This is a genomic window from Autumnicola tepida, assembly GCF_031846485.1.
GTDB lineage: Bacteria > Bacteroidota > Bacteroidia > Flavobacteriales > Flavobacteriaceae > Autumnicola > Autumnicola tepida.
The window spans coordinates 57672-115342 of sequence record NZ_JAVRHQ010000014.1 but is presented as its reverse complement, the minus strand read 5'-3'; the positions used below and the strand labels follow the sequence as shown (position 1 = coordinate 115342).

General features: G+C 41.7%; 55 protein-coding genes and 1 tRNA gene (2 of these 56 cut by a window edge). 32 read left to right on the top strand and 24 right to left on the bottom strand.

The genetic code is table 11. The features are described from left to right. From RM553_RS12375 to RM553_RS12345, 7 genes are all read left to right on the top strand, one after another. On the top strand, window positions 1-80 hold the final stretch of the coding sequence (locus RM553_RS12375; protein WP_311535249.1) for a phospholipase A. Its footprint begins 754 nt before the window's first position; only the last 80 of its 834 coding nucleotides appear in the window; its start codon lies off the left edge, out of view; its stop codon occupies window positions 78-80. 117 nt (window positions 81-197) lie between these two features. Beyond that, the gene (locus tag RM553_RS12370; protein ID WP_311535248.1) at window positions 198-650 is read left to right on the top strand and encodes a GbsR/MarR family transcriptional regulator; all 453 of its coding nucleotides are present in this window, start codon (window positions 198-200) and stop codon (window positions 648-650) included. A gap of 27 nt (window positions 651-677) precedes the next feature. Next, window positions 678-1799, top strand: coding sequence for an efflux RND transporter periplasmic adaptor subunit (locus RM553_RS12365; protein ID WP_311535247.1), 1122 nt, complete (start codon window positions 678-680; stop codon window positions 1797-1799). Between the two features lie 22 nt (window positions 1800-1821). Continuing rightward, a complete protein-coding gene (locus RM553_RS12360) occupies window positions 1822-4971 on the top strand; it encodes an efflux RND transporter permease subunit (RefSeq protein WP_311535246.1) in 3150 nt (1049 codons plus the stop codon). A gap of 5 nt (window positions 4972-4976) precedes the next feature. Next, window positions 4977-6374 (top strand): TolC family protein, encoded by a 1398-nt coding sequence (locus tag RM553_RS12355; protein ID WP_311535245.1) that lies wholly within the window; start codon window positions 4977-4979, stop codon window positions 6372-6374. 148 nt (window positions 6375-6522) lie between these two features. Next, complete coding sequence (locus RM553_RS12350) at window positions 6523-7632, top strand: adenylate/guanylate cyclase domain-containing protein (RefSeq protein WP_311535244.1); 1110 nt, start codon at window positions 6523-6525, stop codon at window positions 7630-7632. 18 nt (window positions 7633-7650) lie between these two features. After that, the gene (locus tag RM553_RS12345; protein ID WP_311535243.1) at window positions 7651-8508 is read left to right on the top strand and encodes a phosphatase PAP2 family protein; all 858 of its coding nucleotides are present in this window, start codon (window positions 7651-7653) and stop codon (window positions 8506-8508) included. A gap of 168 nt (window positions 8509-8676) precedes the next feature. Here the strand turns inward: RM553_RS12345 and RM553_RS12340 are convergent, their stop codons facing one another. Next, window positions 8677-9147 (bottom strand): CYTH domain-containing protein, encoded by a 471-nt coding sequence (locus RM553_RS12340; protein ID WP_311535242.1) that lies wholly within the window; start codon window positions 9145-9147, stop codon window positions 8677-8679. A 4-nt stretch (window positions 9148-9151) separates the two neighbouring features. Further along, the gene (locus tag RM553_RS12335) at window positions 9152-9823 is read right to left on the bottom strand and encodes an NAD(P)H-binding protein (RefSeq protein WP_311535241.1); all 672 of its coding nucleotides are present in this window, start codon (window positions 9821-9823) and stop codon (window positions 9152-9154) included. Between the two features lie 50 nt (window positions 9824-9873). Between RM553_RS12335 and dinB the strand changes: the two genes are divergently transcribed. Further along, window positions 9874-10965: a DNA polymerase IV gene (dinB, locus tag RM553_RS12330; protein ID WP_311535240.1), complete on the top strand. Its 1092-nt coding sequence runs from the start codon at window positions 9874-9876 to the stop codon at window positions 10963-10965. A 65-nt stretch (window positions 10966-11030) separates the two neighbouring features. On the opposite strand, the gene pyk is transcribed toward dinB, so the two are convergent. From pyk to RM553_RS12305, 5 genes are all read right to left on the bottom strand, one after another. Further along, window positions 11031-12461, bottom strand: coding sequence for a pyruvate kinase (gene pyk / locus RM553_RS12325; protein WP_311535239.1), 1431 nt, complete (start codon window positions 12459-12461; stop codon window positions 11031-11033). Continuing rightward, window positions 12461-12949, bottom strand: coding sequence for an IPExxxVDY family protein (locus tag RM553_RS12320; RefSeq protein WP_311535237.1), 489 nt, complete (start codon window positions 12947-12949; stop codon window positions 12461-12463). Before RM553_RS12320 ends, pyk begins: the two co-directional genes overlap by 1 nt. 116 nt (window positions 12950-13065) lie before the next feature. After that, entirely contained in the window at window positions 13066-13797 is a 732-nt protein-coding gene (rnc, locus tag RM553_RS12315; RefSeq protein WP_311535236.1) for a ribonuclease III, read from the bottom strand. 9 nt (window positions 13798-13806) lie between these two features. Continuing rightward, window positions 13807-15060, bottom strand: coding sequence for a beta-ketoacyl-ACP synthase II (gene fabF, locus RM553_RS12310; RefSeq protein WP_311535235.1), 1254 nt, complete (start codon window positions 15058-15060; stop codon window positions 13807-13809). Window positions 15061-15075: 15 nt separating this feature from the next. Further along, window positions 15076-15312 (bottom strand): acyl carrier protein, encoded by a 237-nt coding sequence (locus RM553_RS12305; protein WP_013069791.1) that lies wholly within the window; start codon window positions 15310-15312, stop codon window positions 15076-15078. A 146-nt stretch (window positions 15313-15458) separates the two neighbouring features. Between RM553_RS12305 and purN the strand changes: the two genes are divergently transcribed. The 4 genes from purN (at window position 15459) to RM553_RS12285 (ending at window position 19497) form a co-directional block, all read left to right on the top strand. Next, complete coding sequence (purN, locus tag RM553_RS12300) at window positions 15459-16055, top strand: phosphoribosylglycinamide formyltransferase (RefSeq protein ID WP_311535234.1); 597 nt, start codon at window positions 15459-15461, stop codon at window positions 16053-16055. Beyond that, the gene (rnhA, locus tag RM553_RS12295; RefSeq protein WP_311535233.1) at window positions 16055-16522 is read left to right on the top strand and encodes a ribonuclease HI; all 468 of its coding nucleotides are present in this window, start codon (window positions 16055-16057) and stop codon (window positions 16520-16522) included. Before purN ends, rnhA begins: the two co-directional genes overlap by 1 nt. A gap of 80 nt (window positions 16523-16602) precedes the next feature. Further along, on the top strand, window positions 16603-17526 hold the full coding sequence (locus RM553_RS12290; RefSeq protein ID WP_311535232.1) for a PfkB family carbohydrate kinase: 924 nt from the start codon (window positions 16603-16605) through the stop codon (window positions 17524-17526). Between the two features lie 72 nt (window positions 17527-17598). After that, on the top strand, window positions 17599-19497 hold the full coding sequence (locus RM553_RS12285) for an amidophosphoribosyltransferase (protein WP_311535231.1): 1899 nt from the start codon (window positions 17599-17601) through the stop codon (window positions 19495-19497). A gap of 805 nt (window positions 19498-20302) precedes the next feature. Here the strand turns inward: RM553_RS12285 and RM553_RS12280 are convergent. Continuing rightward, on the bottom strand, window positions 20303-20911 hold the full coding sequence (locus tag RM553_RS12280; RefSeq protein WP_311535230.1) for a superoxide dismutase: 609 nt from the start codon (window positions 20909-20911) through the stop codon (window positions 20303-20305). A gap of 179 nt (window positions 20912-21090) precedes the next feature. Between RM553_RS12280 and RM553_RS12275 the strand changes: the two genes are divergently transcribed. The 5 genes from RM553_RS12275 to RM553_RS12255 all read left to right on the top strand — a co-directional run bounded on the left by RM553_RS12275 (window position 21091) and on the right by RM553_RS12255 (window position 30739). Further along, a complete protein-coding gene (locus tag RM553_RS12275) occupies window positions 21091-24216 on the top strand; it encodes a UvrD-helicase domain-containing protein (protein ID WP_311535229.1) in 3126 nt (1041 codons plus the stop codon). 32 nt (window positions 24217-24248) lie between these two features. Next, window positions 24249-25442 carry a glycine C-acetyltransferase gene (gene kbl, locus RM553_RS12270; RefSeq protein WP_311535228.1) on the top strand — a complete coding sequence of 398 codons (1194 nt, stop codon included), beginning with the start codon at window positions 24249-24251 and terminating at the stop codon, window positions 25440-25442. A gap of 176 nt (window positions 25443-25618) precedes the next feature. Continuing rightward, a complete protein-coding gene (locus RM553_RS12265) occupies window positions 25619-27001 on the top strand; it encodes an OmpA family protein (protein ID WP_311535227.1) in 1383 nt (460 codons plus the stop codon). A gap of 63 nt (window positions 27002-27064) precedes the next feature. Further along, window positions 27065-29827 (top strand): PD-(D/E)XK nuclease family protein, encoded by a 2763-nt coding sequence (locus RM553_RS12260; protein WP_311535226.1) that lies wholly within the window; start codon window positions 27065-27067, stop codon window positions 29825-29827. Window positions 29828-29854: 27 nt separating this feature from the next. After that, window positions 29855-30739 (top strand): alpha/beta hydrolase family protein, encoded by an 885-nt coding sequence (locus RM553_RS12255; RefSeq protein WP_311535225.1) that lies wholly within the window; start codon window positions 29855-29857, stop codon window positions 30737-30739. 53 nt (window positions 30740-30792) lie between these two features. Here RM553_RS12255 and RM553_RS12250 read toward each other — a convergent pair. Next, a tRNA-Ala gene (locus RM553_RS12250) sits at window positions 30793-30866 on the bottom strand. A 62-nt stretch (window positions 30867-30928) separates the two neighbouring features. On the opposite strand from RM553_RS12250, the gene RM553_RS12245 reads away from it, so the two are divergent. The 6 genes from RM553_RS12245 to RM553_RS12220 all read left to right on the top strand — a co-directional run bounded on the left by RM553_RS12245 (window position 30929) and on the right by RM553_RS12220 (window position 34494). Next, window positions 30929-31429, top strand: a complete 501-nt coding sequence (locus RM553_RS12245; protein WP_311535224.1) for a GNAT family N-acetyltransferase — start codon at window positions 30929-30931, stop codon at window positions 31427-31429. A gap of 57 nt (window positions 31430-31486) precedes the next feature. Next, the gene (locus tag RM553_RS12240; protein WP_311535223.1) at window positions 31487-32815 is read left to right on the top strand and encodes an MATE family efflux transporter; all 1329 of its coding nucleotides are present in this window, start codon (window positions 31487-31489) and stop codon (window positions 32813-32815) included. 290 nt (window positions 32816-33105) lie between these two features. Continuing rightward, window positions 33106-33873 (top strand): enoyl-CoA hydratase/isomerase family protein, encoded by a 768-nt coding sequence (locus tag RM553_RS12235; protein ID WP_311535222.1) that lies wholly within the window; start codon window positions 33106-33108, stop codon window positions 33871-33873. Window positions 33874-33877: 4 nt separating this feature from the next. Then, window positions 33878-34060, top strand: coding sequence for a hypothetical protein (locus RM553_RS12230; RefSeq protein WP_311535221.1), 183 nt, complete (start codon window positions 33878-33880; stop codon window positions 34058-34060). A gap of 132 nt (window positions 34061-34192) precedes the next feature. Continuing rightward, window positions 34193-34369 carry a hypothetical protein gene (locus RM553_RS12225; RefSeq protein ID WP_311535220.1) on the top strand — a complete coding sequence of 59 codons (177 nt, stop codon included), beginning with the start codon at window positions 34193-34195 and terminating at the stop codon, window positions 34367-34369. Continuing rightward, the gene (locus tag RM553_RS12220; protein WP_311535219.1) at window positions 34366-34494 is read left to right on the top strand and encodes a hypothetical protein; all 129 of its coding nucleotides are present in this window, start codon (window positions 34366-34368) and stop codon (window positions 34492-34494) included. The genes RM553_RS12225 and RM553_RS12220 overlap by 4 nt, the downstream gene beginning before the upstream one ends. On the opposite strand, the gene RM553_RS12215 is transcribed toward RM553_RS12220, so the two are convergent. Next, window positions 34495-35148, bottom strand: coding sequence for a 2OG-Fe(II) oxygenase (locus tag RM553_RS12215; protein ID WP_311535218.1), 654 nt, complete (start codon window positions 35146-35148; stop codon window positions 34495-34497). It abuts the gene before it with no gap. A gap of 86 nt (window positions 35149-35234) precedes the next feature. On the opposite strand from RM553_RS12215, the gene RM553_RS12210 reads away from it, so the two are divergent. Next, window positions 35235-35687, top strand: a complete 453-nt coding sequence (locus RM553_RS12210; RefSeq protein ID WP_311535217.1) for a 6-pyruvoyl trahydropterin synthase family protein — start codon at window positions 35235-35237, stop codon at window positions 35685-35687. A gap of 363 nt (window positions 35688-36050) precedes the next feature. After that, window positions 36051-36803 carry a UDP-2,3-diacylglucosamine diphosphatase gene (locus tag RM553_RS12205; protein ID WP_311535216.1) on the top strand — a complete coding sequence of 251 codons (753 nt, stop codon included), beginning with the start codon at window positions 36051-36053 and terminating at the stop codon, window positions 36801-36803. A 195-nt stretch (window positions 36804-36998) separates the two neighbouring features. Here RM553_RS12205 and RM553_RS12200 read toward each other — a convergent pair whose 3' ends face one another. The 3 genes from RM553_RS12200 to RM553_RS12190 all read right to left on the bottom strand — a co-directional run bounded on the left by RM553_RS12200 (window position 36999) and on the right by RM553_RS12190 (window position 39493). Next, complete coding sequence (locus RM553_RS12200) at window positions 36999-37349, bottom strand: hypothetical protein (RefSeq protein ID WP_311535215.1); 351 nt, start codon at window positions 37347-37349, stop codon at window positions 36999-37001. 61 nt (window positions 37350-37410) lie between these two features. Continuing rightward, a complete protein-coding gene (gene recJ, locus RM553_RS12195) occupies window positions 37411-39105 on the bottom strand; it encodes a single-stranded-DNA-specific exonuclease RecJ (RefSeq protein ID WP_311535250.1) in 1695 nt (564 codons plus the stop codon). A 43-nt stretch (window positions 39106-39148) separates the two neighbouring features. Beyond that, complete coding sequence (locus tag RM553_RS12190) at window positions 39149-39493, bottom strand: HopJ type III effector protein (RefSeq protein WP_311535214.1); 345 nt, start codon at window positions 39491-39493, stop codon at window positions 39149-39151. Window positions 39494-39598: 105 nt separating this feature from the next. On the opposite strand from RM553_RS12190, the gene ade reads away from it, so the two are divergent. Further along, the gene (ade, locus tag RM553_RS12185) at window positions 39599-41215 is read left to right on the top strand and encodes an adenine deaminase (protein ID WP_311535213.1); all 1617 of its coding nucleotides are present in this window, start codon (window positions 39599-39601) and stop codon (window positions 41213-41215) included. Between the two features lie 3 nt (window positions 41216-41218). On the opposite strand, the gene rsmI is transcribed toward ade, so the two are convergent. Both rsmI and RM553_RS12175 read right to left on the bottom strand, forming a co-directional pair. Continuing rightward, window positions 41219-41890 (bottom strand): 16S rRNA (cytidine(1402)-2'-O)-methyltransferase, encoded by a 672-nt coding sequence (gene rsmI, locus RM553_RS12180; protein WP_311535212.1) that lies wholly within the window; start codon window positions 41888-41890, stop codon window positions 41219-41221. 23 nt (window positions 41891-41913) lie between these two features. Then, a complete protein-coding gene (locus RM553_RS12175; RefSeq protein WP_311535211.1) occupies window positions 41914-42855 on the bottom strand; it encodes a DUF8457 domain-containing protein in 942 nt (313 codons plus the stop codon). A 252-nt stretch (window positions 42856-43107) separates the two neighbouring features. Between RM553_RS12175 and RM553_RS12170 the strand changes: the two genes are divergently transcribed. The 6 genes from RM553_RS12170 to RM553_RS12145 all read left to right on the top strand — a co-directional run bounded on the left by RM553_RS12170 (window position 43108) and on the right by RM553_RS12145 (window position 50004). Continuing rightward, window positions 43108-43755: a thymidine kinase gene (locus RM553_RS12170; RefSeq protein ID WP_311535210.1), complete on the top strand. Its 648-nt coding sequence runs from the start codon at window positions 43108-43110 to the stop codon at window positions 43753-43755. Beyond that, window positions 43748-44857 (top strand): alanine racemase, encoded by a 1110-nt coding sequence (alr, locus tag RM553_RS12165; RefSeq protein ID WP_311535209.1) that lies wholly within the window; start codon window positions 43748-43750, stop codon window positions 44855-44857. Before RM553_RS12170 ends, alr begins: the two co-directional genes overlap by 8 nt. A 56-nt stretch (window positions 44858-44913) precedes the next feature. Next, window positions 44914-45354, top strand: coding sequence for a large conductance mechanosensitive channel protein MscL (gene mscL / locus RM553_RS12160; RefSeq protein ID WP_311535208.1), 441 nt, complete (start codon window positions 44914-44916; stop codon window positions 45352-45354). Between the two features lie 224 nt (window positions 45355-45578). Continuing rightward, window positions 45579-46568, top strand: coding sequence for an aspartate-semialdehyde dehydrogenase (locus tag RM553_RS12155; RefSeq protein WP_311535207.1), 990 nt, complete (start codon window positions 45579-45581; stop codon window positions 46566-46568). A gap of 114 nt (window positions 46569-46682) precedes the next feature. Then, window positions 46683-48839, top strand: a complete 2157-nt coding sequence (locus RM553_RS12150; RefSeq protein WP_311535206.1) for a prolyl oligopeptidase family serine peptidase — start codon at window positions 46683-46685, stop codon at window positions 48837-48839. Window positions 48840-49035: 196 nt separating this feature from the next. Beyond that, entirely contained in the window at window positions 49036-50004 is a 969-nt protein-coding gene (locus tag RM553_RS12145; RefSeq protein ID WP_311535205.1) for an ABC transporter ATP-binding protein, read from the top strand. A gap of 59 nt (window positions 50005-50063) precedes the next feature. Here RM553_RS12145 and RM553_RS12140 read toward each other — a convergent pair whose 3' ends face one another. The 9 genes from RM553_RS12140 to pdxA form a co-directional block, all read right to left on the bottom strand. After that, window positions 50064-50516: a transcription elongation factor gene (locus tag RM553_RS12140; protein WP_311535204.1), complete on the bottom strand. Its 453-nt coding sequence runs from the start codon at window positions 50514-50516 to the stop codon at window positions 50064-50066. A gap of 91 nt (window positions 50517-50607) precedes the next feature. Continuing rightward, window positions 50608-51279 carry a monofunctional biosynthetic peptidoglycan transglycosylase gene (gene mtgA / locus RM553_RS12135; RefSeq protein WP_311535203.1) on the bottom strand — a complete coding sequence of 224 codons (672 nt, stop codon included), beginning with the start codon at window positions 51277-51279 and terminating at the stop codon, window positions 50608-50610. Next, the gene (locus RM553_RS12130) at window positions 51272-52393 is read right to left on the bottom strand and encodes an NAD(P)/FAD-dependent oxidoreductase (protein WP_311535202.1); all 1122 of its coding nucleotides are present in this window, start codon (window positions 52391-52393) and stop codon (window positions 51272-51274) included. The genes mtgA and RM553_RS12130 overlap by 8 nt, the downstream gene beginning before the upstream one ends. A 940-nt stretch (window positions 52394-53333) precedes the next feature. Then, entirely contained in the window at window positions 53334-54686 is a 1353-nt protein-coding gene (accC, locus tag RM553_RS12125; RefSeq protein WP_311535201.1) for an acetyl-CoA carboxylase biotin carboxylase subunit, read from the bottom strand. Between the two features lie 60 nt (window positions 54687-54746). After that, window positions 54747-55247, bottom strand: a complete 501-nt coding sequence (gene accB / locus RM553_RS12120) for an acetyl-CoA carboxylase biotin carboxyl carrier protein (RefSeq protein ID WP_311535200.1) — start codon at window positions 55245-55247, stop codon at window positions 54747-54749. A gap of 21 nt (window positions 55248-55268) precedes the next feature. Beyond that, window positions 55269-56264, bottom strand: a complete 996-nt coding sequence (locus RM553_RS12115) for a beta-ketoacyl-ACP synthase III (protein WP_311535199.1) — start codon at window positions 56262-56264, stop codon at window positions 55269-55271. A 177-nt stretch (window positions 56265-56441) separates the two neighbouring features. Next, the gene (gene rpmF / locus RM553_RS12110; protein WP_081208252.1) at window positions 56442-56639 is read right to left on the bottom strand and encodes a 50S ribosomal protein L32; all 198 of its coding nucleotides are present in this window, start codon (window positions 56637-56639) and stop codon (window positions 56442-56444) included. A gap of 13 nt (window positions 56640-56652) precedes the next feature. Then, window positions 56653-57186 (bottom strand): YceD family protein, encoded by a 534-nt coding sequence (locus tag RM553_RS12105; RefSeq protein ID WP_311535198.1) that lies wholly within the window; start codon window positions 57184-57186, stop codon window positions 56653-56655. Window positions 57187-57283: 97 nt separating this feature from the next. Next, a protein-coding gene (gene pdxA, locus RM553_RS12100) for a 4-hydroxythreonine-4-phosphate dehydrogenase PdxA (RefSeq protein ID WP_311535197.1) crosses the window boundary here: on the bottom strand, window positions 57284-57671 show its final stretch. Its footprint extends 659 nt past the window's final position; 388 of the gene's 1047 nt are visible here — the last part of the coding sequence; its start codon lies beyond the right edge, outside the window; it ends in the stop codon at window positions 57284-57286.

Sequence of the window (57671 nt, the reverse complement as noted above, 5' to 3'; positions counted from 1 at the left end):
AGGAATTCCGAAGCATGATCAGGATTGGATATGTTATAAGATCAAACAACCTCAACTTCTTCGAATTCTCCTCTAAATAGAATTAACAATTATTTAAGTTCATCTGGTTCGGTAAGTTCCGAACTCAGTATTATATTTGCCGCTTCTAAAAAGAGAAGGTTGCTAATATGAATTGTTGTTCACCTGAAAAACGCAGATTGATTGAAGAGATTGGGGTACACTTTGAAAGGGTACATCAGCTGGCACCGCTTGCTGCAAGAATTTATGCCACAATGGTTTTATCTCCTGCAGACGGGAATACTTTTGACGAGATTATGGAGATTACTGATGCCAGTAAAAGCTCTGTCTCTACCCAGCTTAACTTACTTCTTCAGCTTAAAAAAGTTGAATACTTCACAAAGTCTGGCGACCGCAAAAGATATTTTCGCGCAAACCGGCTATATCTAAAAACAACTCTGGAAGGTTACCTGGAGAATATCACTGATGAGATAGAGCTTATAGACAAAATAACCGAATTCAATTCTAAGTATAACAAGGAGAAATTTGAAAAATCCGGTGCAACGGCTCTCCTTTTCAAGGATTACCTGCTTAACCAGGAACAAAATATAAGGAACACCATTAGCAAAATGGCCGAAATACAAAAAAAGTAAATAAAGTAAAATCCAATTTTCGATAAAATGAAAAACCTCTTTAAATATATAGCTGTTACCGCCGGTTTATTAAGTATTATTTCCTGCGGCGATAATCAGGACGCACAACAGCAGGCGCAGGGGCCAATGCCATATCCCGTGACTGAAGTGCAGCAAAAAACCGTAACTGCTTACTCCACTTATCCTACTAGCATCGAGGGAATCGTAAACAGCGAAGTACGTGCTAAAGTTTCTGGCTACATTACCGATGTGCTGGTGGATGAAGGCGAAAAAGTAAAAAAAGGCCAGGTTCTTTTTAAACTGGAAACCCAATCCCTTAATCAGGAAGCTGAGGCTGCCAAAGCGAATGTAAATGCGGCGCAGGTTGAAGTTAACAAACTTAAACCTTTGGTGGAAAAAGACATTATAAGTGAAGTGCAGCTGGAAACGGCGAGAGCCAGGCTTGCACAGGCTCAAAGTCAGTATAATTCCGTAGCAGCTAATATTGGCTATGCTAATATTAAAAGCCCTGTGGATGGTTATGTGGGATCTATACGTCTTCGTGAAGGTGCCCTTGTAAGCCCTACCAGCCAACAGCCATTAACAACAGTTAGTGATATTAGCCAGGTGTACGCGTATTTTTCTATGAATGAAACGGATTACCTGAATTTTATTCAGGAACAAAACGGCCAGGATATTCAGCAGAAAATAGATTCCCTGCCAAAAGTAAAGCTTAAACTCGCCAATGGCAGTATTTACGAACAGGAAGGAAAAATTGAAACCATTAATTCCCAGATTAACAACAACACAGGGGCGATCTCCTTTCGGGCAAGGTTTGACAATCCTTCCAGGATCTTAACCAATGGGAACAGTGGTACCATCCTTATTCCAAATACTTATGAAAATGCGGTAGTGGTGCCACAGCAATCTACTTACGAGCAACAGGGGACCACTCTTGTTTATAAAGTTAATAATGACAATACAGTTTCTTCTACCAGTTTAGAAGTAAAGGCAAGTGTAGACAACCTCTATGTTATAGAATCTGGCGTACAAGAAGGAGACAGTATAGTAGCGAGCGGCGCTGGAAAACTTAGTGCGAATGCGAAAATCACACCCCAGCCAATTCCTTTTGACAGTGTGGCGAAGCCAATTAAGACTGTTTTCCAATAAATCCTGACGAAAAAGAAAAATTATGCTAAGAACATTTATAGAACGACCTGTACTCTCTACAGTTGTTTCCATTATATTAGTGATCCTGGGAGTATTGGGGATGCTTAACCTGCCCATAACCCAGTATCCTGATATCGCGCCACCTACTATTTCAGTTTCCACCTCCTATCCCGGGGCGAATGCTGAAACAGTGCTGGAAAGTGTTATTATTCCTATTGAAGAACAGATAAACGGGGTGGAAGGAATGACCTATCTAACTTCTACCGCCACCAACAATGGTACTGCCGAAATCACTGTTTTCTTTGACCAGGAAGTAGATCCCGACATTGCAGCGGTTAACGTGCAGAACCGGGTGGCCAGGGCCAATCCGCTACTTCCGCAGGAAGTTAAGCAAACAGGGGTTACCACGCAAAAACAACAGACGAGTGCCCTCATGTTCCTGTCGTTTTACAGTACCAATCCAGATTACGACGATACTTTTATTCAGAATTATCTTAAAATAAATGTAATCCCCGAAATTCAACGGGTAAACGGGGTTGGTAATGTAAATGTATTCGGCGGAAAAGATTATTCCATGCGTATCTGGCTTCAGCCAGAAAAACTGGCCGCTTACAATCTCGTGCCTTCAGATGTTATTGCTGCCTTAAATGAGCAAAGTCTGGAAGCCGCGGCAGGTTCGCTGGGTGAAAATAATGGGGAAGCTTTTTCCTATGTTATCAAGTACAGCGGGCGGTATAAAACCGAAGAACAGTATAGCAATATTGTTATTAAAGCCCTTGGCAACGGAGATTTCCTGCGACTGGAAGATGTTGCTGAAATTGAACTGGACGCCCAGTCTTACAGCGGTGGTTCCACAACAAAAGGATATCCCGCGGTGAACATGGGAATCTTCCAGACTAAAGGTTCCAATGCAAGGGAAATTATTCAAACTATTAAAGTTCGCTTGGACGAAATTGAAGATAATTTACCTGAAGGAATTGAAATCTATATTCCTTACGATACCAACAACTTCCTTAATGCTTCCATCAGTAAAGTGGTGCATACTTTAATTGAAGCATTTGTACTGGTATTTATAGTGGTTTTTATATTCCTTCAGGATTTCAGGTCTACTTTAATCCCGGCTATTGCTGTACCGGTTTCCATTATTGGTACTTTCTTCTTTCTGAATTTATTTGGATATTCCATTAACCTCCTGACCCTTTTTGCACTGGTTTTGGCCATTGGTATTGTGGTGGATGATGCAATTGTAGTGGTGGAGGCAGTACATTCAAAAATAGACGAAGGCGCCAATAATGTAAAGAATGCCACGGTAGATGCCATGCACGAAATTTCCGGGGCAATTATTTCCATTACACTTGTAATGGCCGCCGTTTTTATCCCTGTTACCTTTGTACAGGGTCCCACGGGGGTATTTTATGAACAGTTTGGGGTAACTTTAATTGTTGCGATCTTTATCTCTGCGGTAAACGCATTAACTCTAAGCCCAGCTTTATGTGCGCTGTTTCTTAAAAGCCATGATGAAAAAAGTAAACCAAAAGGAAACTTTTTACAACGTTTCTTCAATGGGTTTAACCGGGGATTTAAAGCTACAGTTAGCAGATATGGCAGATCAGTAAATTATCTATACCGGCACAAATGGATAACCGCTGCTATTCTTATCCTTGCAGTAGCCGGTATCTGGTGGTCTTCCTCTACCGTTCCATCTGGTTTTGTTCCTGATGAGGACCGGGGACTTATTTTTGTAAATGTTGAATTGCCCGCAGGTGCCTCTGTAGACAGGACTCATGAAGTTAATATGGAACTTTATAATAAGGTCAAGGATTTGCCTGGTGTAGAAGGAATGTCTGTTATTGATGGTAGAAGCTTATTGAGTGGTGCCGGAAGTAACTATGGTTTGGGCTTTATTAAACTTAATGATTGGGAGGAAAGAGACGATGAGCAATCTGTGGAAGCTATTACGCAGAAACTGTTTGGTATCGCCGCAACCATTCCGGGAGCAAACATTATTTTCTTCTCCCCCCCGAGTATTCCGGGATTTGGTAACTCTTCAGGATTTGAAGTGAATCTATTAGACCGTTCTGGTGGAAGCTTTGAAGATCTGGATGAAGCCAATCAGGAATTTATTCAGAAGTTAACGCAGCGGCCGGAAATTCAATATGCGCAGTCATCTTTTAATACCGGTTATCCGCAGTACGAGATTGAGCTGAATGTACCTTTGGCTAAGGAAAAAGGAGTTTCTGTAAGTGAAATTTTCTCGACCCTTCAGGGTTACATTGGTGGAGTGTACGCCGCAGATTTTGCCAGGTTTGGTAAACAATACCGGGTTTATGTGCAGGCATTGCCAGAAGACCGTGCCAACAGGGACGATCTTAACAAGCTGTTTGTTAGAACAGATAGCGGTGAGATGACACCCATAACGCAGTTTGTGAATCTGCAAAGGGTTTACGGCCCACAATCGGTAACCAGGTTTAACCTGTTCAATTCCACTAAAGTTACCGGAGCGGTAAATCCTGGCTTTAGTACAGGAGACGCTATTGCCGCGGTAGAAGAAACCTCTGGAACCCTGGCAGATCAATACGATATTGCATACTCCGGGCTTACCCGTGAAGAAGTAAATGCAGGAAGCCAGACCACCACTATCTTCATGTTATCGATCTTGTTTGTGTATTTTCTTCTTGCAGCGCAGTATGAAAGTTATTTACTGCCTTTTTCAGTATTGCTGTCCCTGCCCCTGGGAGTTTTTGGAGCATATATTACTACTAAATTTGCCGGACTTCAGAATAACATCTATTTCCAGATCGCGCTTATAATGCTGCTGGGGCTGCTGGCGAAAAATGCCATTTTGATTGTGGAGTTCGCTATCCAGCGGAGAAGGAACGGGGAATCTATTGTAGATGCTGCCGTTGATGGTGCCAAAGCACGTCTAAGGCCTATTTTGATGACCTCTTTCGCCTTCATCCTCGGACTGATGCCTTTAGTCCTGGCCAGCGGAGTTGGAGCCGCAGGTAACCGGAGCATTGGTACCGGGGCAGCCGGAGGGCTTCTTATTGGTACGGTAACAGGGGTTTTCGTAATTCCTATTCTTTTTATCCTCTTCCAGTGGTTGCAGGAAAAAGTGAGTTCCAAACCAGCTCCTGATGTCCAGACAAATGACAAGAATTTAGAATCGTAAAAAAAATGAAAAAGTTGAAATTATATAAATTCATACTGGTACCGGTAGTCCTGCTTTCTCTTCAGGCATGTTTTGTTGCGAAAGATTATGAACAGCCGGATATTGTAAAAGAAGAGCATTACCGCACCGACACTTTTCCGCAGGATTCGCTAAATATGGCCAATGTGTCCTGGAGGGAGATTTTTACCGATCCCTTGCTTACTCAATATATTGAGGAAGGGCTGGAAAACAATATAGATATAAGAATAGCGGTGCAACAAATACTTGCGGCAGAAGCTTATGTGAAACAGGGGAAAGCAGCCTATTTCCCTACTCTTAATGCCAATGCACAGGTGACTCACCAGGAACTTTCTTCAAATAGCCAGTTCGGAAGTTTGTTTTCCTCAATAGATCAGTATGAACTTAGCGGCGCTCTTTCCTGGGAAGCAGATATCTGGGGCAGGATTACCAGTACAAAAAGGGCATTCCAGGCAAGGTACCTGCAGACAGTGGCTGCCCATAAAGCGGTAAAAACCCGCTTAATTGCAGATATTGCCTCTAATTATTACCAGTTGCTTGCCCTTGATGAGCAAATAAGGATCACCAGGCAAACTATAGAAAACCGGGAAAATAGCCTGGAGACTACCGAAGCTCTAAAAGAAGCAGGGAATGTGACTGAAGTTGGGGTTAAACAAACGGAGGCGCAGCTTTACACTGCCCGTGCAATTCTTATAAACCTTCAAAATCAGGAACGTTTGCTGGAAAATTCCTTTTCTATTCTGCTAGGCGAAGCACCAATGCAAATTGAAAGGACAGATTTATCCCAACAGGAAATAACCACAGAGCTGCAGATTGGGGTACCCGCGCAGCTGTTACGAAACCGGCCAGATGTGATTGCCGCGGAATATAATTTTGTAAACGCATTCCAGTTAACCAACGCGGCAAGGGCAGATTTTTATCCTTCCCTTACATTGTCTGCAACTGGTGGATTCCAGACTTTAGACCTGCAGGAATTATTTGATCCTAATTCCCTTTTTGCCACCATAGTTGGAGGGCTGGCCCAGCCAATCTTCAACGCAAGAAGGATAAGGACAGAATATGAAGTTTCCCAGGCAGAACAGGAACAGGCAAGGCTCAATTTTAGAGACACCTTTCTCACCGCAACCCGTGAAGTAATGGACGCGCTTTATTCTTACGAAGCAGCCACAGAAACTATAGAGGTGAGGCAAAAGGAATATGAGGCATATCAAACCGCTACAAATTATTCTGAAGAATTGCTCAATAATGGTTTGGCAAATTACCTGGAAGTTCTTACTGCAAGGGAAAACGCATTAAATTCCAGCCTTAATTTAATAGATGCACGATTTAACCAGTTACAATCTATGGTAGACCTATATCAATCCCTTGGTGGGGGCTGGCAGTAGATTAGAAATTGTTTTGTTTTGTTAGTTGTTGGTAAACAGCTCCGGAAAACAAAATTCCGGAGCTGTTTAATTTCTCTTGATTTTTGAAGGACCCGTCACTCCCACAGGAATTCCCCCTACATTTTTTATTAACGACAAAAAAGGCTGAATGAATCAAAACTACACGTTTGACATTATTAGATTAACCAATAAATTTCCGCTTTTAAGCAGTATCATAAAACAGGTCATTTTCTGGATAATGGCCTATAGCATGCTACTCTATATCATACATCTGGTAGCCTTTTCTGTGTTTAATATTTTTGACAGGACCATTGAAGTTGGTGTTTGGCCGGTATTTGTATTTGTTATTATCGCCAGCCTGTTTTTAGGAATTAGCTTGGGATTATTAGATGGATTTTTAAAGAAGACATTTTTCAAAAACCAGCCTCTTGGGGTTAATATCCTTGTTGGTAGCCTTTCCTATTTTCTGGTCCTCATGGGCATTATCGTTATTAGCCGAAATGTTATTATTAATATTTCAGCTGATTTTCCCACTAAGGGGGACGTAGAAATCCTCCTGGAAGAAAACTGGAACTATTTCAGTTATATCCTGATGGTCTACACCTTTTTCATGACCCTGGTAATAAGTTTTGTGAATCAGATGAATCAGAAGTTCGGGCCTGGAATGCTGCTTCCATTTCTTTTCGGAAGGTATAGATATCCAAGAGAAGAAGAGCGTATTTTCATGTTTCTGGACCTTACTTCTTCCACAGAACTGGCCGAGAAACTGGGGCACGTTAGATACAGCAAACTTATCCAGGCAAGCTTTCTGGATATCAATAAGAAGGTAAAGGAATTCAATGCTGAAATTTACCAGTATGTTGGAGATGAAGTAGTGATAAGCTGGCCTTTACAGGGCTTTAAAAAAGCTGCCTGTGTGGAATTCTTCTTTTCTGTTCAGGAAATGTTTCTTGAACGAAAGGAATTTTATGAAAAAGAATTCGGTGTGGTTCCAAAATTTAAAGCCGGGCTACATGCCGGCCTCGTGACCGCTGTGGAAGTTGGAGATATCAAGAGGGATATTGCTTACCACGGGGACACCCTTAATGTTGCTGCAAGAATAGAAGGTTTATGCAATGAGTACCATGCGCCTATTCTTGCTTCCGGTTTAATAATTGAAAAAGGAAAACTTCAGGATTTCTTTTCTGTCACTTCACTGGGATTCAAATCCCTCCAGGGAAGGCAGTCACCAATTGAAATTTTCCGTATAACAAAGTAAAAAGTAAGAAGAATAACTATGAAATTTCTTTGTATCCCGAAATATGCATTTTTAGCCTTATTATTTTTTTCTATTGCCTCCAAAGCTCAGCAAACAAACAGCCCTAAAGACAGCATTCCCACTAGCTGGGAACTCCTTAAATATGACGGAGTAAGTGCATTTGGTGGGGTAAAGGCAACTTATACGCAGCCTCTAAAATGGCAAAAAGACGATTTTATCACGGCAGCGGCCGTAGTTGCAGGAACAGCGGTATTGTACATTTTTGATGAACAGGCCAACGAATGGTTTAGAGGCCAAAAAGATGATATTCCCGGGGTAATAAAGGATTTTGGTTGGTATTACGGAAGTCCGCAGAATAACTACGCCATAAACGGCGCCGTCTACCTCTATGGATTACTTACGAAAAATGAAAAAGTAAGGCGCACGGGAGTTCTAATGATCTCTGCAGCCTCTGCAGCGGGAATAATTCAATCTATCACTAAAACATCCATAGGAAGAGCCAGGCCGGGAGCTGATGAAGGTAAAGCCAGTTTTAAACCTTTCAGTAAAGAAGGGAAATACCATACTTTTCCCTCCGGCCACACTATATTATCTTTTACCACTGCTTATGCGCTTAGCAAGCAATTTGACAACATGTTTGTAAAAGCAGGAATTTGGGGAGTGGGCTTAATTGCACCTGTGTCCAGATTGTGGGCCGGTGCGCACTGGCTTACCGATGTAGGGCTAAGCCTGGCATTGAGCGTGGCGGTGGTGGATACTATAGACAATTACCTAAACAGGGATAGAAATTATGAAACCAGGAATCCGGATAAATTAAGTTTCCACTGGAATTTTAGCGTGGGGCTGGGTCGAGTAGGCTTAGTGGGCACCTTCTAGCAATAAACATTTTTATAGTATTGGATTCGATTGAAGCAAAACTGCGGGAATATTTTTTCTTTTTTGAAGTTTTCATCCCACTCGTCAGTTTTTCCAGTTTCTTTCGGACTGCTGAATAATACCTTAGACTTAAATCCTCGATGACGTGTTACCTTCCTGAAAGAAGGCCTATTCTTCCCAATTTTTATACGGATTTTTGCTAAGCAGGGAATTATAATAGCGCTTATTACCGGTAACTTCTTTTCCCAACCATTCAGGTTTTTCAAATTTTTCATCTTCTGAATTCAATTCCACTTCAGCAACAATAAGGCCTTTGTTGCTTCCGCTGAATTCATCTACTTCAAAAGTATGTTGACCAATTTTCACCTCATAACGCAGCTTTTCTATGGGCTCGGGTTCAGCTAATTTCAGCAGGTTTTCAGCATCCTGTATAGCAATTTCTTTTTCCCACTCAAACCTGCTCAATCCATTTTCTGAAGATTTTCCTTTTATAGTTATATAAGCTTTTTCTCCTTTTGTTCTAACCCTAACTGTGCGTTCCGGGTGGGAGTTAAGATATGCCTGAACAATTTTTTCTTTTTTTTCGGCCTGATTTTTAAAAGCTTCTGAAACGACTAAAAATTTTCGCTCTATTTCCATTTTTCTATTCTTCAGCCAGTTTGGCAATTTTTTCTATTTCATCAGATTCAATCCTGGTGGTATGGTACCCGTCATTTGCCACAAAAATCATTGCATCCGCAATTTTTTCAGCAGTGACAGATTTATACTTTTTTAAAGGCCCCTTCAGCAGGGGATTCATCACCTTCATCACCGCTTTGGCAATGTTCTCTCCTGTACGGTTTTCGTTTCTATTCCCAACAATAAGAGAAGGCTTAAAAATGTAAGTTTTCCTGATATTGCATTGCAGCACATCCCGCTCCATTTTTCCTTTTACTTTGTTATAAAAAATCTTGCTCTTTGGATCTGATCCCATTGCCGAGACCACCAAAAAACAGGGAATTTTATTAGCTTCACACAACTTTGCCGCTGTTACGGGGATACCATAATCTATGGCTTTATATTTTTCCTTATCTGGCGTTTTGCTTTTGGTGGTTCCGATACAGCAAAAAACCTCATCGGCTTTAAAATCTTCAGCATATTTCTCCAGCTCCAGCAGGTCGACCAAATGCTCTTCAATTTTTACATCCAGTACATGCGAAGGGCTTCTGGAAAAAAGGATGATCTTTGAATAATCCTCGTTTTTAAGCAATTTATGGAGCAGGATTCCACCAGTAAGGCCTGTAGCTCCTAAAACGATTGCAGTTTTATGTTTCATTACAGAAGAATTTCACCTCTCATGGATTAAAGATATTATAAATTTGTAAGGTGGAGAGCCATCGCAAAATAATTCATATAGACATGGATGCTTTTTACGCGTCTGTGGAGCAGCTGGACAACCCGGAGCTAAGGGGAAAAGCCATTGCCGTGGGCGGCAGTTCACAACGGGGCGTGGTAAGTGCTGCCAGTTATGAAGCCCGAAAATTTGGAGTACGCAGCGCCATGAGCAGTATAATTGCCAAAAAAAACTGTCCGCACCTCATTTTTGTAAAGGCTCGTTTTGAGCGTTATCGGGAAATATCCCAGCGCATCAGGAGTATTTTCCTGGAATATACAGACCTGGTGGAGCCGCTTTCCTTAGATGAAGCTTACCTGGATGTGACCCAAAATAAAAAAGGAAATCCAAGCGCAACCCTTATTGCAAGGGAAATTCGACAAAAAATTAAAGATAAAACCGGCCTGAATGCTTCCGCAGGAATTTCCATAAATAAATTCATTGCTAAAATTGCCAGTGATTATAATAAACCCAACGGCCAGAAAACCGTGAACCCAGAAGAGGTGGAAGAATTCCTGGAAAAGCTCGATATCAGGAAATTTCATGGCGTGGGCAAGGTGACTGCTGAAAAAATGTACAGGCTGGGCATCTTCACAGGTAAAGATTTAAAAACGAAATCGGCCGAATACCTTACAGAACATTTTGGAAAAAGTGGAAATCATTATTATAACGTAGTGCGGGGAATCCATTTAAGCGAGGTAAAACCAAACAGAATAAGAAAATCTCTGGGAGCTGAAAGGACCTTTAATGAAAATATTTCTTCGGAAATTTTTATGCTGGAGCGGCTGGAGAATATTGCTGAAGAAATAGAACGCAGGCTTCAGAAAAGCAAAGTAGCTGGAAAAACAGTCACTCTGAAGATCAAGTACAGTGACTTTACCCTGCAAACCAGGAGCAAAACCATTTCTTACTACATATCAAGCAAAGAATTGATCCTGGAACAGGCCAAAGAACTGTTGTACCAGGAGAAAATGAAGGATTCGGTTAGGCTGCTGGGAATTTCCCTTTCTAACCTGAATACCGATAAAGCTGAAGTAAAAGAAGAAAAAAAGAAGATTGAAGTACAGCTGAAGTTTGAGTTTTAGACAAAAAGAAGCCACGAATGCCCGGCTAATATTTGTGCATTTGTGGCTTCTTATTTTATCAAGAATTATTCAATCTCAGAAACCCTGAGGGTATTCACCATTCCTTTATCTGAAATTGGCATTGCTGCCAGGTTAATGGTAAAATCTCCAGGTTGTACAAAACCACTTTCTTTTGCCATTACATTTATATCTTCAATAGTTTCATCTGTACTGCTGAATTTGTCGTAATGAAAAGCCTTTACTCCCCATAAAAGACTCAACTGGGAAAGAATCCTGTCATTTGATGTAAAAACCAAAATATGGGATTCCGGCCTCCATGCAGAAATCTGGAAAGCGGTATAACCACTATTGGTAAGGGTACAGATTGCTTTGGCCTTTATTTCGTTTGCCATATGAGCGGCATGATAACAAACAGATTTGGTAATATATCGTTTAGTACGTACATGCGGTGGGTCGTGCGGCACCTTGATTAATGGTGAATTTTCAACGCTTTCAAGAATCTGGCACATTTTCTCTATTACCTGAACCGGATATTGCCCTACAGATGTTTCTCCACTGAGCATCACGGCATCTGCGCCATCCATAACAGAGTTCGCTACGTCATTAACCTCTGCCCTTGTTGGCGTAAGGCTGGAAATCATTGTTTCCATCATTTGAGTGGCGATTATTACCGGGATACGGGCTTTTTTCGCAACCAAAACCAGTTTCTTCTGAATTAGCGGCACTTCCTGCGCAGGAATTTCCACCCCAAGGTCACCACGGGCAACCATTAATCCGTCACAATAAGCAACGATTTTTTCGATATTCTGGACCCCTTCAGGTTTTTCAATTTTAGCTACAATAGGAATTTTATGTTCGCTATGTTCCTTAATTAAATTCTGAAGTTCAATAAGGTCTTCCGCATGGCGCACAAAAGAAAGTGCCATCCAGTCTACTTCCATTTCGCAGGCGAAAATCGCATCTTTCACATCCTTTTCAGTTAAAGCCGGAAGAGAGATTTTAGTGTTTGGAAGGTTTACGCCTTTTTTAGATTTTAAAGGCCCGCCCTGGATTACTTTTGTTTTAACTTCATTTTCCCTGTTGGTACTCACCACTTCAAAAATCAGTTTCCCGTCATCCAGAAGAATACGCTCCCCGGGATTTACATCCTGTGGAAAGGTATCGTAGTTCATATATACCCTTTCAGCAGTTCCCTCGAATTCTTCTCCTGTGGCGAAGACAATTTCATCTCCTTTTGCCACGACCACCTGATCTTTCATGGTGCCAACCCTTAACTTAGGCCCCTGAAGGTCACCAAGAATGGCGGCATTAAAGTTATGTTCTTTATTTAAGCTGCGGATCATTTCTATCCGCTCCCTCACATCATTATAGTCAGCATGCGAAAAATTAACCCTGAAGACGTTAACCCCGGCCTGGAGCATGTCGTATAAAACTTCTTTAGTACTTGTAGCAGGACCAAGGGTCGCTACAATTTTCGTCTTTTTATTTGTTGGCATTATTCAAAAATTAAATTTTCCTTAGATTTTAGATTCTCCACGTCTATGTTATACGCGGCCAATACCTGCGGAATATTATTAATAATATTCACAAGTTTTGTAAAGTTTTGATCCTGTACATGTTCGCCAATTTTCAGGAAATAATCCACCTTCTTGAATTCTGGAATGAGCTGCATCTCCAGTGGCCTCACTTCCTCTTCATAAAAAAGTGAACCTGAACTGAGCACCTTTTTTGCCTGGCCCTTATACTTATTGCAGACGAGGTGGTATGTACAATGTGTCTTGGGATCCTTTGAAGTATACAAAGCATACATGGCCTGGACAGCTTTATAATTAAAGTCTACGTCGCGCCTTGATCTTTTTAGCTGCAGATGTAAATGTCTGTTTAACAAATAAGCCATCCTAAATTCCTCAACGGAACAGTAAATGGCCACCAATTTAAAGCTGTCTTCTTCTACTTCATCCAACAACATTTTATGCGCCTGCATAACCTTAAATACTTTAGGGTTAAAGATAAAATAAGAATGCTAAAAAGAAGCGAGAACAACTTATAATTTTGCTATTTTTCTACGAAAACGTTATAGTTTCCATTAAATTCGCAATATTATTTAATTTTATTTTGAAGTGCGTAATATGCCCGCTTGGAAGCTTTCTCTTCAGCCTTCTTTTTTGAAGTTGCCCTTGCCTTCGCGACCACCCGGTCTTCAATACGAAGTTTTACTGCAAAATGTTTAAGTTCATCATTACCGGTGTCCTCATAAACCTCATAATCAAATTCCTTTTTTTGCTTCTGGCACCATTCAATTAAAAGGCTTTTGTAACTAATTACCTTGCCTTCCAGTTGTTCTATATCTACATAAGGCTCTATAACCCTTTCAAAAATAAACCTGCGGCAATACTTATAGCCACGGTCAAGATAAATGGCCCCAACCAAAGATTCGAATAAATTTCCATGAATATTGACTCCAAACTGGTCCTTTGGAATATTGGTCTGCACGAAGGAAATGAGTTTAAGGTCTTTTCCCAACTCGTTCAAATGTTTACGGCTTACTACCTTAGACCGCATTTTGGTGAGATAACCTTCGTTTCCCCCAGGCACAGCCCTAAAAAGATGAGAGGCGATAACCGCGCTTAACATGGCATCTCCAAGAAACTCCATGCGCTCATAGTTAACCGCATTTCCTTCTTCATCTTTAATATTCAGGGAACGGTGGGTAAATGCTTTTTTGTAATGGGAAATATTCTTTGGGCGGAAACCAAGAATCTTGTGCATATCAGCAAAAAAATTCCCGCCTTTGGAAGAGCGGGAATTTAATATGTTGTGAATAACACTCATTTTAAAAGCTTATTCCTGGAATTTTTTAAATAAAACGCAGGCGTTGTGCCCGCCAAAACCAAATGTGTTGCTCATCACAACGTTTACCTCACGTTCCTGAGCTTTGTTTAGGGTTAGATTCAATTCAGGATCAATATTCTCATCCGGATTTTCATGGTTTATTGTAGGAGGCACAATACTATGCTTCATAGAAAGAATAGCCGAAATGGCTTCTATGGCACCGGCAGCTCCCAACAAATGCCCGGTCATTGATTTGGTTGAATTGATATTGATATTTTTTGCGTGCTCACCAAAAACTTTACTTATAGCCTTCAATTCCGCCACATCTCCCAGTGGAGTTGAGGTCCCGTGAGTATTTATCGCATCAACATCTTCGGGGTTCATCCCCGCATTCCTTAAACAGTTCTCCATCACGGCAACAACCCCGTCTCCCTCAGGATGCGGCGCCGTCATGTGGTAAGCGTCTGAAGACAAGCCTCCGCCTAAAACTTCAGCATAGATTTTTGCACCTCTCGCTTTTGCGTGTTCATACTCTTCAAGTATGAGCGCGCCGGCACCTTCACCTAGAACAAAACCATCCCTTTGGGCATCAAAAGGCCTTGATGCGGTTTCGGGGCTTTCATTTCTGGTGGAGAGCGCATGCATGGCATTAAAACCTCCCATACCCGCAATGGTTACTGCGGCCTCAGAGCCTCCGGATACAATAATATCGCTGTATCCAAGCCTGATGTTGTTAAGCGCGTCTATCATTGCATTTGCAGAAGACGCACAGGCAGAAACCGTGGTATAGTTAGCTCCCATAAACCCGTGACGAATAGAGATATTGCCAGGGGCAATATCTGCAATCATCTTAGGAATAAAAAATGGATTAAATCTAGGACTACCATCCCCTTCAGCAAAATTGATAACCTCATCCTGAAAGGTTTCCAGGCCACCAATTCCGGCTCCCCAAATTACACCCACGCGATACTTATCTACAACGTTAAGATCCAGTCCTGAATCTTTTATGGCTTCATCTGAAGCTACTATCGCATATTGGGCAAATCTGTCGAGTCTTCTTACTTCCTTACGATCGAAGTAATCTAAAGGATTGAAATTTTTGAGTTCACAAGCGAATTTGGTTTTGAATTTATCGGTATCGAAGTAAGTGATAGGCGCACTACCACTTTTTCCGTTCACCAATCCATTCCAATATTCTTCAATATTGTTACCAACGGGGGTTAGTGCTCCCAATCCCGTTACTACAACTCGCTTTAACTCCATATGGTTTTTTGCTTTTTATTTTTTCGCGTCTTCAATATAAGAAATTGCCTGACCAACAGTTGCAATATTTTCTGCCTGGTCATCTGGGATCTGAATATCAAATTCTTTTTCAAATTCCATGATCAATTCCACTGTATCTAATGAATCAGCACCCAAGTCGTTGGTGAAGCTGGCTTCGTTTACAACTTCGTTCTCGTCAACACCTAATTTGTCCACGATTATCGCTTTTACTCTTGATGCAATGTCTGACATAATATTTTGTTTTAATTTTGATTAGGTGGCAAAAATAAAAAACTTTATTTTAAAACCGATTTTTACTTTAAAAATGTGAATGTAATTTACGTAAAATCACCGAAACCGGTTAATTTTACATCCTAATAATTGTTAATAAACTCATTTTGAGGACTCCGCTACATAAGAAGCAAAAAAAGATCGTGATCTTCGCATCCGGCACCGGAACGAATACTGAAAATATAATCAAATATTTCCAGGATTCTCCCTCAACCCGCGTGGTAGCTGTGTTTTCTAACCGAAAAGCTGCCGGGGTTTTGAAAAAGGCGCACGATCTTAATGTGAAAGCACTGCATTTTGACCGTGATTCCTTCTACTATTCCAATGATGTGCTTTATGTATTAAAAGATATTAACCCCGATTTAATAGTGCTAGCTGGTTTTCTTTGGGTGGTGCCTGAAAATATTATTCAGAAGTTTCCTGACAAGATTATCAATATTCATCCCGCCCTTTTACCACGCTACGGTGGAAAAGGAATGTATGGCGAAAAGGTACACCAGGCAATTATTGAAAATAGGGAAAAAGAAAGTGGCATTACCATTCATTATGTAAATGAAAAATATGACGAAGGAAAAATCCTTTTTCAAACCACTGTAAACGTAGAACCTACGGATACTCCTGAAAGTCTTGCGCAAAAAATCCATTCCCTGGAATACAGCCACTTTCCTAAAGTGATTGAAGAACTCCTGGAAAAAGAAAAATAGTGCAGCAACCACAGGTTCATATTTATACTGATGGTGCCGCAAGGGGAAACCCCGGCCCTGGTGGTTACGGCATCGTAATGGAATGGGTGGGAAAACCTTACCGCAAAGAATTTTCCAAAGGTTATAAGCATACCACCAATAACAGGATGGAATTAAGGGCGGTAATTGAAGCCCTTAAAAAACTAAAAATGCCCGGGCTGGAAGTGCTCATCTTTACCGATTCTAAGTACGTGGTGGATTCCGTAGAAAAAAAATGGGTACTGGGTTGGGAGAAAAAGGGCTTTAAAGACCGAAAAAATGCAGATCTGTGGAAAGAATTTTTAAAAGAATTCCGCAAGCATAAGGTGAGGTTCCAATGGATAAAAGGCCACAACAACCATCCTCAAAATGAACGCTGCGATGCACTGGCCGTAGCTGCTTCCAAAGAAAAGAAGTTGTTGATAGACGAAGGTTTTCAGGAAATATAATCCAAAAATTGCCAATTTCAGGTTTTGGTTTATCCCTTGAAAAACAAACTGTATATTTGCAGCGTATTTTAAATCCCGTTATGAGTAAATTATTGATTGTAGGCACTGTTGCCTTTGATGCTATTGAAACCCCTTTTGGAAAAACCGATAAGATCCTTGGCGGCGCCGCCACCTACATTGGGCTTTCTGCTTCACATTTTGATACCAACAGCGCCATTGTTTCTATTATAGGAGATGATTTTCCGCAGGAATATCTTGATCTTTTCCAAAATAACAACATTAATATTGAAGGTATAGAACTGGTAGAAGGTGGAAAAACCTTCTTTTGGAGCGGCCGCTATCATAACGACCTTAATTCCAGGGACACCCTTGAAACACAATTAAATGTGCTTGCCGATTTCCAGCCGGTGGTGCCACAATCCTTTAAAGATGCCGAATTTGTAATGCTGGGCAACCTTCACCCACTGGTGCAGCTCAGCGTGCTGGAACAGGTTGAAAATCCAAAACTGGTGGTACTGGACACCATGAACTTCTGGATGGATAACGCCCTGGAAGATCTTAAAAAGGTAATTTCCAAGGTAGATGTTATTACCATAAATGATGAAGAGGCAAGACAGCTTTCCGGGGAATATTCTTTGGTAAAAGCCGCCAGGAAAATCGAAGAAATGGGGCCAAAATATGTAGTGATTAAAAAAGGAGAGCATGGAGCCCTATTATTCCATGAAGAAGAAATCTTCTTTGCCCCTGCCCTGCCGCTGGAAGAAGTTTTTGATCCTACTGGAGCAGGAGACACTTTTGCCGGTGGTTTTAGCGGATATCTTGCAAAAACAGAAGATATTTCTTTTGAGAATATGAAGAATGCCATTATTTACGGTTCCAACCTGGCTTCGTTTTGTGTGGAGAAATTTGGCACCGAACGAATGCAGGAACTTTCAAAGGAAGAAGTGCATTCCCGGCTTAGGGAATTCAGGAAACTTACTCAGTTTGAAATAGAATTGACTTAAAATTTTTGCCCTGTAATTTCAGGGCTTTTTTTGTGACCAATCCAAAACCATTAATACGGTAATTATACATATATGAGTGATGCCCTAAAACACGAATGTGGAATTGCGCACATACGCCTTTTGAAACCATTGGAGTATTATAAAGAAAAATACGGCAGTGCATTTTATGGAGTTAATAAAATGTACCTGATGATGGAAAAACAGCACAACAGGGGACAGGATGGAGCCGGTTTTGCAAGTATTAAGCTGAATACCGCTCCCGGGGAAAGGTACATAAGCAGGGTAAGGTCTAACCAGGCGCAGCCTATCCAGGATATTTTTGAGCAGATTAACCAGAGGATAAACGACGAGATAAAGGAAAATCCGGAGTATGCCGATAGCGTAGCCCTTCAGAAAAAATATATCCCGTACCTGGGAGAAGTTTTTCTTGGCCACGTACGTTACGGCACATTTGGCAAAAACAGCATAGAGAGCGTTCACCCTTTTCTTAGGCAGAATAACTGGATGCACCGGAACCTTATCGTTGCCGGAAACTTTAATATGACCAATGTCAACAAGCTTTTCAATAATCTTGTTGAACTTGGACAACACCCTAAGGAAAAGGCCGATACGGTTACCGTAATGGAGAAAATCGGGCACTTTTTAGATTCTGAAGTGCGCAAACTCTACAAGAAGCTAAAGAAGGAAGGCTATAACAAGCAACAGGCTTCACCACATATTGCCGAGCAGCTTAATGTGGCAAAAATCCTTAAAAAATCTTCTAAAAACTGGGATGGCGGTTACGCCATGGCAGGACTTATGGGCCACGGAGATTCCTTTGTGCTAAGGGATCCCGCCGGTATACGCCCCGCCTACTATTATAAAGATGATGAAGTGGTGGTGGTAGCTTCAGAACGGCCGGTAATCCAGACAGTTTTCAATGTAAAATTTGAAGAGGTGCAGGAGCTTGCGCCTGGACATGCTATTATCACCAAAAAGAACGGAAAGGTTTCTATTGATAAAATTGTTGAACCTTTGGAAAGAAAGGCCTGTTCTTTTGAGCGAATTTATTTCTCCCGTGGTAGTGACGCCGAAATATATAAGGAACGAAAGATGCTGGGCAAACTTTTAATGCCTGATGTTCTGAAATCTATAGACCACGATACCCAGAATACGGTTTTTTCCTTTATTCCCAATACCGCAGAAACTTCTTTCTACGGAATGGTGGAAGCAGCCCAGGACGAACTCAGCAAACAGAAAAATGAAGCTATTCTGGCCGAAAAGGAATCGCTTACCGATGCCAGGCTTCAGGAAATCCTTTCCCATCGCCTTAGAACCGAAAAAATAGCCATAAAAGATGTGAAGCTGCGCACCTTTATTACCGAAGACAGCAGCCGTGATGATCTTGTAGCCCACGTGTATGATGTTACTTATGGAGTGGTAAGGCCAGATGACAACCTGGTAATTATAGACGACAGTATTGTAAGGGGCACCACCCTTAAGAAAAGTATTGTGAAAATGCTGGACCGCCTAAATCCAAAACAGATTGTAGTGGTTTCTTCAGCGCCGCAAATAAGGTATCCAGATTGCTACGGAATAGACATGGCCAGACTGGAAGACCTGGTGGCCTTTAGGGCGGCGCTTGAGCTGCATAAAGAGAATAATTCCTATGGAGTTATAAAAGAGGTATACGAAAAGTGCAAAGAGCAGGTAGACCTTGAAGATACCGAGGTTCAGAATTTTGTGAAAGAAGTCTATGAACCTTTTACAAACACCCGGTTATCTGATAAAATTGCAGAACTTATAAGCGAACCCACGGTAAAGGCCAAAGTAAAAGTAATCTATCAAACGGTGGACAATTTACACAAGGCCTGCCCAAAAAATCTGGGGGATTGGTACTTTACAGGAGATTATCCAACACCCGGTGGTAACAGGGTGGTTAACCGTGCATTTATCAATTTTTATGAGGGAACTAAAGGAAGAGCTTATTAGAACTTGCACTTCAACTAGTTTATTAGCTGTTAATCTAATTTAGTTGCCTGGCTGTTTTTTCTTGTCTACTTTGGTCTCACCATAAACATAAGTAGGTTAAGTTCATGGTAGATTTGGGGCAAAAAAAGGTGGATATCTTATCCGCCTTTTTTTATTTTTTCTTCTTAAGCCTATGAATAGCTAAGCCCGCTTTTTTAAGAGCTTTACACTTTAACTAATATTACGGCGGTTCATCTAAAAAATTCAAGTGTTCGGAACATTCAGCTTATATTAGCAGTACCATAAACATAAGTAGGTTAAGTTCATGGTAGATTTGGGGCAAAAAAAGGTGGATCTGATCCGCCTTTTTTTATTTGTGAGATTCTGGTAGCTTTTTCCTTCAGTTTTTAACTATAATTAATTACATAACAGCGGTTTAACTAATAACCATGCTCTTCATCTAAAATGTATATTTTATTATTGCATTCTCTTTACTTTAGCAATACCATAGCATAAATAGGTTAAGTTCATGGTAGATTTGGGGCAAAAAAAAGGTGGATATCTTATCCGCCTTTTTTATGGACTAATTCCAGCTCATTGAAAAGCATAAGAAAGAATTTAAGTTTTCTTGATAGGACAAGTTTACTTACTATCTTATTAATTCTTTCCGTTGTACAGCTACTAATTGAACCCGTCAGGCTATTTCAGGAAGATATTTTAAAAAAATGAAGAAGTAGAGGAAGACATTCTTAAAATACGGGAAGATAAAAAGGCTGCCTTCCTTTTGCGGAAAGCAGCCTTTTACAACTCTAACAATTAATAATAACTATTTCTCCTTAGCATAACGGCTGGCTACTTCTTTCCAATCGATCACATTAAAAAATGCGTCAATGTATTCCGGCCTTTTGTTTTGATAATTCAGGTAATAGGCATGTTCCCATACGTCCAGTCCCAGGATTGGGGTTCCGCCGCATCCAATTTCCGGCATTATTGGATTATCCTGGTTTGCGGTAGAGCATATCTCCAGTTTTCCACCTTCATGCACGCATAACCAGGCCCAGCCTGATCCAAATTGTCCTGCCGCCGCTTTGGCGAATTCTTCTTTAAAAGCCTCAAAAGAACCAAATTTATTATCGATTGCTTTTGCTAATTCCCCTTCAGGCTTTCCACCACCATCAGGCGACATGATCTCCCAGAATAATGTATGATTATAATATCCTCCACCATTATTTCTAACGGCTTTGTTAGAAAGGTCAAGGTTTTTAAGTATGTTTTCTATAGTTTTCCCTTCTAGATCAGAGCCTTCAATGGCTGCGTTCAGTTTTTTGGTATATCCGCCATGGTGTTTATCATGATGAATTTCCATAGTTTTTGCATCTATATGTGGCTCCAGTGCGTCAAACGCATAATTTAATTTCGGTAACTCAAATGGCATAATAATATTATTTTAGTGATTAGTATTATATTCTTCCCTCAAAGTTAGGTATTAAGGCACTTTCAGGAAATATTTTAGTGTTATAAAATCCTTAAAAGGCCTCGCTTTTCGGGAATCAATTTTATTTTATACTTATTTTACCTGCTTTTACCAAAAACCAATTCCAAAAACCGTTCGGATTGAAGAATTCCTTTACAATTTATAACGCCTCTGCCGGCTCTGGAAAAACATTTACCTTGGTTAAAGAGTACCTTCTGTTACTTTTTGAGTCGGACAAAAAGGAAGAATATCGTAATATTCTTGCCATTACTTTCACTAATAAGGCAGTAGATGAAATGAAAAGCCGCATAATCGACAGCCTTTATGCCTTTTCTTCCGAAGAAATCCCGGAGAAATTCCAGGGGCTTTTTGAAGCAGTTTGCAGTGAGTGCAAATTAAATAAAACCGAAATCAGGGAAAAAGCGGGCAATATCCTCCGGGCGATTATTCATAATTATGCCGCTTTTGAAGTATCCACCATAGATGGTTTTACGCATCGCGTATTACGCACTTTTGCCAAAGATCTTGGCCTTCCCGTAAATTTTGAAGTGGAACTTAGCCAGGAAGATATCCTTTTGGAGGCTGTGGAAAGCCTGGTGAACAAAGCGGGAAGTGACAAAATGCTAACCAATATCCTCCTGGATTTTACCCTAAATAAAGCTGATGACGATAAAAGCTGGGATATCACACGGGACCTTTTTGAAATTTCCCGCCTGCTGATTAATGAAAACAACCATAGCGCACTCCAGCAGTTACGGGGAAAGGACCTTGATGACTTTCAAAATTTTGACAGGAAGTTAAAAGATGTTATTGCATTTGCACAAGATGAAATACGCGAAGCTGCGGACTCTTTTTTTAAGCTTATTCAGGCGAATAACATTGAAGAAAAAGAATTTACCCGTGGTTCTGTTCCAAAACATTTCAGAAAACTTCAAAACGCCGAAAACGTAAATTTTGATACTCAATGGGCAAAAAGTATCGCTGAAGACAACCTGTATTCCAAGGCCCTTTCCGCAGAAAAAAAAGCGGTTCTGGACCAGCTGCAGCCAGAAATTGTAAAATTGTTCCAGGCTTCCAAAGAGAACTATTTTAAGGTTGAATTTCTACAGGAAGTGAGGAAACGCCTTGTACAGCTTTCTTTGCTAAACGCGATAAACCAGGAAATTGAAGCTATAAAAAAAGACCGTAACCTGGTGCTTATTTCAGAATTCAACCCGCAAATTAGCGCGCAGGTTAAAGACCAGCCTGCTCCCTTTATTTATGAACGCCTTGGCGAGCGCTATAACAATTATTTTATTGATGAATTCCAGGATACTTCCCAAATGCAGTGGGAAAACCTGATCCCGCTGATAGATGCAAGCCTTGCCGGAATGGATGAAGAATCTCCTGCAGGCCTTATGCTGGTGGGAGATGCCAAGCAGTCCATCTATCGTTGGCGCGGAGGAAAAGCTGAACAGTTTATTGACCTGAGCAATAACACCAATCCTTTTTCCACTCCTAAAAACGTGATCGATCTCCCTGCAAACTACCGTAGCGCTGAAGAAATTGTTGAGTTTAACAATGACTTTTTCGGTTTTGCTGCAGGTTATCTTACCCATCCCGATTACCGGCGCCTATTTGAAAAAAGTCTTCAGAAACCCACTGCAAAAAAAGGAGGATATGTAAACATTTCTTTTCTGGAAGCAGAAAACCGGGAAGAGGAATTTGAATTATATCCTGAAAAGGTCCTGGAAATCATTAAAAATCTTGAAAGTAAAAACTATAAAAAAGGAGATATCTGCATCCTTACCAGGAAGAAAAAAGAAGGTATCGCAATCGCCAATCATCTAAGCGAAAATGGCATCGCGGTGGTTTCTTCGGAAACCCTGCTGATTTCAAATTCACCTAAAGTGAATTTTATTGCAGATCTTTTGGCCTTTTCCCTTAGCCCTGAAGATGATTTGCTGAAATTGTCAATTTTCGATTATCTGCAGGAAGAGTTGAAATTTGAAGATCCGCATAAGGTTATAAGCGAAAATATTAATCAGGATGGCGAAGATTTTTTCCGGTGGCTGAAGGAGAAGGAAATAGGTTTCAGCTTAAATGAGCTGCTAAAACTTTCTATTTATGAGGCGGCAGAATATACTATCAGGTGTTTTCAACTTATAGAAGATTCTGATGCTTACCTGCAGTTTTTCCTGGATTTTATCTACGAAAACAGCCAAAAAGCAGGAATGGGACTTTCAGAATTTCTGGAAATATGGCAGCGGGAAAAAGACCGGCTGAGCATCGTGGTGCCGCAGGACGAAAATGCGGTGCAGATTATGACCATTCATAAATCCAAGGGACTGGAATTTCCCGTAGTGATCTATCCTTTTGCCAATTCAGATTTTAATGATACTAAAAGAGACAATCTTTGGCTGGAAATGGAGGAACCCATTAGTGAAATCCCGGTAAGTTACCTTAGCGCCTCCAAAAAAATGCTTAACTGGAATCCAAAATCCGGCAGGTTATATGAGGAACTGCTGCATCAAAAAGAACTGGACACCCTCAATGTTTTTTACGTTGCCTGCACCCGTGCTTCAAAACAACTTTACCTTCTTTCCAATTACGACCTGGATAAGAAAGGGATTGCGAAAACCAATAAAATTTCAGGTTTATTAATTGAATTCTTAAGGAACAAAGGAGTTTGGAAGGATGATCAAAAAAATTACGATTTCGGGCAGCTTCCGCAGGCACAACAGGCACAGCAGCAGGAATCGGATACTCTTTTCCAGCAGCACTTTTATTCTTCAGCCACTCAAAACCAGGCGGTGAATATTGTCACCAGATCAGGTTCTTTATGGGACACCAAGCAACAGGGCGCTATAGAAAAAGGGGAAATTGCGCACGGGATCCTGGCAAAGATCAATTCCGCAGAAGATATAGAAAACGCTGTAAAAGAAGCGGTGATAGACGGATCGATTACCACAGGTGATGCGCCGGAAATAAAAACCCTGCTGAAAAAGATTTGCGAACATCCTCAGCTTTCCTCCTATTTCACCACAGAAACACAAAATTATAACGAAAGGGATTTACTCACTTCGGAAGGAAAAAAATTAAGGCCGGACAGGATGGTACTGCGTGACAAAAATTGCGTGATAATAGACTATAAAACCGGCGGGGCAATTGAAGCTCATAAAAACCAGCTGAATGGTTATGCACAGGTTCTGGAGGAAATGGGCTTTAAAGTGGAGCGCAAAATCCTGGTTTATATAAATGAAGAGGTTTCGCCCATGTTTGTATAAAAGAAATGTAATTTTGTAAAAAACGAAGCAATATGTACGGAAAAATTAAAGAATATTTAGAAAAGGAAATAGAAGAAATTAAGGAGGCCGGGCTTTACAAGAAAGAGCGCATAATTACCACTCCCCAGGACGCGGTGATTAAAATCTCCACCGGGCAGGAAGTAATAAATTTTTGCGCCAATAACTACTTAGGGCTTTCTTCTCACCCGGAAGTAATCCAGGCAGCCAAAGACACTATGGACAGCCACGGATTTGGGATGTCCAGTGTACGTTTTATCTGCGGGACACAGGATATTCATAAAGAACTGGAACAGAAAATCGCCGATTTTTACGGGACTGAAGACACTATTCTTTACGCTGCAGCCTTTGATGCCAACGGCGGAATTTTTGAACCCCTGCTTACCAAAGAAGATGCCATTATTTCAGATTCGCTAAACCACGCTTCTATTATTGACGGGGTGCGCCTTTGTAAAGCTGCACGCTATCGCTATCAAAACAGCGATATGGAAGATTTGGAACAACAGTTAAAAGCAGCCAATGAAAACGGGGCTAGGTTTAAAATTATAGTTACAGACGGCGTTTTCTCTATGGATGGCTTAGTAGCGCCGCTGGATAAAATTTGTGACCTTGCCGAAAAATACGATGCCCTCGTAATGATTGACGATTGCCATGCCACCGGATTTATTGGAGATATGGGAATCGGCACTTTGGAAGAAAAGGAGGTATTGGGCAGAGTAGATATAATTACCGGCACCCTGGGTAAAGCCCTTGGAGGAGCTATGGGTGGCTATACCACGGCAAAAAAGGAAATAATTGAACTCCTGCGGCAAAGGTCCAGGCCTTACCTTTTCTCCAATTCCCTTGCCCCTGCTATAGTAGGAGCCTCTATTAAGGTTTTTGATATGCTGGAAAAGGATGATTCCCTTAGGAAAAAGTTAAAGGAAAATACAGTATATTTCAGGAACGGAATTAAGGAAGCAGGTTTTGACATTATAGAAGGAGATGCTGCTATTGTTCCGGTGATGCTCTATGAAGCCAAACTTTCCCAGCTAATGGCAGAAAAGCTTCTTGAGAAAGGTATTTACGTTATAGGCTTCTTTTATCCCGTGGTACCTAAAGAACAGGCGAGAATAAGGGTGCAGCTCTCTGCAGCTCACAAAAAAGAACACCTGGACAAAGCGATAAAAGCTTTTATAGAAGTAGGTAAAGAACTAAATATAATTTAGGATAAAAAACAGGCTAATAAACTTGCTAAAAATTAGTTCTTTTTGTTGCGAAAACCTTGTGTAAACCGCCGTTATATAAGGATCTATTAAGAAAACTTTATTATTTCTTTCTTTGTTAATGCGCATGAAGCACATACTTTTGTTTACAGTTAACACTTAAAACTAAACTATTGAATATGAAACATTTTAGCAAGTTCTTATTAGCTTCGATGTTGTTTCTGGGAATTACCACGGTAAATGCTCAGGATGAAAACAACCCATGGGCTATAGGTATTCAGACCAATGCTGTAGACTTCTATCCAACGGGCGAAGACGCTCCGGGACAGGGAGGCTACTTTGATCATTATTTTGAAACAGAAAACTGGAACATCCTTCCATCGGTTTCAAGACTTACCGTGGGTCGTTATATAGGCGCCGGTTTTGTTGCCGAGTTCGCGGGATCTATTAACCAAATAGACAATTTTGGTACCGAATCTATTCCTCAACTTTCCTATTATTCTGCAGGCCTTTCTGCAAATTATAGTTTAAGAGCACTACTTAACGACGGGTGGTTTGACCCTGTAATTGGTGTGGGTGGAGACTACAACTGGATAGGAGACCAGGATTCTGATGATCCTCAAAACTTTGATGGGGTAACCCTTAATGGGAAAGTTGGACTTAATTTCTGGTTTTCAGATAACATCGCCTTAACTGTGGAGTCTAACTACAAGCATTCTTTTGAAACTGAAAGTGCTTCTCACTTTCAACATGCTGCAGGTATAAAATTCATCTTTGGAGGTACCGATACTGATGGTGACGGTATTTATGATAAAGATGACGAATGCCCTGAACAGGCAGGACTTCCTGAATTTAACGGATGTCCGGATTCTGATGGAGATGGTGTAGAAGACCGTATGGATGATTGCCCAAACGAAGCAGGCCTTGCTGAATTTAACGGATGTCCTGATTCTGATGGTGACGGCGTGCCAGATAATGAAGATGAATGTCCAGATGTTGCCGGTATGGCTTCAATGAACGGATGTCCTGATTCTGATGGTGACGGAGTTGCCGATAACGAAGACGACTGTCCTAACGAAGCAGGTCCTGCCGATAATAATGGATGTCCTGAAGAAGATACCGATGGTGACGGTGTAATCGACGATGAAGATGACTGTCCAGAAGTTGCCGGTACAATGGCCAACAACGGATGTCCTGAACCAACTGCTGAAATCGTTAATGAACTAAATGAATATTCAAATACGATACTATTTGATTTTGGTAAAGCTACCATAAGAAGTGAGTCTGAAGACGCTTTAGCTTCTATTGCCGATATCATGAATGAATATCCAAATACAACCTTCCATATTGGAGGCCACACCGATAGTGTAGGTAGTGATTCCTATAATATGGAACTCTCAAGAGAAAGAGCTGAATCTGTAAGAGAGGCTCTTGTAGAGAGAGGAATTCCTCAAAACAGGCTGACTGCTGAAGGTTATGGTGAAAACAATCCTATAGCTACAAACAGTACTGCTGCAGGAAGACAGGAAAACAGACGTGTAGAGATTACTTTAGAAGAGTAATTGCACATAAAATTTCATAAGAAAAACGCTCCGATTCGTCGGGGCGTTTTTTATTTTTATAACATGAGATCATTTATAAAAGAAGTCCTGGAGAAAACCCTCGCTTCTGAAGAAGACATTTCAGAAGTCATTTTTATTCTTCCCAGTAAAAGAGCGGGATCTTTTCTTCTGAACGAGCTTTCCGGAATTAGTTCAAAAAGCATTTTTGCCCCGCAGATTTTCAGCATTGAAGAATTCACTGAAAAAATCTCAGGCCTTAAAAGTGTGGACAACACTATATCTATCTTTGAATTTTTTGAAGTCTACCGCAACTGTACGCCAACGGAGAAGCAGGAGGATTTTGAAACCTTTATGAACTGGGCGCAGACCTTGATTCATGATTTTAATGAAATAGACCGGTACCTCATCAACCATAAAGAATTCTTCAATTACCTCTCAGAAATTCAGGACCTCAACCACTGGTATCTTCAGAAGGAGAAAACAGATTTAATAAAGAATTACCTGCGGTTCTGGCACACCTTACCTGAATATTATGAAAAGCTTAAAGAGCAATTATTATCCAAAAATCAGGCCTACCAGGGCTTAATTTATCGTGAGGCCGCAACTAAAATCCGTGATTATCTTCAGCATAATAAACAGAAACATATATTTATAGGGTTTAACGCCCTTAACGCTGCAGAAGAGCAGATTTTCCAGGCGATGCTGGAGAAATCGGCTGCGGAAGTTTTCTGGGACATTGATGAAGTTTTTCTGCAGGACAGGGAGCATGGCGCCTCCTTGTTTATAAGGGAATATTTGCAGAAATGGCCGTACTACAAGTCCAGATCTAAAGCAATTCCTGTAAATGAATATGCTTCAGCAAAGAAAATAGAAATTACAGGCGTTCCTAAAAATATAGGCCAGGCCAAACACCTGGGGGAAATTTTGGCAAATATGAACCAGGATGAACTTCAGAAAACCGCCGTGGTCTTGGGGGAAGAAGATTTGTTGCTTCCGGTACTAAACAGTCTTCCGCCTAATATAGACGCGCTTAATATCACAATGGGATTTCCGCTGAAAAACGCTCCCCTGGCTTCCTTCTTTGAAAAACTTTTTCAGCTGCACCTTCACAACGAACAGGAATATTATTACAAAGAGGTCCTTGCGGTACTTAACCATCCTGCTATTGCCGGAATACAGGGAAACGTTGTTATGGAAATAAGCAGTAAGATCAACAGGCAAAACCTGGTATACCTAAAGCCCGAAAAATTTCTCTCTCTTAGTTCCCAAAAGGAGTCCCCTATTCTAAAAGCTTGTTTTAATCACTGGAAAGATTCTCCTGAAAAGGCCTTGCAAAACCTTCAGGAGATTGTTCAACAAATTAAGAATCAATTAAAAGCTGCCAAAGATAAATTAGGCCTGGAATTTTTGTACCAGTTCCATGTACTTTTCAATAAGCTGGAAAGCCTTCTAAAAGATTATCCCCATATTAAAAACTTAAAATCCCTTTATCATTTCTACAAAGAAATAATGAGCACCCAAAGCCTGGATTTCCAGGGAAGGCCATTCCAGGGACTGCAGCTAATGGGGATGCTGGAATCCCGGGCGCTGGATTTTGAAAATGTGATCATTACCTCTTTAAATGAAGGTGTTTTGCCGGCAGGAAAATCAAGCAATTCCTTTATTCCCTATGACCTTAAAAAGGCATATCGCCTGCCAACCTATAGGGAGAAGGATGCCGTCTATACCTACCATTTTTATCGCCTGTTACAGCGGGCAAAGAATATCCACCTGCTATACAATACCGAAAGCAGCGGACTGGGTGCGGGCGAAAAGAGCCGTTTCCTTACACAGCTGGAAATTGAAAAACAACCTGCACATAAATTAAAGAAAAATCTTGTGGCGCCGCGGGTAAATGTTGCCACGCCTGGATTAAAAGAGATTAAAAAAACACCCGCGGTTATGGAACAGCTGAAAAACCTGGCCAATTCCGGCTTTTCCCCTTCTGCATTAACCACTTATATCAGGAATCCACTGGATTTTTACCACCAGTATGTCCTGGGGATACGGGAGCAGGAAGAAGTTGAGGAAACTGTGGCTTATAATACGCTGGGAACGGTAGTGCATGATACCCTTCAGAATTTCTATGAACCTCTTGAAGATCATTTTTTATCTGAAGAAATCATTAAAAGACTGATGGAAAAGGTGGATAGCGAGATTCAACTTCAATTCCATAAAAGCTATACCCAGGCTCCTATGGACAAGGGAAAAAACCTGCTCATTTTTGAAGTCGCCAAGCGTTATGTACTCAATTTTCTAAAGTTTGAACTCGAAAGAATAAAAAATGGAGAGGAAATCAAAATCCTTCAGATAGAACGAAATTTAAAGACTGCTATTGAAGTTCAGCATCTTGATTTCCCGGTATTTATCCGCGGAAAAGTGGACAGGGTCGAAAATACTAACGGTATTACCAGAATTATTGACTATAAAACCGGAAAGGTGGAACAGAACAAAATTGAAATTGTAGATTGGGAATCTATAACCACAGATTATGACAGGTACAGTAAAAGTTTCCAGGTGCTTAGTTATGCTACAATGCTGAATGCCCGGCAGAATTTTATTCAGCCTGTGGAAGCGGGAATTATTTCCTTCAAAAATATGAAAGGCGGATTCCTGAAATTTTGTAAAAAGGACAAACCGGGACAAAGAAGCGGAAAGAAATCCCAGATAGATACTGAAGTTTTAGCAGCTTTTGGGCTGGAATTGCAGAAATTGATCGCGGAAATCTGCAATCCTGAAATTCCTTTTATTGAAAAAGAAATAAAACCAACATTCGGCAGCTATTAAGCCAGCCCGAAAAAAAATTGTAAAGAAATGGAAATCACTAAAAAAAAGAACCTCGTTTTTGAAGGAAAACACGACAAACCCATAATAGCCGATTATTTTTTTCAGGCAGACAAGAAACCAAAACCCATAGTAATCTTTTGCCATGGTTATAAAGGATTTAAAGACTGGGGAGGTTGGGACCAAATGGCAGAGCGCTTTGCTGAAGAAGGATTCTTCTTTGTGAAATTCAACTTCTCCCATAACGGCACCACCAAAGATAATCCAACAGAGTTTTTAGACATCGAAGCTTTTGGAGAAAATAACTACACAAAGGAACTGGACGATTTACAGTCGGTGATAGATTCTGTACTTTTACCAGATTTCACTTATGCACAAAATATTGATGCTTCTTCCATCAATTTAATTGGTCATTCCCGGGGCGGCGGAATTGCTATTATCAAAGCTTCAGAAGAGAAAAGAATCACGAAGCTGATTACTTTTGCCTCGGTAGCCGACTTTGGTTCCCGTTTTCCTGAAGAAGAAATCCTTGAAGACTGGCGGGAAAAAGGTGTTCGTTACATCACCAATTCCAGGACAAAGCAACAGCTGCCGCATCATTACCAGTTTTACGCCAATTTTCAGGAAAATGAAGAGCGGCTAAATATTAAAAATGCCGCAGAAAAACTGGAGATCCCACACCTTATTGTGCACGGCAGCAGCGATACCAGCGTTTCTATAGCAGATTCCGGCCAGTTATTTGAATGGAGCCCTTCGCCCAAGCTTTTACTGGTAGAAAATGCCGATCATGTTTTTGGTATGAAGCATCCCTGGAACGAGGCACAGCTACCAAAGGAATTTCAATATGTGCTGGAAAATACCCTGGAATTTATTAATACCGAAAATGATGAATTACACGAGGCTTACGGAGAATAAGGTTTGCCTTGCCGCTTCAAAACAAAAAACCACTGCAAAGACAGTGGTTTTTGTGGAGAATATCGGAGTCGAACCGATGACCTTTTGGCTGCCAGCCAAACGCTCTAGCCAGCTGAGCTAATCCCCCTTTTACACGGCAAATGTAATAATTTTCTTTAAATAAAGAAACCTTTTATTTTTTTCTGTTTCATGATAAGAACTGCTGAAGAAAAAGACCTTCAAAAAATTAAAAATTTAACCGAAGCCTGCGCCAGTGCAATGCAGAACAAAAATATCTTTCAATGGAATGAACATTACCCTTCTCTTGAGCGCCTGGCTCTGGACATTCAAAAACAGGAATTGTATGTGAAGGAAACCAATGCTGAAATTGAAGGTATTATTGTGCTTACCAGTTTTATGGATGACGAATATCTTCCTGTAAAGTGGCTGACAAAAAGTGTTAACAACCTTTATATACATCGCCTGGCCACGAATCCTGAAAAATGGGGCTCTGGGACAGGAAAGGAACTCATGGATTTTGCTGAAGGATTTGCCAGGGAGCATAATTTTGAATCGGTGCGCCTGGATACCTTCAGCCAGAATAAAAGAAACCAGAAGTTTTACGAAGCCCGGGGCTATAAAAAACTTGAAGACATTTATTTTCCGAAGCAGAGCAGGCATCCCTTCCATTGCTATGAACTTTTACTATAATGCCGGGCTAGCGGCAAAACACCTGCGAAACCTTATATTAGCAGCTTAAAAATTCCCGTGGAAACTTCAGTAAGTTTTAGAAATATCAACAGGATTGCCATTCCCGCCATCATAGCGGGCATCGCCGAACCGCTGATTTCCCTCACCGATATTGCGGTGATTGGAAATGTGGGAGAGAATTCTGTAGAAGCCCTGGCCGCGGCGGGAATTGTGGGTTCCTTCCTTTCTGCGATTATATGGATTGTGGCCCAGACCAAAACGGCAATTTCAGCGATTGTTTCGCAGCACCTGGGGGCAAACCGGCTGCATGCTGTAAAAACTTTGATTCCGCAGGCAATAACTTTTAACCTCATCTTCAGTTTACTTATTTACGGTCTTACGGCCTTTTTCGCGGAAGCTATTTTCAGTGCTTATAACGCAGAAGGTCTTATCCTTGAATACGCCGGAGAATATTACCAGATTAGAGCATTGGGCTATCCTTTAACCTTGGTCACCTTTGCGATATTTGGCATTTTTCGCGGCTTGCAAAATACGCTGTGGGCCATGAAATGCAGTTTAACCGGTGCCGTGGTAAACGTGGCCCTGGATTATCTGCTGGTATATGGAATAGAAGGCTTTATCCCACCCATGCACCTGGCAGGAGCGGCTTATGCCAGCCTTTCTGCCCAGGCCGTAATGCTGGTGATGGCCTTCTGGTTCTTTTTTAAAAAAACTCCTTTCCACATGAAGCTGAGTTTCAACATCAATCCCCAAATGCGGCCATTACTGCTTATGGCGGCCAATCTCTTTGTGCGCACGGCCGCTCTTAATTTCGCGATTTACCTGGCCAATGCCTATGCCACCGACTACGGAAAAAACTACATAGCGGCCCAAAGTATTTTGATGAACATCTGGCTGTTTTTCAGCTTTTTTATAGATGGTTATGCAAATGCGGGCAATGCTATAGGCGGCAGGCTCCTGGGGGCTCGGGATTACCGAAATCTTTGGGAACTAAGCAAGAAAATAAGTTTATATGCCGTGCTGATTGCCCTTATTCTTATGGCCATTTGCGGAATTTTTTATGATGAAATAGGCTGGCTATTCAATAAAGAGGCAACAGTACTGGCTTTGTTTTCTTCTGTATTCTGGATAGTTCTTATTATGCAGCCGGTAAATGCCATCGCTTTTATGTTCGACGGGATTTTTAAAGGCCTGGGTGAAGCCAAATACCTGCGGAATGTGCTGCTGGCAGCCACTTTCCTGGGTTTTACTCCCACCCTGCTAATTTCAGACTATTTCGGTTTAAAACTTTACGCCATCTGGATGGCCTTTTTTGTATGGATGCTTATACGAAGCAGTGCGCTGGTGATACAATTCCGCAGAAAATATCTTAATAAGGAAGTTTAAATTAACAGGTAATTATCTACCTATTACATAATTTAAAATTCTGGATTAAAATGACCCTTTTGGAATCAGTAAAGTAAAGGCTTTCCTCTCTTCACTCTCCTCTTAAAAAAGGCCATGCTCCAGAAATGCCAATTATCGTCTTATAACAGATTACTCAAAAACTTCAAACCAGGATTCTCTCTTTTATTTAAGCCAGTTCTCGGCCTTCAGAAGTAAATCTTGTCCGAACTCCCAACTAATAAAGCCTGAACTAAAATAAATTCCTAAATTTGAGTAAAACCAAAGAATAAATGGCCACCACACGCGAAAACGGAAGTTTATATACCAAAATTGAAAACAAAATTGCCACGCTGGAGTTCGGGCATCCCGCCAGCAATTCTTTTCCTTCAGAACTTCTGGAAAGGCTGGAAAAGGAAATCAACAAACTTTCAGAAGATGAAAATGTAAACGTGATCATCCTTAAGTCTGAAGGAGAAAAGGCCTTTTGTGCCGGCGCATCTTTTGATGAACTTATCGGGATAAAAAACATGCAGCTGGGCAAGTTGTTTTTTTCCGGCTTTGCTAACGTGATTAACGCCATGCGAAAATGCAAAAAGCTTATCGTGGGCCGGGTACAGGGAAAAACGGTAGGTGGCGGGGTAGGCCTTATTGCAGCCTGCGATTATGCCATGGCCACAGATGCCGCGGCCATAAAACTATCGGAATTGAGCATTGGAATAGGGCCGTTTGTAATCGCGCCAGCGGTGGAACGTAAAATTGGCGTTGCCGCCCTGGGAGAGCTCACTTTAGCTGCCCATGAGTGGAAAAATGCCTACTGGGCCAAAGAAAAAGGCATGTACGCCAAAGTATTTGAGTCGGTTAAAGATTTAGATAAAGAAATTGATATTTTTACGCAAAAACTGGCTTCTTATAATCCGCAGGCCCTTCTGGAAATGAAAAAGATCTTATGGAAAAATACCGAAAACTGGGACAACCTGCTACAGGAAAGGGCCGCGATTTCAGGAGAGCTGGTGTTATCTGATTTTACTAAAAACGCCCTTTCAAAATTTAAAAAATAACGTTATGATGAACAGTATCTGTTTTTACCACCTGCCGCTTTATGGCAAATTCTATGATGCGGGCTACGCCATAGGGCACTTTATTGGGGAATATTTCATCTTTATTGCCGGGGCTGCATTGCTTGCACTTGTGGGGATCCTCTATTTTATTGCCAGGGCCAGGAACAAACGCTTAAAACAATACTAAGAACCTGAAAATTTCAGCCCGGCCGTACTGCATTGTATAAATCCTTTGTATCTTGGTTGTTGAGTGCAGAAAACACCTCGTAACGCGTAACGCACAACCTATAGTGGCAACAAAAAATTTAGTAACCAGAACATGATCATTTTACAGGAACATTTACCGCAGGTGCGCGATGCATCTGAAGAAGAAAGCTGGGGCTTTACTTTATGGGAATTTATTTCCAGCAACTGGATCTATCTCCTGGCTGTTTTGTTTATCCTGGCAGTGTTCTTCTATGCCCGCTACAACTGGAGAAAAAGACACGAAAAATGATGCAGCAGGATCCCCCTTCCCAGGAAACATGGGAAATACTCAGCTTTTTAAGCGGCTATGGATTTTGGTTAATTATTGCCCTTATCCTGGTGTTCGTTGTTTTCTACAAAAAGTTCAGGAAATAATTACCTGGTCTTCAGCCAGCCGGTAATGCTAAGGCGTTCCTGGCGCACCGGTTTTACCTCGTGCTCCAGCAGCTGACTTTCAAAAATCACCACTCTCCCGGGAAAAGGGAAAAAGCTTTCCGGAATTTCAACCCCATTTTTTTCTTTGTAAAGTACCAGTTCCCCGCCATTCTCCGGCTTCCAGTCTTCCTGGTTGAGATAGCACACAAGGGAAAGTTTTCTCCTGCCGTCATTCTGGAAAGTGTCCAGGTGGCGCTTGTAAAAAGTACCTTCAGGATATAGCGCGTAATGAAATTCTTTGGTAAGAATCCCCAAAAAACAGGTTTTATTAAGATAGTCTACCAGGGCGTTAATCTTATTAAAAAACAGCCGTTCCGCCGGCCCGGCTTCAGCTTCATTCAGCCATAAAATAAAGTCCCCCCGTACCGATTTCAGTACAAGTTCATTGGTGCGGTTTCCAATGGCCGCTTTTTTGAAATTATCCTCTTCATATTTTTGTAAAAGCGAGTTCCGCAGCGCTTCAACTTCCACCAGATCAAAAAAGGAATCTATTACGGCATATTGCTTTTCCAGCAAATCACTAATGATCTGCTCATAAAGCGGGTTCTCCCTAAACTCCAGCTGCTCATATAACTCTTCTGTGGCGATTTCCATGGCTCTAAAAATTTCGCAAATATATATGATGTATAAAAATTTTTAGCCTCAAAAAACCTTTATCTTTGCAGCAAATGCAATTCAGGATGAGTAAAATAAGGATCACAAAACAATTTTCTTTCGAAACCGGGCATGCCCTTTACGGCTACGATGGCAAGTGCCGCAACGTTCACGGCCACAGTTATAAACTTAGCGTAACTGTGATTGGGGCACCTATAACAGACGATCAAAATGTGAAATATGGAATGGTGATCGATTTTGGAGACCTTAAAAAGATCGTGAAGTCTGAAATTGTGGATAAGTTTGACCACGCCACCGTTTTTAACAAAAACACTCCGCACCTGGAACTGGCCGAAGAGTTAAAATCCCGAGGCCATCATGTGATTTTGGTAGATTACCAGCCCACCAGCGAAAATATGGTAATAGATTTCGCCCGGAAGATTAAAAAGCACCTGCCCGCGCATATTGGCCTGTTCTCCCTAAAACTTCAGGAGACCGAGACCTCTTTTGCCGAGTGGTATGCTGCCGATAATAATTAGGGCGCAGCCCTGCCGGGCCCGGGCTATCCGCTTTTAGTCCCGCGAAAAAGCGGGAGCTAACCGCTGCTATCCCTTGCGCAACCACGCCGGCCTACGACCACCCCTACAGGACAAAAGACTTTTAGTTCGAAATGGAAAGATATTGTAATCATAGCTCCTTCCCTTAAAAGTGAAGGTAAATTATTCTTCGAAAGAAGATTAAGGCGGAAGGAGGAATAGTACCACTTTAACCAAAAGAACTTTGTGAGGTGGCAGCCGAATGGCGTACCAGTCTCACAGGTTTCAAAAACCTGTGAGGCCTTTCTTTAATATCAATCCACTCCAAACCTAAAATATTTATCTTTACCTTCCAGAATCCAGGTTATGAACATCCCAACAGGCAAAAAAATCTACTTTTCCAGCGATAACCACCTCGGCGCCCCCACCCGCGAGGAAAGCCTTCCCAGGGAAAAGAAATTTGTAAAATGGCTGGATGAAATAAAACAGGATGCGGCCGCCATATTTTTACTGGGAGATCTTTTCGATTTCTGGTTTGAATATAAACATGTTGTTCCCAAAGGTTTTGTAAGGATTTTAGGCAAGCTCGCCGAAATTAGGGATAGTGGAATTCCGGTATATTTTTTCGTAGGAAACCACGATTTGTGGATGACAGATTATTTTGAGAGCGAACTCGATATTCCTGTTTATCATAAACCCCGGGAATTCGAATTTAACAGTAAAATATTCCTGATTGGCCATGGCGATGGGCTTGGCCCCGGCGACCACGGCTATAAAAGGATGAAAAAAGTCTTTACCAATCCGTTTTCAAAATGGCTTTACCGCTGGCTGCACCCAGATCTTGGGGTGCCGTTGGCGCAGTACTTTTCAGTAAAAAACAAAGCGATTTCCGGAGAAGAAGACCAGGAATTTCTTGGGGAAGATAAGGAATGGCTTATACAGTACTGCCGCCGGAAATTGGAAAAAAAACACTACGATTATTTTCTGTTCGGGCACCGGCACCTGCCCCTGGCATTTAAACTTAATGAAAATTCCCTCTACGTTAATACAGGCGACTGGATTAATTACTACACCTATGCCGTTTTTGACGGGGAAGAATTAAAACTAAAAAAGTTATAAAAATTCAGAAAGCCCATTTCTTATAATAATACCGGCAGGCAGCTATTTATTGCTTCCATTCTACAAAAGCAACAAAAGAGTACGTATAAAAGTACTTTTTGGTTTAGCTTTATCAAACATTGAATTACTATTCATAAACAGCATACATACTTTGAGCACCATGAAGCACAAAAAGCTGTAGAAGTATAAGAAGACTTAATTTCTACAGATATCATTCACATAAGCGTTCAAATTAATACGGAAGAGGGTGCCTTCAATAAGATCAGAAATTTGTTCCAGTTCAGCACGGGTTACCGCGAAATCCATCTTCAGTAAAGGCGATTTCACCAAAACGCTCCGGCAGTTGCTCCTGTTGCAATTGCAGCAGTTTTGCTGTGCTGCGGCCTTTATATTCCCCGAAAACTGCACGAGCTCCTCCTTCTTCAGGTAAAACCCCATATCCTTAAACACCAGCTGGATCCGGTTGGGGTCGGCATGCAAATCGGGGTTCTGCCACCTAAAGGAAATACCAAACTTGTTGTGGTAAATTACATCTACATCTTCCATTGCATAAGCTGATTTTACCCAAAGATAAAATATTATTTATAACCAGTCTAAATAATATGGATTATTCTGAGATATCCTTTAACCTCAGCTGCAAAGAAACATTTCCGTTATAATGATTTTCATCTATGGCATACGCGGCTTTAAATACCTTATTTCTAGCAATAATGTCCAGTTTTTTCCCAAGGCCAAAGCCAATAACATTAAATACCGGACTTTCCCCCTCCTGCTTCAACTGGCATTTTAAATGGCTTTCGTCTGCCCCCACGCATTTCCCGTAACCGGTATCCCTAAGATTGCGCGTCATGAACACCGGGGACATGTTACCAGGGCCAAAAGGAGCAAATTGTTTAAGAATACGATAGAATTTTGGGGTGATCTCTTTAAGATCGATTTCAGCATCTATAGAAATCTCCGGGGTGAGCAGGTTTTTGTCAATTGTTTCTGAAACAACCTCCTCAAACTTCAACTTAAAATTTTCATATTCCGAAGCCAATAAAGTGAGACCCGCCGCATATTTATGCCCCCCGAACTGCTCAATATGCTCTTTGCAGGCTTCCAACGCATCATATACATCAAAACCCTTAACAGACCGTGCTGAAGCAGCAAGTTTTTCCCCACTTTTGGTAAAAACAAGGGTAGGGCGATAATATGTTTCGGTTAAACGGGAAGCCACAATACCAATAACTCCTTTGTGCCAGTTTTCCTGGTACACTACGGTAGTATGCCGTTCCTGTTCTTTTAAATCTTCAATTTGAGCAAGCGCTTCGGCGGTAATGCTTTTATCGGTATCCCTGCGATCGGAATTGAAATTTTCTATCTCTGCTGCAAACTGCACCGCGGTATCTTCATCTTCTTCCGTTAAAAGATTTACCGCGTGTTGGCCGTGTTTCATCCTGCCGGCAGCGTTAATCCGCGGCGCCAAAATAAAAACCACATCGGTTATGCTTATCGTTTCCTTCTTTAACTGCTTTAGAACCGCTTTAAAACCTGCCCTGGGCGCGACATTTATCACGTGCAAACCATGATAAGCCAGTATACGATTTTCTCCGGTAATAGGAACGATATCTGCCCCAATGGCCGTGGCCACAAGATCCAGGTATGGCAGCAAATTTTCAGTTTTTAAACCTTTTCCTGCTGCAAGCGCCTGGATAAGTTTAAAGCCCACTCCGCAACCGCAAAGTTCCTTATATGGATATTCGCAATCGTCCCGCTTAGGGTCAAGAACAGCTACCGCAGAGGGGATTTCGCCGCCGGGGCGGTGGTGGTCGCAAATAATAAAATCTATCCCCTTTTCTTTTGCGTAAGCAACTTTTTCCACAGCTTTAATTCCGCAGTCCAGGGCAATGATCAGGCTAATATCATTATCTGCAGCGAAATCTATACCCTGGTAAGACACCCCGTAACCTTCCTCATAGCGGTCGGGAATATAGGTGGCCACATATGGCGAAAAACTTTTTAGAAAAGAAGACATAAGCGCCACGCTGGTGGTTCCGTCTACATCATAATCGCCAAACACCAGGATATTTTCTTCGTTATCAAGTGCCTTTTCGATACGCGCAACAGCTTTTTCCATGTCCTTCATTAAAAATGGATCATGAAGATCTTTGAGAGAAGGACGAAAAAATTTCCTGGCCTGTTCAAAAGTTTCGATCCCGCGCTGTACCAGAAGAGAAGCAACAGTTCTTTCTACCCCCAGGCTTTTCACCAGGTTTTCAACAATCTCATTATTGGGTTTGGGTTTAAGTGTCCAGCGCATTTCCATAGCGATAAAAGTGATTTAAGGTAGTAAAAGAAAATGATTATTTAAGCTGCAGCGGCTCTTCTTTAAACTGAATTCCGTCCCAGCCGGATTTCATAAAATTCCTGATGTTCTGGTGGGATTCTCCTTCTGGATTTTGAAGCACCTGGCCAAAATAAATTTCTCCGAAACACGCCAGGGTTTCTTCTTTGTTCAAGCCCTTTAGTTTTGCGAAAGCAAAGATCCTGCAACTGCCATTATTCTCTCCTGCCACATTTTCCAGGCTTCCGTTGTTAAAGGCAACTGGTGTAAATTTGTAATTTTCATCTATAACTTCCATAGTCTGTGCAAAAGTATTGGCTCGGGGGTTTGCTTTTAAAGCGCTAATAAATTCTTCAGTTTTCATTTCTTGATTTTTTGCTGCGAAGATGCCATTAATAATGAGCAGGCACAAAAATAGCCATTTTAATAAACTCTTTTTTATGCTTATTTTACCCTCATAAAATTAGCTATGGAAAAAATAAGAGGACAATTCGTAGATATTGAAGCCGGGGAGATCTTTCCTGCTGAAGTAAGTATAAGAGATGGGAAAATAGCCAAAATTGAAAAGGCAGCGCATGATGTCCCGAATTACATCATGCCCGGTTTTACCGATGCCCACATCCACATTGAAAGCTCTATGCTGGTGCCTTCGGAATTTGCCAGGCTGGCGGTGTTGCGCGGTACTGTTGCCACCGTTTCTGACCCGCATGAAATCGCCAATGTTTTAGGAAAGAAAGGGGTGGAGTTTATGATAGAGAACGGAAAAAAGGTGCCTCTGAAGTTCCATTTTGGCGCGCCCTCCTGTGTGCCCGCTACCGAATTTGAAACCGCCGGGGCAGAGCTGGATGTTGATGACATAAGAGACCTTATGGCTTCTCCAGACATCTATTACCTCGCAGAAGTGATGAATTATCCCGGGGTGCTTGCGGGAAATTCAGAAGTGATGCGGAAGATAAACTGGGCAAAATATTTTAAAAAACCGGTAGACGGTCACGCGCCGGGACTAAGGGGAGAAAATGCCTGGAAATATGCCGCGGCCGGAATTTCCACAGACCACGAATGCTATACCTATGAAGAGGCCCGGGAAAAACTTTCTCTTGGAATGAAAGTGATTATTAGGGAAGGCAGCGCGGCCAAGAATTTCAATGCGCTTATCGATCTTCTTCCTGAACATTATGAAAATTTGATGTTTTGTTCTGATGACAAACATCCTGATGATTTGGTGCTTGGTCACATCAATCAGCTTTGTGCAAGGGCAGTTGCCAGGGATATTGATGTTTTTAAAGTCTTGAAAGCGGCTTGTATAAATCCTGTAAAACACTACAATCTGGATGTGGGATTGCTTCGGAAAGGAGACGCTGCCGACTTTATAGTGGTAGAAGATTTGAAAAATTTTAAGGTGCTGCAAACCTTTATTAATGGTGAAAAAGTAGCTGAAAACGGCAAAACCTCAATTCCATCTGTAGCATTTGAAAAACCGAACAATTTTAATACGCAACTAAAGAAACCGGAAGAATTTGCTGTAAAGGCTGAAAGAAGAGATGTAAAGGTAATAGAAGCTGTGGATGGCGCATTAATTACCAATGAACTCCAGCTGGAGGGACTTAATGAAAATGGTAATTTTATTGCTGATATTGACAAGGATCTCTTAAAAATTACTGTAGTCAACCGGTATGAAGATGCTCCGCCAGCCGTTGCATTTATCAAAAACTTTGGCCTGAAAAAAGGTGCAATCGCCAGTTCCGTGGCACATGATTCCCATAACATTATCGCCGTGGGGACTTCAGATATTGAACTGTCCAACGCAGTAAACCATATTATTGAAAACAAGGGCGGGATTTGCGCCGTAGACGGGGAAACCGCAAAAGTACTTCCTTTGCCCGTTGCCGGAATAATTAGCGACAAAGACGGCTGGGAAACCGGAAAAATGTATCAGGAGATAGATGCTATGGCAAAAGACCTGGGCAGCAGCCTTAAAGCGCCTTTTATGACGCTCTCTTTTATGGCATTGCTGGTAATACCAGATTTAAAACTTTCTGACAAAGGCCTCTTTAGCGGGAAAAACTTTGAATTTGTGAGTTTATAAGGACTATTTCTTCCCGGCCACCACAATTACTATTTCTCCTTTGGGAGGTTTTTCAATATAATGCTGAAGCACTTCCGCAGCGGTGCCCCGAATGGTTTCTTCATGTAATTTGGTGATTTCCCTGGAAATGGAAACCTGCCGGTCTTCCCCAAAATACACTATAAAATGGCCCAGCGTTTTTAAGAATTTATGAGGTGATTCGTAAAAAACCATCGTACGGGTTTCTTCTGCCAAAATCTTCAACCTTGTCTGGCGGCCCTTCTTAACGGGAAGAAAACCTTCGAAAACAAATTTATCATTGGGAAGTCCACTGTTTACAAGAGCCGGTACAAAAGCGGTTGCGCCCGGGAGGCAATCTACTTCAACTCCTGCCTCCACGCAGGCACGGGTAAGAAGAAATCCTGGATCTGAAATTGCCGGAGTTCCCGCATCGCTTATTAACGCAATGGTCTCCCCGGAATGGATTCGCTGCACAATCCGATCTACAGTTTTATGCTCATTATGCATGTGGTGGCTGTGCATTGGCGTGGAAATTTCAAAATGCTTCAATAGTTTCCCGCTGTTTCGGGTATCTTCCGCAAGAATAAGATCGGCCTCCTTTAGTACTTTTATAGCACGAAGGGTGATATCTTCCAGGTTTCCTATTGGGGTGGGAACAAGATAAAGTTTACCCATAAATTACTATGGCTTCTAAAATTCTAATTAAACTTATTCTCTATTTTCTCCCAGAAACGCTGCTCCTGCTCCTCTTTTCCTTCCCAGTTATTATAATCTGGCTTTACCACAAGCTGAATAAATTTATGTGCTTCTTCCAGGGAGTCAAAAGTATTTAGCTGGGAAAGCACCCGGTTATAATCGGCAGTATTTCCTTCAAACAAATGCTTAATAAAAGAAAGGCGCTCATTAAGGCCAATATTAATACCCTTTTTCAACCTGTCATTTAAAGACCGGGGGCGTTGCATTTTACCATTTTGGTTGACAGGTTCAAATGTTGGCAGACTGTCATAATCTACCCCAAAATCATGGATATCATTCTTCTGTTCTCTTGGCTCTTCTTTTTTAACTTCTGGCCTGGATGCTTCCTGTGGTTTAGAATATGGCGGCTCCCGCCTGGCCTGCGGTTGTGAAGTGTGGGGCTGCGAAGGGGATTTCTGCTCTGGCGGAGTTTGGCGTTGTGGGGTTTCCCGCGCTGGTGAAGGCACCTGATGCTGTCTTGGCTCCTGTGGCTGCGGGGGATTTTCCTGTTGTTCTTCAACATTTATGCTCCTAAACAAGTTATTAAATTGCTCCGCTTCAGGAGGCATCTGGGAAACTATATTTTTGATCTTTTCGGTGGCAGGTTCAGTAATAGCGTCAGAATCCCGGTATTCCGTACCATCAGGGGCAAAATAACTGGCCCGCTCGCGCTCCTTTTCCCTTTGTTCTTTCTCCAGTTCCTTTTTTGGCCTTTCCTTCTGTATTTCTGACTGCGGCTGGGCTTCTTCAGCTTCCTCCACAAATTTTTCAGTAAACCCCAGCAGTGTTAGCTTATCGTAAAGCTTCAGCGCCTGTGCTTTCAATTCAGCTATATTATTACGGCCTTTATTATTTAAGATCTCTTCAGCAAGATTATAAAGTTCCTTTTCTATCTTCTTTTTCATTTCAATAAAATTTTATGATATCATGTGGCGATTAGATCTGTAAAACTATGTTTCCTGATTTTTTATTCCGAAGTTTTAAAGACTCAACAAAAAAATCCTGGGAAATCACCAATTTGAAATTTAACTTAAAAATGCACTGCGCTCATTAATAACTTTAAGCCTTAGCCCTTCGGCAAGGCTTGTATTTTTAATAAATTTGTTCCACCTTTATGCGAAACGAGGTTATTTCCATTTCGACTTGAAAATTACAAAATGTTTCTCGAAAATACAGTAAATCACGAAGAGCAATTTGGTTGGATTGAGGTTATTTGCGGAAGTATGTTTTCGGGTAAAACTGAAGAATTGATCCGCAGGCTCAAGCGCGCCCAGTTTGCAAAACAGAAAGTAGAAATCTTTAAACCGGCCATAGATATTCGGTACGACGAAGAAATGGTGGTCTCCCATGATGCCAATGAAATTCGCTCTACCCCGGTGCCCTCTGCCTCTAACATCAGGATCCTGGCCGATGGCTGTGATGTGGTGGGAATTGACGAAGCCCAGTTTTTTGATGATGAAATCGTTACCGTTTGCAACGATCTCGCCAACCGCGGCGTGCGGGTAATCGTGGCTGGACTGGATATGGATTTTAAAGGAAATCCTTTTGGGCCTATGCCCAATCTTATGGCCACAGCCGAATATGTTACCAAAGTCCACGCAGTTTGCACAAGAACAGGAAACCTGGCGCAGTTTAGTTATCGCAAAGCTGTAAATGACGACCTTGTTTTTCTGGGAGAAAATGAGGAATACGAGCCTTTAAGCCGCGCTGCTTATTACAAGGCCATGCTTAAGGAAAGGGTTAAGAAACTGGATGTGAACGAAGCGGAGGAATTGAACCCGAAACTAAAGCAAAAAAATGCCTAAAGCACAGGAAACCGTACTTGAAATAGATCTTGGAGCGCTCGCTCATAATTACAGGACCATACGCTCCAATGTACCGCAGGATGTAAAATTTATGGCAGTTATAAAAGCTTATGCCTACGGAAGTGATTCAGTAAGCGTGGCTCAAAAACTGGAAGAAATTGGAGCCGATTATTTTGCGGTGGCATACATTCAGGAAGGAGTAAGACTGCGAAAAGCCGGAATCTCCACTCCCGTGATGATTTTTCATCCGCAAAAGGAAAATTTTGAGCAGCTTTTAGAGCATTGCCTGGAACCCAGTTTATACAGTGAGAAACTGCTGAAGGAATTCATCGCTTTTGCTGAAGAAAAACAGCAGAAGGACTATCCTGTTCATATTAAATTCAACACCGGCATGAACCGGCTTGGTTTTGCTGAAAAAGAAACAGGGAAGATTTTTGAAATCCTGCGCAATACTTCAGCGGTAAAGGTACAATCTGCTTTTTCCCACCTTGCCGCAAGCGAAGACTGGAAAGAGCGCGAGTTTACACTGGGCCAGATCAATACTTTCCGCAGGATCGCCACGAAGTTCATCGAAGAATTCAGCTACGAACCACTGCTTCATATTTGTAATACTTCCGGAATCTTTAATTATCCTGAAGCCGCGTTAAGCATGGTAAGAAGCGGGATTGGACTTTATGGCTTTGGAAATGATAAAAACATAGATACAGATCTAAAACCTGTAGGCACTTTAAAAACTCTTATTTCTCAAATTCAGCATCTGGAAACCGGCGAGACAGTAGGCTATAACCGCACTTATAAAGTGGACCGGCCATCAAAAATCGCCACTTTGCCCCTGGGTTATGCCGATGGCATCCACAGGAAATACGGCAATGAGAAAATTGGCGTTTTTGTTAAGGAACAATATGCGCCCATTGTAGGTAATATTTGCATGGACATTATAATGATAGACGTTACCGACATCGACTGTGAAGAAGGCGATGAAGTAATCATTTTTGGAGGTCCTCAACATGCCACTAAATTTGCCAAAGCAGGAGACACAATTTCCTACGAGCTCATTACGGGGATTTCCCAGCGGGTAACCCGCGTAATTATTCCGGAATAGCGATTCTATTGGTTTTTTACATATCTTAGCTACCTACTAATCAAACACTTAGTTATATGGCGTTTTTTAAAGATTTCAAGGCCTTTCTTATGAAGGGCGACATTATCGCCCTTGCCACCGCGGTGGTGATGGGTGCCGCGTTCAACAAGATTATAGCTTCTGTGGTAGCCGATATTCTTATGCCCATAATTGGGATTCTTACCGGGGGAGCAGATTTTTCCCAAAAATTCATTGCCCTTAATGGCGAAGACTATGAAACCCTGGAAGCGGCTAAAGAAGCCGAAGCCGCGGTACTCACGTATGGAAACCTCATCCAGGCCCTTATTTATTTTATAATTGTGGCATTTTTCATATTTTTACTTCTAAGGGCATATGAGAAGACAAAGACTAAAAAGGAAGCACCAAAAGTAGCTGCTCCAAAAGGTCATTCCCAGGAAGAATTGCTTGTTGAAATTAGAGACGAATTAAGAAAACAGAATAATGCCCCACAGGCATAAAAATACGTGCACCGCTATACTGCACATTTTTAGAAGTAACAATTAACCTAAACCCCTTGTGAAAGCGAGGGGTCTTTTTTTAACAAAATGTACAAATTGGTATAAAAACCCATATCTCAGTCAATTTTAAGTGCTTAGCATAGGGGCATAATTATTTTGTATAATACATTTGCACCAGAAGAGTAACAGGACCCTTATAAGGTCTTCACAAAAAATAATTAATAATGAATATAGCAGTAGTAGGCGCTACGGGAATGGTAGGCCAGGTAATGTTAAAAGTGCTGGAGGAAAGAAATTTTCCTGTAGACGAATTATATCCGGTTGCTTCGGAAAGATCGGTGGGTAAAAAAGTGAATTTCAGGGGAAAGGAATATGAAGTGATTGGCCTTGAAACCGCTGTTTCCAAAAAGCCAGATCTCGCTATTTTTTCAGCAGGCGGCGAGACTTCGCTGGAATGGGCCCCTAAATTCGCCGAAGCGGGAACTACCGTGGTAGATAATTCTTCAGCTTGGAGAATGGATGCCACTAAAAAACTGGTAATTCCCGAGATTAATGCCAGAGAGCTTACCAAAGAAGATAAAATTATCGCCAATCCCAACTGCTCTACCATCCAGTTATTAATGGCTTTAAAACCCTTGCACGATAAATATAAAATTAAGCGGGTGGTGGTTTCTACCTACCAATCTATCACCGGAACCGGCGTAAAGGCCGTTCAGCAGCTGGAAAATGAATATGCCGGGGAAAAAGGCGAAATGGCCTATCCTTATCCCATCCACAAAAATGCATTGCCACATTGCGATGTTTTTGAAGAAAACGGCTATACCAAAGAAGAAATGAAACTTACCAAGGAAACCAAGAAGATCCTGGGAGACGATTCGGTTAACGTTAGCGCCACAGCGATCAGGATTCCTGTTGTGGGAGGCCACAGTGAAGCGGTCAACGTGGAATTTGAATCGGATTTTGACGAGAATGAAGTTCGAAAAGTTTTAAGCGATTTTCCCGGAGTGACTGTTCAGGACAATCCCGACACCAATACTTATCCCATGCCTATTTATGCCGAAGGAAAAGATGATGTTTTTGTGGGAAGAATCAGGAGGGATTATTCTCAGCCAAACACCCTAAACATGTGGGTTGTAGCCGATAACCTTAGGAAGGGAGCGGCAACCAACGCCGTGCAAATCGCAGAATATTTATTGGAAAATAAACTCATTTAGATAATTTTTCTAAATCTCTGTTTTAGAAACGCCCGTGAGATTGTATCTTACGGGCGTTTTTAATAACCAATACTGCAGCCTCACCGCCGCATCTTAAAACATTATCTCCCGCCTATGAAAAAAATGATAACCGCGATTTTCGCAATAGGGGCATTAGCCGCCTGCGATAATTCAAAAAATGAAAAAGAAACCGCTTTGAATTACCCTGAAACAAAGAAAGTAGACACTGTCACCAATTATTTTGGCACCGAAGTAAAAGATCCTTACCGCTGGCTGGAAGACGACAGAAGTGAAGAAACTGAAAACTGGGTGGAAGCCCAGAATGAGGTAACTTTTGACTACCTTAAAAACATCCCCTTTAAAAAAGACCTTGAAAACCGCCTTTCTGAACTCTGGAATTATGAAAAAATAGGCTCTCCCTTTACTGAAGGAGACTATATTTATTTCTATAAGAACGACGGTTTGCAGAACCAGTATGTGGTTTACAGGAAAAAATCTGAAGATGCTGAACCCGAGGTTTTCCTGGATCCTAATAAATTTAGTGAAGACGGGACCACTTCGCTTAGCGGCCTGAGCTTTTCAGAAAACGGGAAAATGGCCGCCTACAGCATTTCTGAAGGAGGAAGCGACTGGAGGAAGATTATTGTTCTGGATGCCGAAACCAAAGAAATCGCTGAGGATACCATTCGTGATGTAAAGTTCAGCGGGGTTTCCTGGAAAGGGAATGAAGGTTTCTATTACTCCAGTTACGAAAAACCTGAAGGCAGTGAACTTTCAGCAAAAACCGATCAGCACCGCCTGTTCTATCATAAATTAGGAACCAAACAAAGTGAAGATAAGCTTATTTTCGGCGGGACTCAGGACCAGAAACACCGTTACGTGGGGGGCAGTGTAAGCGAAGACAACCGCTATTTGTTCATTTCAGCAAGAAATTCCACTTCCGGAGGAAAACTTTTTATGATGGACCTTTCTGAAAAGAACCCGGAGTTAACGACCATTATCGGCAATGAAGACACCGATTCTTATGTGATTGATAACGAAGGCAGCAAGTTGTACATTGTCACCAATCTTGATGCTCCAAACCGAAGAATTGTAACCGTAGATGCTGCCAATCCGCAGCCGGAAAACTGGGAAGATTTTATTCCGGAGACTGAAAATGTTTTAAGCACATCAACCGCGGGAGGCTATTTTTTCGCGGAATATATGGAAGACGCCATTTCGAAGGTCAAACAATATGATTACCAGGGAAATCTTGTACGGGATGTGGAACTTCCTGGCATAGGTTCTGCCGGCGGATTTGGCGCCAAAAAGGAAGACAAGGTGCTGTACTACAATTTCACCAACTATGTAACCCCGGGAACTATCTATAAGTACAATATTGAAGAAGGGACTTCAGAAGTTTACAACAAGCCAAACATCGACTTTAATTCTGATAATTATGAAAGTAAGCAGGTGTTCTTTACTTCAAAAGATGGCACTAAAGTTCCGATGATCATAACCCATAAAAAAGGCCTCGAGCTTAACGGCAAAAATCCTACGATTTTATACGGCTACGGCGGCTTTAACATTAGCCTTACACCTTCTTTTAGTACCGCAAACGCAGTATGGCTGGAACAGGGCGGCATTTATGCAGTTCCAAATCTTCGTGGAGGGGGAGAATATGGAAGGGAATGGCATGACGCCGGTATTAAAATGAAAAAGCAGAACGTTTTCGACGATTTTATCGCTGCCGCCGAATATTTAATTGACAATAACTACACTTCCAGGGATTACCTTGCCATTCGCGGGGGCTCTAATGGAGGGTTGCTGGTTGGCGCCACCATGACGCAAAGGCCAGATCTTATGAAAGTTGCTTTGCCAGCCGTTGGGGTAATGGATATGTTGCGTTACCACACCTTTACTGCCGGCGCGGGCTGGGCTTATGATTATGGTACTGCCGAAGACAGTAAAGAAATGTTTGACTATCTCTACGGCTATTCTCCCGTACATAATGTTAAGGAAGGTGTGGAATACCCCGCCACGCTCGTTACCACGGGAGACCATGACGATCGGGTGGTGCCTGCACATTCCTTCAAATTTGCCGCCGAGTTACAGGAAAAACAGGCCGGGAACGAGCCCGTGTTAATCAGGATTGAAACCAAGGCGGGTCATGGTGCCGGAAAACCAACTAAAATGATTATTGAAGAGTATGCCGATATTTTTGGCTTTACCCTTTATAATATGGGTTACGAGGTTTTACCTAACAAAGTTGAAGAAAAAGTAAAAGGCTGATATTTTTACCAGTTTTAAGCAAAATTGAACGTTTTAGCAGGAAAAGATTCTGCTTCCGTTTAGGCTGTTATAAAATTTACTGCTTCTGAAATAATTGAATTTAAAAAGCTGTTCAAATGGCGCATTTTGAACAGCTTTTTTATTTCTTCCCTGCCAGAAAATCTTATCTTCAATTATTACCCAAAATAAAAATTTTATGCTGAAGCTAAAAAATGTCTCTTTTTCATATGATGATGAAAATCCCGTATTAGAGAACATTCATCTAAGGGTGCAGCAGGGCGAACATGTTTCGGTTATCGGGGAAAGCGGCTGCGGAAAAAGTACGCTGCTAAAAATTATCTACGGCCTGTTTGATGTTGAAGGCGGGATTTACCGAAATGAAGAGCAGCTTTTGGGCCCGGCCTTTAACCTTGTTCCCGGGCACGACTTTATGAAGTACCTGGCCCAGGATTTCGACCTGATGCCCCCGCTAAGCGTAGCCGATAATGTGGGAAAATACCTGAGTAACATGTTTCCCGTTAAGAAAAAAAAGCGGGTAATGGAACTGCTGGAAGTAGTGGAGATGACTGAACTAAAAGATGTAAAAGCAAAAAACCTGAGCGGGGGGCAACAGCAAAGGGTGGCACTGGCGAGGGCTTTGGCAAAAAAACCTGAAATTATCCTTTTAGATGAACCTTTTAGCCATATAGACCAGTTCAGGAAAAACAACCTGCGCCGGCGGCTTTTTGCTTATTTAAAAAAAGAAAACATCAGCTGTATTGTGGCCACGCATGATAGTACCGATGCCCTCTCTTTTGCCGATAACACCATTGTTCTGAAAAACCATAAGGTTTATGCGGAAGCCCCTCCCGAAGAATTATATAAAAATCCGCCCAATGCCTATGTAGCCTCCCTCTTTGGAGAGGTTAACCAGGTGCTCTTAAAAAGCATCAAGCCTGGAGAAAAAGGCAGGAAAAAAATCATCCTGTACCCGGAAGAAATTAGTTTAAAAGATAAGTCCGCCATAAAAGCGCAGGTTAAAAATTCCTATTTTCAGGGTAACGTATGGCTGATAGAGGGCCGCCTGGACGGGCAGAATATTTTTTTTGAAAATGATTCGGCATTAGAGAAAGGAATGAGCATAGGCCTTGAAATTTCAGAAGAGCTAATAAAATCCCGCTCCTGACTTTCTGGTAAAAAACTAATACCTCATAGATTTCAAAAGCCTGCGAAATTTGTTAAAACTCATTCAACAGAAATAATTTGATTTGTTTTCCCGTTAAAGCTGAAATTTTCCCCGGCCTTCTTCTTCAGCAGCAATTGCGCTATGGGAGAGCCTGCACCAATGCTGAAATAAGTTTCTCCGGCCACCTGTAGCTGTCCTGCCGGAATGGCGATAAAATAATTGGCCATGTTAGTCTTCACCAGGCTTCCCAGTTGTATTTCACTGGAAGCATTTCTACTCTTTGCGTTCTTCAGCGTTTCGTTTAGCATTTTAAATTGCTGTAACTGGCTGGATAGTTTATTCCACTCCAGGTTGATCATTTCACGGCCGGTTTCATATTTATCACCGGCGCTGCTTTTGGTTTCATTCTCCAGGTCTTCTTCCAGATCGTTCATAGCGGCTTTAATACGTTCAATTCTTTGCTCAACGTATTGTTCACAGGAGCTGTATAATTTTTGTTTTATCTTATTCATTTTCTTTCTAGTTGAACTGTTCTGGAAAGTATTTTTTTGCGGTTCCAGGCTTCCCAGGTTGTGAAAATCCTGGTTTAAATGAGATTTAACTTCAATTGAAATTTAATTTTCCAAGATTATTCATTTGCCGTACAATCCAGTTTTTGCGCTGCTGGATATAATTGCTGGCTGGATTAGCCCTGTATTCCCGGGGGTTTGGGAGAATGGCAGCTATTCCAGCAGCTTCATAAACAGAAAGATTTGTCGCTGGTTTTCCAAACCACGTCTCTGCTGCAGCCTGGGCGCCATAAATACCTTTCCCCATTTCAATACTGTTAAGATAAACCTCTAGAATTCTTTCCTTGCTCCAGAAAAGCTCTATCAGAAATGTAAAATATACTTCCAGGCCTTTTCTAAACCAGCTTCTTTCGGGCCACAAAAAAACATTCTTTGCCGTTTGTTGTGAAATGGTACTTGCCCCGCGAACCTTTTTTCCTTTTTTGTTATTTTCAATCGCCTTTTCTATCGCGTCAAAGTCAAAGCCATTATGATTTAGAAAATTCTGGTCTTCACTCGCAACCACGGCTAACTGAAGCTGAGGAGAAATTTCTTCCATAGAAACCCAGTCGTGCCGAAAATCTTCTTCAGGATTTTCAAAATAACGAATAGCCATAAGCGGTGTAAACGGCACCGGCACCCATTTGTAAACAATAACCATCAAAATGGAAAAAAGAAAAAGGAAACCAATAATCCTAAGGAATATCCTGAAAATTTTTCTAATCATGCTCTAAAAGTTCTGCGAGTTCTTTTCCAACAAGGCTGCCAATCGCTATGCCCATTCCACCCAGACGAACGCCACAATATACATTTCTGGACACCTGCTTTACCACCGGATTTTTACTTTCGCCCATTCCCATAATTCCGCTCCAGCGCTGGTCAATTTCGAATTTGGTTTTAGGCAAAATCACGGTTTCAAGCAGCTCTTCCAGTTTATTTTGAACCAATTGTGTTTGCGCAAATTCCGTAGTTTCTTCTGCTTTTAAGTCCAGGTTCCTGCCGCCTCCAAAAAGGATTCGATCATCAATATTCCTAAAATAATAGAAGCCTTTGTCAATATGAAAGGTGCCTTTAATTTTCAGGTTTTCAATGGGTTTTGTGATAAGTACCTGCGCCCGCGCCGGCTTTACCTCTGCAATACCCAGTTGCGAGGCAAAACCGTTGGTTGCGATAAGCAGTTTTCCGGTTTCAAAACTGAAATCGCTGGTCTTAACTTCTACGGAATCTGCTTTTTCTGAATATTCCTGAACATTTACATTGTTTAAAATCTTTACTCCCGAAGCCTGCACTTTTTGAAGCAGCGCTTCCATCATTCTGCCGGTGTTGATCTGGGCTTCAAAACAATTATAAATCAACTCATGCTGAATACTTTTAAAGCCGAACATATTTTTTTCGAGGCTGAAAACCTGTTCCTGGAAAACAGGTTTTAAGATCCGGTTGATCCCATCCATCTTATTGAGACAGTAATCAAAGCATTCCTCATCTTCTTTTGTGAAAATTTCATATCCGCCATAGGATTTAAAACCTATGGCGTTATCTCCTAAATTTCTCCTGAGAAGTTTTAAGCCATTTACACGCTTTTTTATTAATTCCACCACTTCTTCTTCGGAATGGGATTTAAGATCTTCAAGAATTTCTGAAAGGCTGCCGAAACAGGCGAATCCGGCGTTTTTAGTGCTGGCGCCATTAGGCAGAAGCCCCCGTTCCAAAACCAGGATTTTCGCTTTTGGAAATTTTTGTTTCAGATACCAGGCACAGTTCAAGCCTGTAATCCCGCTGCCAATTACTGTGTAATCTATGTTAGAAAACCAGGTTTTGGTTTCCCAATAGGAGAAGTTCATCTACAGGTTTCTTTGCCATGAAATTACAAAAAAGATTAATAGCTCAATAAACTGAAAAGCAGGCCCCGAAAATATATCTCTCCTGAAATTTAGAAATTTATAAAGTGCCATAGACCACGTACCGGATTTTTGCAATTTTACCCTTCCGTCTTTCTCTTCTACCGAAGATAAAGCCACCTTCCCTTAAAAAAGGGAAGGAGCTGTTTTAATAAATTTTTTATGAGTTTCTGATTTCCTTATAAAAAGCTCCCCTTCTTTTAAGCAGGGATAGCAGTAGGCAGAATTTTTAAATTTTTACCCTTCCGTCTTAATCTTCTGCCGAAGATAAAGCCTCCTTTCTTTAAAAAAAGGAAGGAGCTGTTTTAATACAATGCTTTATGAGTTTTTGATTTCCTGATAAAAAGCTCCCCTTCTTTTAAGCAGGGATTGCAGTAGGCAGGATTTTTCAATTTTGACCCTTCCGTCTTTAGCTTCTGCCGAAGATAAAGCCACCTTCCCTTAAAAAAGGAAAGGAGCTGTTTTAATACAATGCTTTATGAGTTTCTGATTTCCTTATAAAAACCTCTCCTTTTTTTAAGGAGGGATTGCAGTAGGCAGGATTTTACAATTTTTACCCTTCCGTCTTAATCTTCTACCGAAGATAAAGCCACCTTCCCTTAAAAAAGGAAAGGAGCTGTTTTAATACCATGCTTTAGGAGTTTTTGATTTCCTGATAAAAGCTCCCTTTTTTAAGGAGGGCCCGCCTGAATGGTTCCATCGGGCAGGGTGGCCACAGGTCGGGATGGTTGCGTTAGGGATAGGAGTGGTTAGCTCCTGCCCTGCTGGGGCAGGGCAGGACTAAAAACGGATAGCCCGCCCGCGGTTTTCCCGCGGGAACGCCCAAAAAACAAAAACCCCACAATAATAATTGCGGGGCTTAGCTTAAATTATTCCTTTTTGATTAATTTTCTTCAGGAGGGTTCATTTTGAAATCCTCCATAAATTTAGTGGTATAGTTCCCTTCTACATAGGCAGGTTCATCCATTAACTGCCTGTGAAAAGGAATGGTGGTTTTTACGCCTTCAATCACAAATTCGTCCAGCGCACGCTTCATCTTATTGATGGCCTCCTCCCTAGTTTGGGCGGTGGTAATTAGCTTCGCGATCATAGAATCGTAATTAGGCGGGATAATATAGCCGCTGTACACGTGGGTATCTATTCTCACCCCATGGCCACCCGGCGCATGCATATTGGTGATCTTGCCCGGGGAAGGACGAAAGTTGTTGTAAGGATCTTCCGCATTTATACGGCACTCGATAGAATGTAACTGCGGGAAGTAATTTTTTCCTGAAATTGGCACTCCTGCTGCTACCAGGATCTGCTCCCTAATAAGGTCGTAATCTATCACCTGCTCGGTAATGGGATGTTCTACCTGTATACGGGTATTCATCTCCATAAAGTAGAAATTACGGTGCTTATCTACCAGAAATTCCACTGTTCCCGCACCTTCGTACTTGATGTATTCTGCCGCTTTTACGGCAGCTTCTCCCATTTTTTTCCTGAGGGTATCGGTCATGAACGGGGAAGGGGTTTCCTCGGTTAATTTCTGGTGACGGCGCTGGATGGAACAGTCCCTTTCGGAAAGGTGACAGGCTTTCCCGCTGCTGTCTCCCACCACCTGGATTTCGATATGGCGTGGCTCTTCGATAAGCTTTTCCATGTACATCCCATCGTTCCCAAAAGCGGCGTCGGCTTCTTTCCTGGCCGATTCCCAGGCGTTTTCCAGGTCTTCCGGCTTCCATACGGCGCGCATGCCTTTACCCCCACCACCGGCGGTAGCTTTAAGCATTACGGGATACCCTACTTCTTCGGCCAGCTTCTGGCACTCGTTAAAATCTTTGATGATACCTTCTGAACCGGGAATACAAGGCACGCCTGCAGCTTTCATAGTCGCTTTTGCAGTGGCTTTGTCTCCCATTTTGGAGATCATATCTGGGGAGGCCCCAATAAACTTAATTTCGTGTTCCCCACAGATTTTGGAAAATTTGGCATTTTCAGATAAAAATCCGTAACCGGGATGTATGGCGTCTGCATTTGTTATTTCTGCAGCAGCGATAAGATTTGAAATTTTTAAGTAGGAAAGGTTACTTTGGGGAGGGCCAATGCATACGGCTTCATCGGCAAACCTTACATGAAGGCTTTCTGCATCGGCAGTAGAATAAACCGCTACGGTTTTAATCCCCATTTCCCTACATGTACGGATAATGCGCAGGGCAATTTCCCCTCGATTGGCAATTAATATTTTTTTAAACATACCTATTGTATTTTTTTCTGAAGAGGATAAAAACTATCCTTCAGATAAATGGGCAGTAATTTATGACGGGTCTACTACAAATAATGGCTGATCGAATTCTACCGGAGAAGAATCGTCTACCAGTACTTTCACAATTTTACCGGAAACTTCGCTTTCAATCTCGTTGAAAAGCTTCATGGCCTCAATCACGCAAAGCACATCTCCTTCCTTAATACTGTCTCCCACCTCAACAAAGGATGGCTTATCTGGCGACGGCTTCCTGTAGAAGGTACCAATTATAGGAGATTTAACAGTAATATGCCTGGAGTTCTCTTCAGCCGCAGAGGCATCCTTTCCTGCAGCACCCGAACTTTGTTCAGGAGCAGGGGCTGGTGCCGGGGCCGGGGCCTGAGGCTGTGGCGTAGGCATTTGCTGCTGCACAGGCACTTGTTGTACTATTGTTTCCTTTTCATCTGAGCCGGTTTTGATGGTTATCTTCACATCTCCCGTTTCCAGTTTCACCTCACTGGCACCAGATTTGGCTACAAACTTTATCAGATTCTGAATTTCTTTTAAATCCATGATATTAAAGTGTTGGTTTTTTTAAGAATTATACGCCCATTTAAGGTAGGCAGCACCCCAGGTGAAGCCACCTCCAAAAGAGGCAAAAATAAGGTTATCACCTTTTTTGAAACTTTTCTCGAAATCACTTAACAACAAGGGCAAGGTTGCAGAGGTGGTATTGCCATACCGCTCAATATTCATAAGCACCTTCTCATCTTCAAGATTCATCCTGCTGGCGGTTGCCCCCACTATCCTTTTATTTGCCTGGTGCGCAATAAGCCAGTTCACATCGCTATTGGTAAGGTCGTTACGCTGCATAATTTCCTCACTTACGCCAGACATGTTGGAAACGGCAAATTTAAAAACCGTTTTTCCATCCTGCCTTACATAATGCAACTTATTGGCCACCGTCTCTGCCGTTGCCGGCATAAGGGAACCTCCTGCTTCAATCCTAAGGGAATCCCTCCCTATAGAATCGCAACGCAAAATTTCATCCTGAAGGCCAAGCCCCTCTTCATTCGGCTCAAAAAGGGCAGCTCCCGCACCATCTCCAAAAATAATACAGGTTGTCCTGTCTTTGTAGTCTATTATAGAAGACATTTTATCGGCGCCTATTACAAGCACCTTTTTGTAACGACCTGATTCTATATAGGCCGCGGCGGTAGACATCCCATATAAAAAGCTGGAACAGGCAGCCTGCAAATCGTAAGAAAAGGCATTCACTGCGCCAATTTGGGTAGCCACGTGTACTCCTGTTGATGCAACGGGAAGATCTGGCGTGGCAGTTGCCATTATGATAAGATCGATTTCCTTTGGATCCAGATTTTTTTTCTCGATAAGATCTTTGGCCGCTTCTATGGCCAGAAAGGAAGTGCCTTTGTTAGGATCTTTTAATATTCTACGCTCTTTAATCCCGGTTCTGGAAGTTATCCACTCATCGTTGGTATCTACCATTTCTTCCAACATCTTATTGGTCAAAACATCCTCGGGAACGTATGCACCCACAGCTGTTACTGCTGCTGTGATTTTATTCATAAATTTGAATTTTAAACACCGGCACCTCGCATTTGTGCACAGTACGGCAAATAGAAATTTACTAAAATTTCTTCGAAACGCGGTGCAAATTAAGGTCTTTTTAGGACTTATTCAACTAAAAACAAAAAACTCCCACTAGGTGAGAGTTTCTGTAATTTTATTGAAGCTCTAATAACATTAAGCCTCTACTTCTTCTGTATTGTCTATTAATACCTGACCGCGGTAATATAGTTTACCTTCATGCCAGTGTGCTCTATGGTACAAATGCGCTTCGCCTGTTGTAGGATCGGTAGCTATTTTCGGTACCGAGGCCTTATAATGTGTCCTTCTTTTATCTCTTCTGGTTTTCGAGATTTTTCTCTTTGGATGTGCCATGGCTTGCTATTATTTAATCGTTTAGTAAATTCTTTAGTTTATCCCATCGGGGATCTGTATCCCCTTCTTTTTTCTTTTCTTTCTTATCGATGCTAAGTTCTTCCAGCTTGTCAAGTACGTCTGACTTTAAAGTTCCGTCTTCCACCCCGGGGTGAACCCTTTTTAGGGGTAAAGACAACACTATAAGTTCATATATATATTGCTGTACGTTCACTTCAAACTCCCCATGCGGGATTATAAGTAAATCCTCATCGTCATCATTAAATTCATCCCCAAACTTAATCACCAGGAAAAGACTGCTGTCTATAGGCTGGTCGTAAGGTTCATTGGTAATGTCGCAATTCACATTTACCGTTCCTGAAGCCTGAAATGTAAGCTCCATCATGGTTGTTTTCTTCTCAAACAGCAAGTCGATTTTTACATCGGCACTGTTGAAGTCGTCGTACTCAAAATGATCAAAGAACTCATTATCAATATCGTACTCAAAATGGTGTTTTCCCAGCTTTAATCCCACGAATGGAATTGTAAACTCTGCTAAATTCCTCATCTCATCTCCATTTTCGAGCGCCAGGCCCTTAGGCTTAGGCGGCTGCAAAGATAAAAATTATAATTAATTAACTACGGGTTTATAAACAATTTTTTGTTTATATCTTTTTACCCTGTTTCTTTAACGGATTTTTGGTGAGTTTCTTATACTCCTTCCGGCATTTATATATTTCAAGTGCTTTAAAAACCGCTTCTTTAAATGAATTGATGTTTGCTGAATTTGTCCCGGCAATCTCGAAAGCCGTACCATGATCTGGCGAAGTACGAACCTTGCTCAGCCCGGCCGTAAAATTCACTCCATTTCCAAAAGAGAGCGTTTTAAAAGGAATGAGCCCCTGGTCATGATAAGATGCCACTACGGCATCAAAATTCTTATTATTTTTTGAACCGAAAAAACTATCAGCCGAGTAAGGGCCATAAACCAATTTTCCCTTTTCCCTGATTTTATGTAAGGTTGGCTTTAGGATTTCTTCATCTTCTTTGCCT

Excerpts from the sequence above, each read along its gene's own strand:
- RM553_RS12365 (WP_311535247.1), top strand. The coding sequence starts at position 678 with ATGAAAAACCTCTTTAAATATATAGCTGTTACCGCCGGTTTATTAAGT.
- RM553_RS12360 (WP_311535246.1), top strand. The coding sequence starts at position 1,822 with ATGCTAAGAACATTTATAGAACGACCTGTACTCTCTACAGTTGTTTCC.
- RM553_RS12355 (WP_311535245.1), top strand. The coding sequence starts at position 4,977 with ATGAAAAAGTTGAAATTATATAAATTCATACTGGTACCGGTAGTCCTG.
- RM553_RS12350 (WP_311535244.1), top strand. The coding sequence starts at position 6,523 with ATGAATCAAAACTACACGTTTGACATTATTAGATTAACCAATAAATTT.
- RM553_RS12345 (WP_311535243.1), top strand. The coding sequence starts at position 7,651 with ATGAAATTTCTTTGTATCCCGAAATATGCATTTTTAGCCTTATTATTT.
- RM553_RS12340 (WP_311535242.1), bottom strand. The coding sequence starts at position 9,147 with ATGGAAATAGAGCGAAAATTTTTAGTCGTTTCAGAAGCTTTTAAAAAT.
- RM553_RS12335 (WP_311535241.1), bottom strand. The coding sequence starts at position 9,823 with ATGAAACATAAAACTGCAATCGTTTTAGGAGCTACAGGCCTTACTGGT.
- pyk (WP_311535239.1), bottom strand. The coding sequence starts at position 12,461 with ATGCCAACAAATAAAAAGACGAAAATTGTAGCGACCCTTGGTCCTGCT.
- RM553_RS12320 (WP_311535237.1), bottom strand. The coding sequence starts at position 12,949 with ATGCAGGCGCATAAAATGTTGTTGGATGAAGTAGAAGAAGACAGCTTT.
- rnc (WP_311535236.1), bottom strand. The coding sequence starts at position 13,797 with ATGAGTGTTATTCACAACATATTAAATTCCCGCTCTTCCAAAGGCGGG.
- fabF (WP_311535235.1), bottom strand. The coding sequence starts at position 15,060 with ATGGAGTTAAAGCGAGTTGTAGTAACGGGATTGGGAGCACTAACCCCC.
- RM553_RS12305 (WP_013069791.1), bottom strand. The coding sequence starts at position 15,312 with ATGTCAGACATTGCATCAAGAGTAAAAGCGATAATCGTGGACAAATTA.
- RM553_RS12290 (WP_311535232.1), top strand. The coding sequence starts at position 16,603 with ATGAGTAAATTATTGATTGTAGGCACTGTTGCCTTTGATGCTATTGAA.
- RM553_RS12285 (WP_311535231.1), top strand. The coding sequence starts at position 17,599 with ATGAGTGATGCCCTAAAACACGAATGTGGAATTGCGCACATACGCCTT.
- RM553_RS12280 (WP_311535230.1), bottom strand. The coding sequence starts at position 20,911 with ATGCCATTTGAGTTACCGAAATTAAATTATGCGTTTGACGCACTGGAG.
- kbl (WP_311535228.1), top strand. The coding sequence starts at position 24,249 with ATGTACGGAAAAATTAAAGAATATTTAGAAAAGGAAATAGAAGAAATT.
- RM553_RS12265 (WP_311535227.1), top strand. The coding sequence starts at position 25,619 with ATGAAACATTTTAGCAAGTTCTTATTAGCTTCGATGTTGTTTCTGGGA.
- RM553_RS12260 (WP_311535226.1), top strand. The coding sequence starts at position 27,065 with ATGAGATCATTTATAAAAGAAGTCCTGGAGAAAACCCTCGCTTCTGAA.
- RM553_RS12255 (WP_311535225.1), top strand. The coding sequence starts at position 29,855 with ATGGAAATCACTAAAAAAAAGAACCTCGTTTTTGAAGGAAAACACGAC.
- RM553_RS12245 (WP_311535224.1), top strand. The coding sequence starts at position 30,929 with ATGATAAGAACTGCTGAAGAAAAAGACCTTCAAAAAATTAAAAATTTA.
- RM553_RS12235 (WP_311535222.1), top strand. The coding sequence starts at position 33,106 with ATGGCCACCACACGCGAAAACGGAAGTTTATATACCAAAATTGAAAAC.
- RM553_RS12230 (WP_311535221.1), top strand. The coding sequence starts at position 33,878 with ATGATGAACAGTATCTGTTTTTACCACCTGCCGCTTTATGGCAAATTC.
- RM553_RS12225 (WP_311535220.1), top strand. The coding sequence starts at position 34,193 with ATGATCATTTTACAGGAACATTTACCGCAGGTGCGCGATGCATCTGAA.
- RM553_RS12220 (WP_311535219.1), top strand. The coding sequence starts at position 34,366 with ATGATGCAGCAGGATCCCCCTTCCCAGGAAACATGGGAAATACTCAGC.
- RM553_RS12215 (WP_311535218.1), bottom strand. The coding sequence starts at position 35,148 with ATGGAAATCGCCACAGAAGAGTTATATGAGCAGCTGGAGTTTAGGGAG.
- RM553_RS12210 (WP_311535217.1), top strand. The coding sequence starts at position 35,235 with ATGAGTAAAATAAGGATCACAAAACAATTTTCTTTCGAAACCGGGCAT.
- RM553_RS12205 (WP_311535216.1), top strand. The coding sequence starts at position 36,051 with ATGAACATCCCAACAGGCAAAAAAATCTACTTTTCCAGCGATAACCAC.
- RM553_RS12200 (WP_311535215.1), bottom strand. The coding sequence starts at position 37,349 with ATGGAAGATGTAGATGTAATTTACCACAACAAGTTTGGTATTTCCTTT.
- recJ (WP_311535250.1), bottom strand. The coding sequence starts at position 39,105 with ATGCGCTGGACACTTAAACCCAAACCCAATAATGAGATTGTTGAAAAC.
- RM553_RS12190 (WP_311535214.1), bottom strand. The coding sequence starts at position 39,493 with ATGAAAACTGAAGAATTTATTAGCGCTTTAAAAGCAAACCCCCGAGCC.
- ade (WP_311535213.1), top strand. The coding sequence starts at position 39,599 with ATGGAAAAAATAAGAGGACAATTCGTAGATATTGAAGCCGGGGAGATC.
- rsmI (WP_311535212.1), bottom strand. The coding sequence starts at position 41,890 with ATGGGTAAACTTTATCTTGTTCCCACCCCAATAGGAAACCTGGAAGAT.
- RM553_RS12175 (WP_311535211.1), bottom strand. The coding sequence starts at position 42,855 with ATGAAAAAGAAGATAGAAAAGGAACTTTATAATCTTGCTGAAGAGATC.
- RM553_RS12170 (WP_311535210.1), top strand. The coding sequence starts at position 43,108 with ATGTTTCTCGAAAATACAGTAAATCACGAAGAGCAATTTGGTTGGATT.
- alr (WP_311535209.1), top strand. The coding sequence starts at position 43,748 with ATGCCTAAAGCACAGGAAACCGTACTTGAAATAGATCTTGGAGCGCTC.
- mscL (WP_311535208.1), top strand. The coding sequence starts at position 44,914 with ATGGCGTTTTTTAAAGATTTCAAGGCCTTTCTTATGAAGGGCGACATT.
- RM553_RS12155 (WP_311535207.1), top strand. The coding sequence starts at position 45,579 with ATGAATATAGCAGTAGTAGGCGCTACGGGAATGGTAGGCCAGGTAATG.
- RM553_RS12150 (WP_311535206.1), top strand. The coding sequence starts at position 46,683 with ATGAAAAAAATGATAACCGCGATTTTCGCAATAGGGGCATTAGCCGCC.
- RM553_RS12145 (WP_311535205.1), top strand. The coding sequence starts at position 49,036 with ATGCTGAAGCTAAAAAATGTCTCTTTTTCATATGATGATGAAAATCCC.
- RM553_RS12140 (WP_311535204.1), bottom strand. The coding sequence starts at position 50,516 with ATGAATAAGATAAAACAAAAATTATACAGCTCCTGTGAACAATACGTT.
- mtgA (WP_311535203.1), bottom strand. The coding sequence starts at position 51,279 with ATGATTAGAAAAATTTTCAGGATATTCCTTAGGATTATTGGTTTCCTT.
- RM553_RS12130 (WP_311535202.1), bottom strand. The coding sequence starts at position 52,393 with ATGAACTTCTCCTATTGGGAAACCAAAACCTGGTTTTCTAACATAGAT.
- accC (WP_311535201.1), bottom strand. The coding sequence starts at position 54,686 with ATGTTTAAAAAAATATTAATTGCCAATCGAGGGGAAATTGCCCTGCGC.
- accB (WP_311535200.1), bottom strand. The coding sequence starts at position 55,247 with ATGGATTTAAAAGAAATTCAGAATCTGATAAAGTTTGTAGCCAAATCT.
- RM553_RS12115 (WP_311535199.1), bottom strand. The coding sequence starts at position 56,264 with ATGAATAAAATCACAGCAGCAGTAACAGCTGTGGGTGCATACGTTCCC.
- rpmF (WP_081208252.1), bottom strand. The coding sequence starts at position 56,639 with ATGGCACATCCAAAGAGAAAAATCTCGAAAACCAGAAGAGATAAAAGA.
- RM553_RS12105 (WP_311535198.1), bottom strand. The coding sequence starts at position 57,186 with ATGAGGAATTTAGCAGAGTTTACAATTCCATTCGTGGGATTAAAGCTG.